Source organism: Asaia prunellae JCM 25354 (genome assembly GCF_000613885.1).
Taxonomy (GTDB): domain Bacteria; phylum Pseudomonadota; class Alphaproteobacteria; order Acetobacterales; family Acetobacteraceae; genus Asaia; species Asaia prunellae.
Map to the genome: position 1 here is coordinate 115,344 of NZ_BAJV01000001.1, position 57,671 is coordinate 173,014.

At 54.9% G+C, this 57,671-nt stretch carries 46 protein-coding genes and 3 pseudogenes (2 of these 49 cut by a window edge); 26 read left to right on the top strand and 23 right to left on the bottom strand.

The window, feature by feature from the left end; all coding sequences use genetic code 11:
* The 3 genes from JCM25354_RS15570 to fucP (JCM25354_RS00520) all read left to right on the top strand — a co-directional run.
* On the top strand, nt 1-912 hold the 3' end of the coding sequence (locus tag JCM25354_RS15570) for a S41 family peptidase (RefSeq protein ID WP_051537118.1). 2,310 nt of this gene lie to the left of the window's left edge; only the last 912 of its 3,222 coding nucleotides appear in the window; its start codon lies beyond the left edge, outside the window; it ends in the stop codon at nt 910-912.
* A 241-nt stretch (nt 913-1,153) separates the two neighbouring features.
* On the top strand, nt 1,154-1,642 hold the full coding sequence (locus JCM25354_RS15575; RefSeq protein WP_051537120.1) for a phosphoheptose isomerase family protein: 489 nt from the start codon (nt 1,154-1,156) through the stop codon (nt 1,640-1,642).
* 104 nt (nt 1,643-1,746) lie between these two features.
* On the top strand, nt 1,747-3,054 hold the full coding sequence (gene fucP / locus JCM25354_RS00520; protein ID WP_025884554.1) for an L-fucose:H+ symporter permease: 1,308 nt from the start codon (nt 1,747-1,749) through the stop codon (nt 3,052-3,054).
* Between the two features lie 111 nt (nt 3,055-3,165).
* Here fucP (JCM25354_RS00520) and JCM25354_RS00525 read toward each other — a convergent pair whose 3' ends face one another.
* The 4 genes from JCM25354_RS00525 to aroQ are packed head-to-tail and all read right to left on the bottom strand — an operon-like array spanning nt 3,166 to nt 6,027.
* Nucleotides 3,166-3,720: an NIPSNAP family protein gene (locus tag JCM25354_RS00525; protein ID WP_025884555.1), complete on the bottom strand. Its 555-nt coding sequence runs from the start codon at nt 3,718-3,720 to the stop codon at nt 3,166-3,168.
* Nucleotides 3,721-3,755: 35 nt separating this feature from the next.
* A complete protein-coding gene (gene accC, locus JCM25354_RS00530) occupies nt 3,756-5,102 on the bottom strand; it encodes an acetyl-CoA carboxylase biotin carboxylase subunit (protein WP_025884556.1) in 1,347 nt (448 codons plus the stop codon).
* Between the two features lie 26 nt (nt 5,103-5,128).
* Nucleotides 5,129-5,575, bottom strand: a complete 447-nt coding sequence (locus JCM25354_RS00535) for an acetyl-CoA carboxylase biotin carboxyl carrier protein (RefSeq protein ID WP_025884557.1) — start codon at nt 5,573-5,575, stop codon at nt 5,129-5,131.
* Complete coding sequence (gene aroQ, locus JCM25354_RS00540; protein WP_035446567.1) at nt 5,572-6,027, bottom strand: type II 3-dehydroquinate dehydratase; 456 nt, start codon at nt 6,025-6,027, stop codon at nt 5,572-5,574. Before aroQ ends, JCM25354_RS00535 begins: the two co-directional genes overlap by 4 nt.
* 327 nt (nt 6,028-6,354) lie before the next feature.
* Here aroQ and JCM25354_RS00545 point away from each other — a divergent pair, with 327 nt between their 5' ends.
* The gene (locus JCM25354_RS00545) at nt 6,355-6,996 is read left to right on the top strand and encodes a septal ring lytic transglycosylase RlpA family protein (RefSeq protein ID WP_025884559.1); all 642 of its coding nucleotides are present in this window, start codon (nt 6,355-6,357) and stop codon (nt 6,994-6,996) included.
* 110 nt (nt 6,997-7,106) lie between these two features.
* On the opposite strand, the gene JCM25354_RS23660 is transcribed toward JCM25354_RS00545, so the two are convergent.
* Nucleotides 7,107-7,712, bottom strand: coding sequence for a YihY/virulence factor BrkB family protein (locus JCM25354_RS23660; RefSeq protein ID WP_051537121.1), 606 nt, complete (start codon nt 7,710-7,712; stop codon nt 7,107-7,109).
* Between the two features lie 14 nt (nt 7,713-7,726).
* Nucleotides 7,727-8,062: a YhjD/YihY/BrkB family envelope integrity protein gene (locus JCM25354_RS23665; protein WP_051537123.1), complete on the bottom strand. Its 336-nt coding sequence runs from the start codon at nt 8,060-8,062 to the stop codon at nt 7,727-7,729.
* A gap of 641 nt (nt 8,063-8,703) precedes the next feature.
* Here JCM25354_RS23665 and JCM25354_RS00555 point away from each other — a divergent pair.
* Nucleotides 8,704-9,837 carry a type III PLP-dependent enzyme gene (locus JCM25354_RS00555; RefSeq protein ID WP_025884560.1) on the top strand — a complete coding sequence of 378 codons (1,134 nt, stop codon included), beginning with the start codon at nt 8,704-8,706 and terminating at the stop codon, nt 9,835-9,837.
* Nucleotides 9,838-10,040: 203 nt separating this feature from the next.
* Nucleotides 10,041-11,159, top strand: coding sequence for a P1 family peptidase (locus JCM25354_RS00565; RefSeq protein WP_025884561.1), 1,119 nt, complete (start codon nt 10,041-10,043; stop codon nt 11,157-11,159).
* A gap of 21 nt (nt 11,160-11,180) precedes the next feature.
* Here the strand turns inward: JCM25354_RS00565 and JCM25354_RS00570 are convergent, their stop codons facing one another.
* The 6 genes from JCM25354_RS00570 to JCM25354_RS00595 form a co-directional block, all read right to left on the bottom strand.
* Entirely contained in the window at nt 11,181-12,047 is an 867-nt protein-coding gene (locus JCM25354_RS00570; RefSeq protein WP_035446534.1) for an amidohydrolase family protein, read from the bottom strand.
* On the bottom strand, nt 12,044-12,772 hold the full coding sequence (locus JCM25354_RS00575; protein ID WP_025884563.1) for an SDR family oxidoreductase: 729 nt from the start codon (nt 12,770-12,772) through the stop codon (nt 12,044-12,046). The genes JCM25354_RS00570 and JCM25354_RS00575 overlap by 4 nt, the downstream gene beginning before the upstream one ends.
* Nucleotides 12,769-13,632: a fumarylacetoacetate hydrolase family protein gene (locus JCM25354_RS00580; protein ID WP_025884564.1), complete on the bottom strand. Its 864-nt coding sequence runs from the start codon at nt 13,630-13,632 to the stop codon at nt 12,769-12,771. Before JCM25354_RS00580 ends, JCM25354_RS00575 begins: the two co-directional genes overlap by 4 nt.
* A gap of 127 nt (nt 13,633-13,759) precedes the next feature.
* On the bottom strand, nt 13,760-14,893 hold the full coding sequence (fucP, locus tag JCM25354_RS15585; protein ID WP_199899867.1) for an L-fucose:H+ symporter permease: 1,134 nt from the start codon (nt 14,891-14,893) through the stop codon (nt 13,760-13,762).
* A 29-nt stretch (nt 14,894-14,922) separates the two neighbouring features.
* Complete coding sequence (locus tag JCM25354_RS00590) at nt 14,923-15,699, bottom strand: L-fucose dehydrogenase (protein WP_025884565.1); 777 nt, start codon at nt 15,697-15,699, stop codon at nt 14,923-14,925.
* Entirely contained in the window at nt 15,696-16,985 is a 1,290-nt protein-coding gene (locus tag JCM25354_RS00595) for an L-fuconate dehydratase (RefSeq protein ID WP_025884566.1), read from the bottom strand. Before JCM25354_RS00595 ends, JCM25354_RS00590 begins: the two co-directional genes overlap by 4 nt.
* Before the next feature lie 122 nt (nt 16,986-17,107).
* Here JCM25354_RS00595 and JCM25354_RS00600 point away from each other — a divergent pair, with 122 nt between their 5' ends.
* The 4 genes from JCM25354_RS00600 (at nt 17,108) to JCM25354_RS00615 (ending at nt 21,488) form a co-directional block, all read left to right on the top strand.
* The gene (locus JCM25354_RS00600; protein ID WP_025884567.1) at nt 17,108-17,491 is read left to right on the top strand and encodes an L-rhamnose mutarotase; all 384 of its coding nucleotides are present in this window, start codon (nt 17,108-17,110) and stop codon (nt 17,489-17,491) included.
* 137 nt (nt 17,492-17,628) lie between these two features.
* On the top strand, nt 17,629-19,281 hold the full coding sequence (locus JCM25354_RS00605) for an NAD-dependent malic enzyme (RefSeq protein ID WP_025884568.1): 1,653 nt from the start codon (nt 17,629-17,631) through the stop codon (nt 19,279-19,281).
* 1 nt (nt 19,282) lies between these two features.
* Nucleotides 19,283-20,686, top strand: a complete 1,404-nt coding sequence (locus JCM25354_RS00610) for a class II fumarate hydratase (protein WP_025884569.1) — start codon at nt 19,283-19,285, stop codon at nt 20,684-20,686.
* A 274-nt stretch (nt 20,687-20,960) separates the two neighbouring features.
* Nucleotides 20,961-21,488, top strand: coding sequence for a hypothetical protein (locus JCM25354_RS00615; RefSeq protein WP_148301322.1), 528 nt, complete (start codon nt 20,961-20,963; stop codon nt 21,486-21,488).
* Nucleotides 21,489-22,385: 897 nt separating this feature from the next.
* Here the strand turns inward: JCM25354_RS00615 and JCM25354_RS00620 are convergent.
* On the bottom strand, nt 22,386-24,218 hold the full coding sequence (locus tag JCM25354_RS00620) for a phosphoenolpyruvate carboxykinase (GTP) (protein ID WP_025884571.1): 1,833 nt from the start codon (nt 24,216-24,218) through the stop codon (nt 22,386-22,388).
* A 167-nt stretch (nt 24,219-24,385) separates the two neighbouring features.
* Here JCM25354_RS00620 and JCM25354_RS00625 point away from each other — a divergent pair, with 167 nt between their 5' ends.
* The gene (locus JCM25354_RS00625) at nt 24,386-25,594 is read left to right on the top strand and encodes a LysR family transcriptional regulator (protein ID WP_025884572.1); all 1,209 of its coding nucleotides are present in this window, start codon (nt 24,386-24,388) and stop codon (nt 25,592-25,594) included.
* 123 nt (nt 25,595-25,717) lie between these two features.
* Here the strand turns inward: JCM25354_RS00625 and JCM25354_RS00630 are convergent, their stop codons facing one another.
* Nucleotides 25,718-27,241 (bottom strand): BCCT family transporter, encoded by a 1,524-nt coding sequence (locus tag JCM25354_RS00630; protein ID WP_199899868.1) that lies wholly within the window; start codon nt 27,239-27,241, stop codon nt 25,718-25,720.
* Nucleotides 27,242-27,489: 248 nt separating this feature from the next.
* On the opposite strand from JCM25354_RS00630, the gene betI reads away from it, so the two are divergent.
* From betI to JCM25354_RS15590, 8 genes are all read left to right on the top strand, one after another.
* Nucleotides 27,490-28,119, top strand: coding sequence for a transcriptional regulator BetI (gene betI / locus JCM25354_RS00635; RefSeq protein WP_025884574.1), 630 nt, complete (start codon nt 27,490-27,492; stop codon nt 28,117-28,119).
* The gene (gene betB / locus JCM25354_RS00640) at nt 28,116-29,585 is read left to right on the top strand and encodes a betaine-aldehyde dehydrogenase (protein WP_025884575.1); all 1,470 of its coding nucleotides are present in this window, start codon (nt 28,116-28,118) and stop codon (nt 29,583-29,585) included. Before betI ends, betB begins: the two co-directional genes overlap by 4 nt.
* Nucleotides 29,586-29,636: 51 nt before the next feature.
* Nucleotides 29,637-31,301 (top strand): choline dehydrogenase, encoded by a 1,665-nt coding sequence (gene betA / locus JCM25354_RS00645; RefSeq protein WP_025884576.1) that lies wholly within the window; start codon nt 29,637-29,639, stop codon nt 31,299-31,301.
* A 151-nt stretch (nt 31,302-31,452) separates the two neighbouring features.
* The gene (locus tag JCM25354_RS00650) at nt 31,453-32,784 is read left to right on the top strand and encodes an outer membrane beta-barrel protein (protein ID WP_025884577.1); all 1,332 of its coding nucleotides are present in this window, start codon (nt 31,453-31,455) and stop codon (nt 32,782-32,784) included.
* A gap of 122 nt (nt 32,785-32,906) precedes the next feature.
* Nucleotides 32,907-33,389 carry a hypothetical protein gene (locus tag JCM25354_RS00655; protein WP_025884578.1) on the top strand — a complete coding sequence of 161 codons (483 nt, stop codon included), beginning with the start codon at nt 32,907-32,909 and terminating at the stop codon, nt 33,387-33,389.
* Between the two features lie 74 nt (nt 33,390-33,463).
* A complete protein-coding gene (locus JCM25354_RS00660; RefSeq protein ID WP_025884579.1) occupies nt 33,464-34,231 on the top strand; it encodes a hypothetical protein in 768 nt (255 codons plus the stop codon).
* A gap of 105 nt (nt 34,232-34,336) precedes the next feature.
* The gene (locus JCM25354_RS21250) at nt 34,337-34,489 is read left to right on the top strand and encodes a hypothetical protein (protein WP_159103421.1); all 153 of its coding nucleotides are present in this window, start codon (nt 34,337-34,339) and stop codon (nt 34,487-34,489) included.
* Nucleotides 34,490-34,539: 50 nt separating this feature from the next.
* The gene (locus JCM25354_RS15590; RefSeq protein WP_243443822.1) at nt 34,540-35,829 is read left to right on the top strand and encodes a S10 family peptidase; all 1,290 of its coding nucleotides are present in this window, start codon (nt 34,540-34,542) and stop codon (nt 35,827-35,829) included.
* Between the two features lie 70 nt (nt 35,830-35,899).
* Here JCM25354_RS15590 and exaC read toward each other — a convergent pair whose 3' ends face one another.
* On the bottom strand, nt 35,900-37,405 hold the full coding sequence (gene exaC / locus JCM25354_RS00670; protein ID WP_035446535.1) for an acetaldehyde dehydrogenase ExaC: 1,506 nt from the start codon (nt 37,403-37,405) through the stop codon (nt 35,900-35,902).
* A gap of 756 nt (nt 37,406-38,161) precedes the next feature.
* Nucleotides 38,162-39,718 carry a vWA domain-containing protein gene (locus JCM25354_RS00675; RefSeq protein WP_025884581.1) on the bottom strand — a complete coding sequence of 519 codons (1,557 nt, stop codon included), beginning with the start codon at nt 39,716-39,718 and terminating at the stop codon, nt 38,162-38,164.
* Nucleotides 39,719-39,893: 175 nt separating this feature from the next.
* Here JCM25354_RS00675 and JCM25354_RS00680 point away from each other — a divergent pair, with 175 nt between their 5' ends.
* A complete protein-coding gene (locus tag JCM25354_RS00680) occupies nt 39,894-41,465 on the top strand; it encodes an RNA repair transcriptional activator RtcR family protein (protein ID WP_025884582.1) in 1,572 nt (523 codons plus the stop codon).
* A 21-nt stretch (nt 41,466-41,486) separates the two neighbouring features.
* Here the strand turns inward: JCM25354_RS00680 and JCM25354_RS00685 are convergent, their stop codons facing one another.
* Entirely contained in the window at nt 41,487-42,278 is a 792-nt protein-coding gene (locus tag JCM25354_RS00685) for a deaminated glutathione amidase (RefSeq protein WP_025884583.1), read from the bottom strand.
* Nucleotides 42,279-42,785: 507 nt separating this feature from the next.
* Here JCM25354_RS00685 and JCM25354_RS21255 point away from each other — a divergent pair.
* Nucleotides 42,786-42,929, top strand: a complete 144-nt coding sequence (locus tag JCM25354_RS21255) for a hypothetical protein (protein WP_159103422.1) — start codon at nt 42,786-42,788, stop codon at nt 42,927-42,929.
* A gap of 20 nt (nt 42,930-42,949) precedes the next feature.
* A complete protein-coding gene (locus JCM25354_RS15600) occupies nt 42,950-45,052 on the top strand; it encodes a glycoside hydrolase family 3 C-terminal domain-containing protein (RefSeq protein ID WP_051537126.1) in 2,103 nt (700 codons plus the stop codon).
* Nucleotides 45,053-45,131: 79 nt separating this feature from the next.
* Here the strand turns inward: JCM25354_RS15600 and JCM25354_RS15605 are convergent, their stop codons facing one another.
* Both JCM25354_RS15605 and JCM25354_RS19600 read right to left on the bottom strand, forming a co-directional pair.
* Nucleotides 45,132-45,956: a BadF/BadG/BcrA/BcrD ATPase family protein gene (locus JCM25354_RS15605; RefSeq protein ID WP_051537129.1), complete on the bottom strand. Its 825-nt coding sequence runs from the start codon at nt 45,954-45,956 to the stop codon at nt 45,132-45,134.
* Nucleotides 45,953-46,162 (bottom strand): hypothetical protein, encoded by a 210-nt coding sequence (locus tag JCM25354_RS19600; RefSeq protein ID WP_051537142.1) that lies wholly within the window; start codon nt 46,160-46,162, stop codon nt 45,953-45,955. The genes JCM25354_RS15605 and JCM25354_RS19600 overlap by 4 nt, the downstream gene beginning before the upstream one ends.
* Before the next feature lie 468 nt (nt 46,163-46,630).
* Here JCM25354_RS19600 and nagB point away from each other — a divergent pair, with 468 nt between their 5' ends.
* Nucleotides 46,631-47,398, top strand: coding sequence for a glucosamine-6-phosphate deaminase (gene nagB, locus JCM25354_RS00700; protein WP_025884584.1), 768 nt, complete (start codon nt 46,631-46,633; stop codon nt 47,396-47,398).
* Nucleotides 47,399-47,518: 120 nt separating this feature from the next.
* Here nagB and JCM25354_RS00705 read toward each other — a convergent pair whose 3' ends face one another.
* The 3 genes and pseudogenes from JCM25354_RS00705 to JCM25354_RS23205 form a co-directional block, all read right to left on the bottom strand.
* The gene (locus JCM25354_RS00705) at nt 47,519-49,588 is read right to left on the bottom strand and encodes a beta-N-acetylhexosaminidase (RefSeq protein WP_243443809.1); all 2,070 of its coding nucleotides are present in this window, start codon (nt 49,586-49,588) and stop codon (nt 47,519-47,521) included.
* A gap of 162 nt (nt 49,589-49,750) precedes the next feature.
* Nucleotides 49,751-50,505, bottom strand: a pseudogene (locus tag JCM25354_RS15610) (copper homeostasis protein CutC).
* A 228-nt stretch (nt 50,506-50,733) separates the two neighbouring features.
* Nucleotides 50,734-51,740 (bottom strand): annotated as a pseudogene (locus JCM25354_RS23205) (ROK family protein).
* Between the two features lie 584 nt (nt 51,741-52,324).
* On the opposite strand from JCM25354_RS23205, the gene gluP reads away from it, so the two are divergent.
* The 3 genes and pseudogenes from gluP to JCM25354_RS00745 all read left to right on the top strand — a co-directional run bounded on the left by gluP (nt 52,325) and on the right by JCM25354_RS00745 (nt 56,434).
* The gene (gluP, locus tag JCM25354_RS00735) at nt 52,325-53,605 is read left to right on the top strand and encodes a glucose/galactose MFS transporter (RefSeq protein ID WP_025884588.1); all 1,281 of its coding nucleotides are present in this window, start codon (nt 52,325-52,327) and stop codon (nt 53,603-53,605) included.
* 4 nt (nt 53,606-53,609) lie between these two features.
* Nucleotides 53,610-54,727: pseudogene (nagA, locus tag JCM25354_RS15620) on the top strand (N-acetylglucosamine-6-phosphate deacetylase).
* 231 nt (nt 54,728-54,958) lie between these two features.
* Nucleotides 54,959-56,434, top strand: a complete 1,476-nt coding sequence (locus JCM25354_RS00745; RefSeq protein WP_025884589.1) for a carbohydrate porin — start codon at nt 54,959-54,961, stop codon at nt 56,432-56,434.
* Nucleotides 56,435-56,474: 40 nt separating this feature from the next.
* Here JCM25354_RS00745 and ade read toward each other — a convergent pair whose 3' ends face one another.
* Nucleotides 56,475-57,671 carry the 3' portion of an adenine deaminase gene (gene ade, locus JCM25354_RS00750; RefSeq protein ID WP_025884590.1) on the bottom strand. 504 nt of this gene lie beyond the right edge of the window, so 1,197 of the gene's 1,701 nt are visible here — the last part of the coding sequence; the start codon falls outside the window, past its right edge — the gene reads right to left on this strand; it ends in the stop codon at nt 56,475-56,477.

The window sequence follows — 57,671 nt, forward strand, 5'->3', positions numbered from 1 at the left end:
AATACGACACTGATCGCCAGTCTGGGCGCCCATCTGACACGACAGCCTGGCGGTTTCCTGATTGATCGCTTCTACGAGGGTGATCCGAATCTGCCTGGGGATCGTTCTCCCCTCACCGCTCCTGGTCTGGATGTCCAGCCGGGTGATCTGATTATCGGTCTTAACGGTCAGAATCTCGCTGATCAGCCCGATCTCTCCGCCCTGCTGGCCGGCCAGGCCAATAGACAGGTACTTCTGACGCTCAAACGCAAGGACCGGATTTTCTCTGTTGTCGTGACAGCCATAGGCGCCAAACAGGATGCGGCGCTTCGTTTACGGGCTTGGGAGACAGAGCGCGCGCATTACGTCGCCACCGCCAGTCATGGCCGTATCGGCTATGTCCATCTCCGCGCCATGGGCAAGGAGGACATGGCACGTTTCACACGCGATTTCTTCACCCAGACCGAGAAAGACGGTCTCGTGATTGATGTAAGGCGTAACTTGGGGGGTAATATTGACTCCTGGGTGCTGTCAGAACTTCTTCGCAAGGTATGGATGTTCTGGTCCGATCACGGCAGAATACCGCAAGGCAACATGCAGCAGACCTTCCGGGGGCATATTGTCGTGCTCTGTGATGAATTCACCTATTCTGACGGCGAGACTTTTGCTCAGGGCGTAAAATCTCTTGGTATTGGCCCGCTCATAGGCAGCCGGACAGCAGGAGCCGGTGTCTGGTTGTCAGATAATGACCGGCTTGCCGATAACGGTCTTCCCCGTACCGCCGAGCGTCCCTATTTCGACATGAAAGGTCACTGGCTGGTGGAAAATCACGCGTCGAGCCCGATCTCACAGTCGAGAACATGCCAGTGGCCACGTTCAACGGTCAGGATCAGCAACTCGATAGGGCCTGGATGTCCTTCACAAGCGTCTTGAGGCCGATCCGATTCTCCCGCTCGTGCCGCAGAAATTCGATCAGACGAACGCACCAAACCCCCACTGAAAAACAGAGCTGCCCCCGAATGCGACCGTACGCCGCAGCCTGTAGCTACAGGCTGCGGGGCCTGACCCGACCGCAAGATCATACAGAGGAGCAGATCGAGCAGAATTGACCGCGGAAGACTGTCAAATCCGGCCCTTTATGGCACTCTGGCCAGCAATCCCGGAGGTGCCATCAATGATAACTGACAGAAAAAGCGAGAAAGCAGCCGCAATCCAGGAACTGACATTCGCAGTCGACAGCATAGATGACACCGAGATCATGGATCTTGCCGGGTTGATCCTCAAGGCAGGGAAGATTGTCTGCTACGGTGCCGGACGTGAAGGCCTCATGATGCGAGGCTTCACAATGCGACTGTTTCACGCCGGTATCGCAGCTCATTACGTTGGGGACATGACCTGCCCGGCCATCGGAAAGGGCGATCTGCTGATGGTCGCCATAGGACCCGGCAGGCTGCGCAGTGTCGAGACCTACGCCTCCATCGCCAAAGGTGCTGGCGCAACGGTTCTGTGCATCACCGCAGAGCCGGACAGGGTAGAGCATACGGGGTTTGACCGCATCATAGGAATTCTTGCCCAGACAATGGCGTCGGATCAGGCTCCCATTCAGCGTTACCCATGGGCAGCGCTTTCGAGATCGCACTTCTGGTCATGGTCGATCTGGTAACCAACAAGGTACGAGCCGGTCGGCAGGAAAATCCCGACATCATGCGCGGTCGCCATACCAATCTCGAATAGCTGACCCGCAAGCAGCAAGAGCAGAGAGTTATCATGTCAGAACATCATTCCGGCACAGCCGGAAACGCCCTGTGGTACAGAGGTGCCGGGCTTTCCTTTGCACTGCTTGCCTGCTGCTTCGCCGCATGGGGACTGGCACAGGATCTGACCACTCCTCTGGTGGCTGGCTTCAAGGGCGTGTTCACCATGAGCACGTTCGCCGCCTCGTTTGTGCAGTTTGTTTTCTATGGTGCCTACTTCCTGCTCGCCATTCCGGCAGCCCTGATCAACCAGCGCTGGGGCTACAAGGCCGGTGTTCTGACTGGTATCGTTCTGGCGGCAATGGGCGCCTTCCTCTTTCTTCCTGCAGCAAACTCGCTGACATTCTCGTTTTTCCTGCTTGCCCTGTTCGTTATGGCTGCGGGTCTTTCGATTCTGGAGACATCCGCAAGCCCGTTCGTCATGGCCATGGGGACGGAAGAAACAAGCACCAGGCGCCTGAACCTTGCCCAATCGTTCAATCCGATAGGCACCAATCTTGGTGTCCTGATCGCGGCAACGCTGATTCTTCCGAAAATGAATCCGGCCACTGCTGAACAACGCCAGACAATGCCGATTGAAGCCCTCCACGCGATCCAGAAGAACGAACTCCTGACAATCATGGGGCCCTATCTCGCGTTCGCCGGATTGCTGCTCATCATAGGTCTGGGTGTGTTTTTTCTGCGCATTCCCCAGCTTCGCGAGACCTCAGCCGAACACGGAAACAAGAGTGACGGGACAATGGCAGCCCTCCGCCGCCTGCTGGCAAATCGTCACTACTGCTTCGGTGTCGGTGCCCAGTTTGCCTATGTCGGCGCACAGGTATGCACATGGACATTCATTGTCATCTATGTGGAAAATCTGGTGCCGGGCGGCGACAAGGTACAGGGTGCCTGGTTTCTTCAGCTCGGTCTGATCGGCTACTCAATCATGCGCTTCGTCATGACCTGGCTCATGGGCTATATCCGCCCCGCGGTGCTCATGGCGTTCATGGCTGTTGCCGCGATCGGTCTTAGCCTCTACGCCCTGTTCTCACCGGGTCTTGCAGGGGCATGGGCACTTGTCTGTGTATCATCCTCGATGTGCCTGATGTTTCCGACCATCTACGGCATTGCCTTGCACGGTCTGGGTAACGACACCAAACTGGGTGCCTCGGGATTGGTCATGGCGATCATCGGGGGGGCCGTATTTCCGGCAATGCAGGGCTTTCTTACAGATTTCTATGGTAGCGCTACAGCGCTGATCGTGCCCACCATCTGTTTCCTCGCTGTCCTTGGGTATGCGATTTTCGATCTCAGATCGGACAGAACCTACAGCGCCTGACGAAGCGGGAAAAGAAAAGCCTTACTGTGTCCACCAGCTTACCGGTGACACCCCTGAATGCCTCCAGAGGCAGTTTCAGGGGTGTATCTGAAACATCTTCCGGATGCGGAGTCAGATACCTACCGGAGAAAGGATCATGTTACGCATGACACCGATAGTGCGGTAGATATCAAACGGCGGCCATAGGCCGCTGGCAAGAGCCTGCTTTCTGCATTCAGCGCGAACACCAAGATCAGCATATGGCCAGATATGACACAAACGGGACGGACCATCCCGGGATGTCATCAGTGCATAGAGTGGCGAAATGGATACGCGGTGTACAAGAGCCGAATGCATGATTGAGACGGCTTCGTCCTCACATCCGGGAAGGATGTCATAGATACGCCACTCCCAGGCAGCGCAAGGACTGTCGAGTTGAGGCAGGATATCCCCATGCAGGGTCCAGCGTGTGCGTTCGGTACGAAGCACATCCGGGGAGGCCTCGAGCAGAGCGGATATATCGCCGCCTTTGGTGAGTAACATGATCTCGTTGAGCACGCCGACATCTGTCGTCCAGCATCCGAGAACATCTTTACGCCCTTTCAGGCGCCCTCTGAGTTCAGAAACAACCTGCGGCACAGTCCCTGTACGGCAGGTCAGAACTAGGGTCTCAAGGCTTTCCGACATAGGAGGTGTTTCCGCTTTGAGAGGACAGGGACAGCTCAGTTTTTCAGTGAATCAACGAATCTTTCCAGCCAGTGGATCGTATAGTCACCTTTCTGGAACTGCGGATCGGCCAGAATCTTGCGATGAAGCGGAATAACCGTCTTCACACCATCGACCACGCATTCATCCAGAGCGCGCTGCATACGGGCAATGGCTTCGGCACGCGTGGGCGCATGAACAATCAGCTTTGCAATCATGCTGTCATAGAAAGGCGGTACGCGATAACCTGCATAGATGGCGCTGTCGATGCGCACACCCAGACCGCCCGGTGCATGGAAGACCTTGATCGTGCCCGGGTTGGGCATGAAGGTTTCCGGATCTTCGGCATTGATACGGCATTCGATGGCATGGCCGCTGAATGTGACATCAGACTGCTCGTAGCCCAGAGCTTCACCTGCCGCGACGCGGATCTGCTCACGCACCAGATCGACATCACAGACCATTTCGGTCACCGGATGCTCAACCTGAAGACGCGTGTTCATTTCAATGAAGCAGAACTGACCATCCTGATACAGGAACTCAAGCGTACCTGCATTGCGATAGCCCATTCTCTTGAGCGCTGCAGTTGCCGTCTCACCGATGGCGTCACGCTCTTCAGCTGTCAGAACCGGTGAACCGGCTTCCTCAAGCAGCTTCTGGTGGCGACGCTGAAGCGAGCAATCACGCTCGCCAAAATGCACGACATTGCCGTGGGTATCGGCCAGGATCTGCAATTCGATATGACGCGGCTTGTCGAGATATTTCTCGAGATAGACCTCGTCATTGCCGAAAGCGGCACGCGCTTCCGTACGGGCAACTGACCAGGCTTCCTCGATCTCGGCTTCGCTCTGCGCCACCTTCATGCCGCGACCGCCGCCGCCGGCAGCCGCCTTGATCAGGACCGGATAACCGACCTGTGCAGCTACTTCGCGCGCGGCCGCAAGGTCACGCAGCGCACCGTCGGATCCCGGCACCAGTGGCACACCAAGCTCACGCATGGTGGTCTTGGCCATGATCTTGTCACCCATCGTACGAATATGATGAGCGGTCGGACCAATGAAGACAAAACCGTGTTCTTCAACAGTTTCGGCAAAATCGGCATTCTCGGAAAGAAAGCCATAACCGGGATGAATGGCTTCAGCCCCGGTTATCGTGGCAGCCGAGAGAATAGCCGCTACGTTCAGGTAGGACTCGCGTGAAGAAGGCGGGCCGATGCAGACCGCCTCATCCGCCAGTCGGACATGCATTGCATCCGCGTCTGCCGTCGAATGCACGGCAACCGTGGCAATGCCCATCTCACGGCAGGCGCGCAGGATGCGAAGCGCGATTTCGCCGCGATTGGCGATCAGGATCTTGGAAAACATCTGGCCCCAGACTCAGTCAGTAGTACTTATTCGATGATGGCGAGAGCTTCGCCAAATTCTACCGGATCTCCGCTTCCCACGAGGAAACGCGTCAGCGTGCCACTGCGCGGAGCCTTGATCTGGTTGAAGGTTTTCATGGCTTCGATCAGCATGATCGTCTGCCCGGCTGTCACAGCCTGACCTTCCTGCACGAATGGCGGCGCAGACGGATCGGGTGTCAGATAGGCAATGCCGACCATCGGGCTGTTGACCGCCCCCGGATGTTTCGCTGCGTCAACGGGCGCAGCCACCGGTGTTGCGACCGGGGCGGCGACGGGAGCCGGAGCCATGGCGTGGGTCACCTGCCCGCCGGCGCTGCGGACAACGCGAATGCGATTGTCTTTTTCAGCGACCTCGATTTCGGTCAGTCCGGTTTCGGTCAGAATATCAGCCAATGCCCGGATGGCATCCGCGTCCACGAGCATACGGCTCATCGTTCGTCCTCGTCTTCGATCATGTCATAGAGTGCACGCAATGCCATGGCGTAGCCACGCACACCAAACCCGCAGATTACGCCAATAGCGGCCTGGGAGGTATAGGTGTGGTGGCGAAAGGCATCGCGGCGATGGATGTTGGAAATATGGACCTCAACCGTCGGCAGCCCTGTTGTCAGCAACGCATCCAGAAGCGCGATGGAGGTATGACCATAAGCCGCCGGGTTAATCACAATACCTCGTGCCCGCCCCCGACATTCCTGGATCCAGGAAACGAGTTCACCCTCGATATTCGTCTGGCGAAAATCGATGGCAACATCGAGCTGCTCGGCAGCCTGGATGCAAACCTGCTCCAGATCGTCCAGGGTCGCATGACCATAGATTTCCGGCTGTCGCATTCCAAGCATATTGAGGTTGGGGCCGTTCAGCACGGCAATCATCGGGCGGATCATGAATGCAGCCCGTAGCACTTTCGTCCTGAGCGTAAAAGCCTTCGTGCTTGTAACGACAGGATTACGCCTCATTCCTGCCTCGTTTCTCCCCTTTTCTGCTGTCAGATAGGCAGACAGACACCTTGTTCGAACAGAGGTGTTCCCTGGAAAAAGCCCGGATTTGCTTCATAATTTCGCATTCCGGGCCTGCTGTGTTAGGAACGTCGTTCGCCGTCCCGGCTTGTCGGGACATTCGATCGTTCGGAGTTACTGAGCAAAAGGCTAAACGCTGTCGTGATATCTTACTCAAGCAGATTGCGTACTTTCAGATCCACGGAACGCAGAAAAATGCGTGTTCGTGCCCGAATCGGAGGTTTGGCCCTGCTCTGCACAGCGCTTGCACCGAAACACGGAGCCCATGCCGCAACAAAAGCGGACGTCACCACCGTTACGGCTCCTTCTGCAGAACATGCTCCCTGGGCCTCATCGGTCAAGAAGGCTCTGGCACGACGGGCGCATAGCCTTGCTCTTGCAAGCCACAATGTACTGGCGTGGTCAGAACACGGTGTTGCAAGCTGGTATGGCAAACGCCTTGCCGGTCACCGCACAAGCAGCGGCGAGAGACTCGATGGTCGGGCACTGACAGCTGCTCACCCCACCCTACCCCTTGGCTCCAAGGTTCTTGTCGAGAATGAGGATACAGGGCGATCCGTTATCGTCACTGTCAATGATCGCGGCCCGTTCAACAGCCGCATCATCGATCTGTCTCACGCAGCGGCAGCAGAAATCGGCATGCTTGGCAGCGGCACTGCCCATGTGAAGCTCGCACCCATTCCTTCAGATACGACAATCAAGGAAGATGAACCGCTGGAAGTTGCTGAAGCCGAAGCCGAGGATACAAACGCTCAGGCTATTGACGCTGTTACCCCGACCATCAAACCACATACAGTCAAGACTGCGAATACCCGTCGCACGCATCATCGCAGGTAGGAATTATTCCTGTAATAATTAAGCCCTGACGATCGAGCTGGTTACAAGAAAGGGCGTGGCACACAACGGCCACGCCCTTTTCTTATGGGTAAACAAAGCAGCTTTCAGTGTCAGCTTTCCGAAGTCACCGCATGTGCCGGTTCCGGCGCTTCCTGCACGCGCGTAAGGCCTGGCACCTTGGGACTGAATCCTTTCATTCGATCTTCCAATCCGGCATTCAGCTCTGCTCCGAAGAGCACGACGTAAGTCCCTACGAAGAACCACATCATGATTGCGGCCACAGCACCAAGAGGCCCGTAGGTTGAGCCGTAGCTTGCGAAGTGACTGACATAATAGGAGAAACCGAGTGACGTGAGCACCCATAGGATAGTCGAGATGAACGACCCGGGCACGATCCAGCGCCAGTCGGGTTTGTCACGGCAGGGGCCATAGCGAAACAGCAGCGTGACTGCAGCAAAGACGAAAAGCAGCATCAATGCCGGAGCCCCGAAATGCACGATATAACGCGTGCTGTAACTCATCAGATAATCAGCAAGATAGAGTATTTCGGGAGGCAGGTTACGCAAACCGAAGCGGTTGAGCAGATCAGGCAGGTAATCGACCAGAGCCGGAAAAGCCACCATAAGGGCCAGCGTAAGACAGGCTGCCACGACCGCGCCAAGGGTTACCCCAAGCGCAACAAACTGGAATCTGAAAAATCCCCGTGTCTCAAGCACGTCATAAGCGAGATTCAGGCAGAAAGGACAGATTTGGTGCTCGCCGAGGTAGACCAGAGTGCGATCGAAATTGAAAAGATAAGGCCCATCGTCAACGAGGAGTGGGGTTGACCGATAAGCGTATGAATCTGTGATGCAATAAGCTGGAAGGCCGCAGGAGGAAGAAGGCTGCGCAGAACATTAAGCTGTGGTTCCACGGTCTGCAGATCGAAGACCAGGCCATAAACGGAGATAAGCGAGGTGATTGCGGGAAAAAGCGACAATGTCGCGTAAAAGGCGCACCCGGCAGCAGACAGACTGGTCTGGCTGGAGCCATATTGCTGAGCGTCTGACGCAGAACCAGTTTCCACCCGCCAAAAGGCATATGAAAAGGGCTTTTTGCACCCGTGCCGGGAGCCGCACGCGCAAGTGCCTTTGGCTCATCACTGTCCTGATTGTCGGTCATGGCCGAATTCCGGGAAGTTTCGTCAACAGAGGCTTCCCGCGCATCCACTGCACCTCCCGATTCTGCCGCTTCCTGTGACATATGGCTTCGTGGGGTGGAAGTCTCGTCCACGCAGTGTTCCTTCCTCTTGATGACTCTATTCCCGAGGCCAAAGCGCATTAGGCATGCCGCCCGGAACAAATGATTTGTCGATGCTCCTGTATAGTTGCGAGAGAAGCATGATACCAGCATGACGCTCTGGCATGGGAAACGTTGCACCACATCCTTCGTTAAGGAATGGTGACTGCGTAGGCAGTGCAGAAAAAACGGATTCAGCCCCATTTTTTTGTTGCATGCGTAGGGCTTTGGTCCCATATGCCCCCCACGCAGCAACGCACGTGCCACTGGCCCTCTGTAGGTTACGCAACGACGTCAAGCGTTCTGGCAATCGGGCTGTCCCCCGCTTCTTAAAGAGCAGGCAGCCTCGTCCTGATCGCCGGTCCGTTCGACCGTTTCGCAACAATTCCGCCCGTGCAGGTTCGGGCGGATTTCGGGAGGAGTGACTCAATGACTCCGAAAATCGTCCGCTATCTTGCCGAGCAGCAACCGGCAACTCCTTGCCTCGTGGTCGATATCGATCATGTTGAAGCACGCTATCATGCCTTGCGTGATGCCCTTCCCCTGGCACAGATCTATTATGCCGTAAAAGCCAATCCGGCTGCCCCGATCCTTGAGCGTCTGGTACGGCTTGGCTCGTCTTTCGACGCAGCCTCAATCGGCGAAATTCACCAGTGCATGGCTGCCGGTGCCCAGGCCAGCCAGATTTCTTTCGGCAATACCGTAAAGAAAGTTTCTGCCATTCGCGAAGCTTTTGATCTGGGCGTCGATCTTTTTGTTTTCGACAGCGAAGAAGAACTGGCCAAGCTTGCCGAGCACGCCCCGGGTTCGCGCGTCTTCTGCCGACTGGCTGTTGAGAATGAGGGGGCCGACTGGCCACTATCACGCAAATTCGGCACGACCATCGCCCATGCGAAGGATCTCCTGCTTCAGGCTGTCGATCTCGGTCTTGAGCCTTATGGCCTGTCCTTCCATGTTGGGAGCCAGCAGACCAGCACGGCCGCTTATGAGGCTGCCATTGCCAAGGTCGCCATGCTGTTTACTGATCTTTCAGCGGCTGGAATCGACCTGAAAATGGTTAATCTGGGTGGTGGTTTCCCTGTTCGTTATCGTGATGACATTCCCGAAATCGAGCAGTTCGGTCTGGCCATTGGCCGCGCCATGACCGAGCATTTCGGCAATGCCTTGCCGCAAATGCTGATCGAGCCGGGTCGTTTTATGGTGGCAGAAGCCGGTGTGGTATCGACTGAGGTTGTTCTGGTGAGCCGTCGCGGCGGCAAGGAGAGCGATCCACGCTGGGTCTATCTCGATATCGGTCGGTTCGGCGGTCTGGCAGAGACCGAAGGCGAAGCAATCCGCTATCGTTTTCGTACGCCGCATGATGGCCTGCCGACGGGCGAAACGGTTGTGGCGGGCCCGAGCTGCGACGGTGTGGACATCATGTATGAGAAGAATCGCGTTCAGCTGCCCCACGCACTGAATTCGGGCGACCGTATCGAACTGCTCACAACAGGTGCCTATGTTACCACCTATTGTTCAACCGGTTTCAACGGCTTCGCCCCGCTGAGTGAACATTACATCTGAGCCTTCAGAAGCGGTCTTTTCCTGACGGCCATGACAGCAAAACGAAGGCGCCCGCGACTGGAGTGTTCCATCGCGCGGCGTCTTTTCTGTTTCAACAAGGACCCGGAGCCTGTCTTCGCATACAGTCTTCATTACGGGCGTTCCCCCGGAACAACGAATACCCTGATTCCGGGCTTCCTTTTCCTGATACGGTCAGTTGTTTTATGAAGCGTCGTGATTTTCTGCTCTCCGGACTTCTGACCGGGATCGTTCTCTCCAAGGCGGCACGGGCAACCCCGGCGCAAGATACGGCTCAGGGCCATATTGGCCGCAGCAACAGCCTCACAGATGTCGAGGGACTGAGTGTAGGCCAATCTCAGAATACCAATAGCCGTACCGGTGTAACCGTTATTCTTCCCGACCAGCCTGTGCCCTGCGCCGTCGATGTGCGTGGAGGGGGGCCGGGCACCCGCGAAACCGATGCCCTCAACAGCTGGAATCTGGTCCATCGGATTGATGCCCTGACCCTGTCTGGTGGCTCGGTTTATGGGCTCGCTGCCGCTGACGGTGTTGCGGCCTGGCTGGGTGCGCGAGACCGTGGCTTTGCCATGCGCAAGGTCAAAGATGTGCCTGTTTCTCCAATCGTCCCGGCTGCCATTCTCTATGACCTTGATAATGGTGGCGACAAATCCTGGGGGGAGGCTCCCCCCTATCGTGCTCTCGGCGTGGACGCGGTCAGCCATGCCAACCGTCACGTTGCCCTCGGAACGGTTGGTGCAGGCTATGGCGCGATGGCCGGACGCCTCAAGGGCGGAATCGGCACAGCCTCGTGGGTAACCAGAGACGGTTATACGATCGGGGCTATCGTTGCGACGAACAGTCTTGGTTCTGTCACCCTTCCCCATGAAAAACATTTCTGGGCCGCCCCTTTCGAACAGGGAAGCGAGTTTGGCGGTCTCGGCGTTTCAGCATCCCGAATCGCCCCTGAGGATATGAGCGGTACCAAGCTCGATCCTCAGCCCCGAGCCAATACAACTCTGGCCTGTGTTGCCACAGATGCCGCCCTCACACAGGACGAACTCAAACGCATCGCCATGATGGCGCAGGACGGTCTGGCTCGCGCCATTCATCCGGTACACTCCCCATTCGACGGCGATACGATTTTTGCACTCGCAACAGGGACCAAAGCTGTAGCCGAAAACGGACGCGCCCTTCTTGTTGCACAGCTCGGCAGCATTGCCGCGGATGTTCTGGCACGTGCTGTTGCCCGTGGCGTATTCAATGCCTCTTTGCCGCCTGGTATGACCGTTCCGCTATGGTCGACCCTGCCGACGCATCATTAACCAGCGGCAGGCTAAGAGGCCTCAATTACCTTCAGGCTGAATTTTCTGCGCGAGGCCGTAGAAGGCAATGGCAGAATCTGCGAAAATCGATCTGCCGCGCTCGGGTACATTTTCCGACACAACATTGCGGGCATAGGTAAGCGTGTCCTCATAGTCATCCTGAGCCAGCAGGCAGACAGGCCAGTCGCTCCCCCACATAAGACGATCCGAGAAAAGGGAAAAAAGCGTCTCCACGAAAGGAACAAGCAGAGCCTGCTTTCCTCCCAAGGGGAGCTCGGTATGAAGACCAGAAAATTTGCATGCGACACCGTGTTCAGAGAGATCATTCATAGCCTCACACCAGTGGTCAAACCCCGCACCTGACAGGTCCGGCTTGGCTGCGTGGTCAATCACGACAGATATTTCATCCCACAGACGGCAAAAGCGGCGGATCATGTTCAGGTGACGGGGTTTCACCAGCGCGTCCAGGCGCAATCCGTTTTGCGCCAAGGCCCGGAGCGCAGGCATCACTTCACGTGAAAGCAGCCAGTCCACATCGTCCATATCCTGCAGCATGGGGCGCAAAGCCTTGAGCTTGGGATAGCGGGCAAGTCGGCCGATCAGCTCAGGAGCCTCTGTGCTGGAGAAATCGACCCAACCAACCACCCCGGCAATCCAGTCATGCTGTTCGGCAAGTGACAGAAGCCAGAATGTTTCGCGTATGTCCTCCTGTGCCTGGACAACAATACTCCCCGTCACCCCCGAAGGCCGGGAGACCCTGGCAAAATCATTGGGAAGATAGTCCCGGAAAATTCTGACTTGCTGAAACCCTGGCCATTGATGAAACGCGTTGGTACGCGCCCATAAATGATGATGGGAGTCGATTATACAGGACCAGTTACCGGTCATGCGGCAGTCCAGCCACCGTCAATCACGTGGACACTGCCTGTCGTATAGGCAGAGGCATCACTCGCAAGATACAGGGCAAGTTCGGCTATTTCCTCGGCGGTGCCGATACGCCCCATCGGCTGACGAGCAATGAAGGCTTTGCGTGCGGCCTCGGCATCTCCCGTTGAGGAGAGCCGCTCATCAAGTGACGGGGATTGCACTGTGCCAGGACAGATCACATTGCATCTTATCCTGCGGGTAACATAATCGACCGCGATCGACTTGCTTAGTCCGATAACCGCCGCTTTGGTCGTGCCATAGGCAAAGCGATTGGGCACGCCAATCACCGAGCTTGCCACCGACGCCATGTTGATGATCGATCCACCCCTATCAAGCATTCCCGGCAATACGGCACGCGTGACATCCACCATCGCATGCACATTCAGTGCGAAAGAAAGGCGATATCCCTCCGCGCTCGTTTCAAGCAAGGATCCAGAATCAACATAACCTGCGCAATTGAAGAGAATGTCGACGGCACCGATCTCAGCCATACGCGCAGTAATATCGTCTGACTTCAGCAGATCGAGCGTAACAGGATGACATCCCGACAGCGTTGCAAGAGCCTCCGTCTTGCGATCAACCGCGAAGACTTCGGCCCCCTCGCTGGCAAAAAGAATGGCGCTGGCTCGTCCTATTCCCTGCCCGGCCCCTGTGACGATCGCCCGTTTTCCGGCAAGGCGGTTCATGACGCATAGCTCCTGCAGATCTGCGTCTGTCGGCCCAGCGACACACCCTGATCGCTCTCGATACCCAGAACCATACGATCACCGGGCTTGAGATAAACGGGCGGCTTGAAACCCAGTCCGACCCCGGCCGGCGTTCCGGTCGAGATGATATCACCAGGGCAAAGTGTCATGAACCGGCTGATATAGCTGACAAGGAAGGCCACATCGAAAACCATGTTCTGCGTATGGCCATTCTGGTGACGGACGCCATTGACCTCAAGCCAAAGCGACAAGGCCTGTGGATCCGGGACTTCATCTGTTGTGACCAGCCAGGGGCCTATAGGTCCGAATGTATCGCAGCTTTTGCCTTTCACCCACTGGCCACCCTGTTCCAGCTGAAAAGCCCGTTCTGACAGATCATTGATCACAACATAACCAGCCACATGATCGAGTGCGTTTTCAGCAGCGACATGCCTTGCTGTCTTGCCAATGACAACACCAAGCTCGACCTCCCAATCCGTTTTTTCCGAACCAAGGGGAATGATGATATCGTCATTCGGACCACAGATTGCGCTGGTGGCCTTCATGAACAGGACAGGTTCAGCAGGCGGAACAATTCCTGACTCAGCGGCATGATCCCGGTAATTCAATCCTACACATATGAATTTACCCACCCCTGAAACTGCAGGTCCCAGCCTCTCTCCTTCCGGGAGCAGGGGCAATCGGGCTGTATCAATTGCCATCAGTCTGGACAGCAGACCGGACTCAAACGCTTCACCTGAGATATCACTGACAATCGAGGACAGGTCTCGTGCGCGCCCCGTCCTGTCAATAAGAGCAGGCTTTTCCATTCCGGGTTGTCCAATTCGGGCAAGCTTCATGGGATACTCCTTGCTTCTGAACGTTTGATGTAAAGGGCGAAAGCCAGGACAACGGCAAAACTCAGGCTCGGCACAAGCATCGCAAGACGGATGCCCATGAAATCAGACACATGTCCCATGAATCCGGTCAGAACAGCCCCCCGATAATCGCCATGATCATGAGAGAGCCACCAAGACGACGCTCCTGCCCCAACCCTTCCACACCAAGCGCAAAAATGGTCGGAAACTGGATTGAAAGGAAAAAACTTGCCAGCACCAGACAATAAAGCCCGGCATGTCCGGACAAAGCCGACGAGCCCAGTGTGAGCAAAAGGCTTGCCGCTGCAAAAAACTGTAAAATGGTGTTCGGTGCAAAACGCACCATCAGTGACGTGCCGCAGAAACGCCCACACGCAAACAGGATCAGACTGATCAGAAGCGCATTGGCCCCAGAAGCCTCTGTCATATGCGCATTGGCCTCTGCATAGCGTATCGTATAGCTCCATACAGCCACCTGGGCACCGACATAAAAAAACTGGGCGATTACGGCAAAGCGCAAGCGAGGCTTTCTGAACAATCCATATAAGGAGTTTCTCTTCCCCTCTCCGGACCCATGATGCTGCACGGGCGGAAAACGGATGAAAGCTGCCAGCATTGCGAGACACAGAACGAATAAACCAAGAGTGATATAAGGCCCTCTGACCGAAAGAATTTCATTTCTGTAAAATAACGTCTTTGCCGCTTCGGACAGGGTTGGGTCCGTCGGATCCAGCGTCTTGCCGGAAAGAATAAAATATTTTCCGATCAGTATACCTGAGAGAGTACCAATCGGGTTGGCAACCTGTGCCCAGTTCAGCCGCCGTGCTGCACCTGCCGGATCTCCTATCTCCGTCATGAGGGGATTGGCTGCTGTTTCGAGGAAAGCCAATCCACCTGCAATGATAAACAGGGCGACCAGAAAGAATTCATAACGGCCAAATTCGGCTGCAGGATAAAAGAGTAAAGCCCCTGCGCCATAGCAGCCCAGGCCTGTCATGATGGCGATACGATAACCCCGACCCTGCATAAGCAGGGCTGCGGGCAAGGAAAAAAGAAAATACCCGAAATAGAAAACCTGCTGTACGAAACTGGTGCCAAAATCCGAGAGTACAAAGGCTTTTTTGAATTGGGCTATGAGGATATCATTGAGGTTATTGGCCATACCCCAGAGAAAAAACAGCACCACTACAAAGGCTATGGCGACATGATATCCATCCTGACCGCTGCCTGGTTTTTCCGTCATTGCGCTGTCTCCTTTCCCGGCTCGGGAAATCAATCGATGGCTCGATCGAGATGGACATAGCCTCCATCCACAAAAAGGAACTGGCCTGTGGTATGCGCTGCGCGATCGGAGAGAAGGAACACAACCGTGTCAGCAATTTCAGCCGCCTCGGTGAACCTTTTGCCAAGTGGGATACGCGCTGTGATTGCCTGTTTCCTGGCTTCGGGATCATCACAGGTCTTCAACCAGTTTTCATATAGCGGCGTCAGAACCTCCGCCGGAATAACCGCATTTACCCGGATGCCATGATCCTTGAGATCCACAGCCCATTCACGTGTCAGAGCAAGCTGAGCCCCTTTCGCGGCAACATAACCGCTGGTATTCCCCTGTCCTGTCACTGCTGTCTTCGACGAGATATTGACAATTGCCCCGCCTGTTTTCTTGAGAGCAGGGAGCGCATGGTGGGCCATGGCATAATAATGCCCGAGATTATTATGCACCGATCTGAGAAATGCCTCAGTACCCGCCTCCAGACCAACACTGTCATTGGCTCCGGCGTTATTGACCAATCCATGAATGGCGCCGGTTTTCCGCAACACGGTCTCAACAGCCTCACGACAGGCTGCGTCATCATGCAGATCGCAAGGAACATAGATATATTCCGCGTTCAACGCCTCAAGGGAAGCAAGCAGGGCGTCTTCCGGGGGACGTCGTGCAATAATGGCCGGTCGCGCGCCCTCCTGTGCAAGAGAACGGGAAATGGCGCCGCCTATACCTTGCCCTCCACCCGTCACGAGTATGGTCTTGTTTTTCAGCCCGAGCTTCATGATGGTGCTCCCTGGCAAAATTCGTGAGCAGCCAGACTTTTTTCGTAAATTTCGATCGAATAACCAGGTGCTTCCGGCGGGAAATACGCACCGTCACGCACAACGCAGGGATATCTGAAATGCTCATGGAGATGATCGACAAATTCGGCAACACGCCCGTCGGTCGTTGCTGAAAAGCAGAGATAATCCACCATTGCCAGATGCTGTACATATTCGCACAGCCCAACGCCCCCAGCATGAGGGCAAACCGGCAGATCGAATTTTGCCGCCATCAGCAAAATAGCGAGCACCTCGTTCACACCACCCACGCGACAGGCATCGATCTGCACGATATCAATGGCTTCGCTTTCGATGAATTGCTTGAAGAGAATGCGGTTCTGGCACATCTCCCCGGTGGCAACACTGATGCCATTCAGCCCACGCCTGATCTTGGCATGGCCAAGAATATCATCGGGGCTGGTTGGCTCTTCAATGAACCACGGCTGTGCAAAGGCGAGATGTCTCATCCACTCTATCGCCTCGGAAACCTCCCAGACCTGATTGGCATCAAGCATGAGTTTACGGTCCGGCCCGATCACCTCGCGTGCGATCGTGACACGGCGGATATCATCATCCAGATCGCGACCGACCTTCAGTTTGACATGAGAAAAGCCCTGCGCGATGGCCTCGCCACATAGTTGCCTCAAGCGCTCGTCGCCATAACCGAGCCATCCGGCCGAAGTCGTGTAGCAGGGATACCCCTCCTGCATCAGGATTTCGCGTCGTGATGCCTTGCCTCGGGCACGCCGCTTGAGCAGAGACAGCGCCTCGTCTTTGGTGATGACATCAGTGAGATAACGGAAGTCGATCGTGCCAACGAGCTGCTCGGGTGACATATCGGCGATCAACGCCCAGAGCGGCTTGCCCTCGGCGCGTGCCCATAGATCCCATACGGCATTGACCACAGCCCCTGTTGCCAGATGCATGATTCCCTTGTCGGGCCCAACCCAACGAAGCTGACTGTCAGATGTGATATTGCGCCAGAAGGCTGCCGGATCCCGCCTGATATCCTCGAGTTCGAGCCCCACGACCAAAGGCGCGAGCGCTTTTACCGCCGCACAGCAGAGATCATTCCCGCGACCTATCGTGAAGGTCAGGCCATAGCCCATCAGGCCAGCCACATCTGTCGCAAGCGTGACGTAGGCTGCCGAATAATCGGGATCCGGATTCATGGCATCTGAGCCATGCAGACCAGAAGATGTCGGGAAACGGATATCTCGCACAGAAAGGGAAATAATCTTCGCCACATCAAACTCCGCGTGACAGACAAGACCGAATCGTTATTATTATATGTTATATGTATCTATTATTTAGTGATATATATGTTATGTAACACATAATTGCGAGCAATCTGTTTGGAGAGTCAGAAATGTCACTTTCTCCTCGCGTTTCAGGCACCGTCTTTTCTGCCAGCGAACGCCGTTGCTACGCGCTGGATCTGGTGAATGACGCTGAGCTCATCACGGCTTATGAAAAACGTCATCAGCCAGGGAATGTGTGGCCGGAAATTCTTTCGGACATGAAAGACCGGGGCATTGTCAGCATGGAAATCTGGCGCTGCGACGACCGTCTTTTCATGATCACCGAAAACGATCCCACTCACCCGGCACAGAAAGAGATCCCGCCGCTCGTACAGCAATGGGAGGCGGAAATGGACCATTATCAGTGCCGTCTGCCCGGCTCGGCAGAAAACGAAAAATGGCGCGCCATGACGTGCATCTTCGATCTTGAAAGCCACACGCATCATCGCTGAGCAGTTGTTGAAATAAATCCCGGTAAGGTTGTTCACGTTGGGGTCAATGAGGCTCGCAAGGCCTGATGGCTTGTGGTTCTCTTTCCGTCCGTAATGACTGGCAAAATTGCGGGTACATTCCTGCCGGGAGACTTCTCATGACCAAAACCCTCTCTGTTGCTCTTTCCGGACAGGAGCTGCTCAATCATCCTTTCCTGAACAAAGGACTGGCTTTCAGTGCAGATGAGCGAGAGGAATTCGAACTGCACGGGCATCTGCCACGCGCTATCCTGTCACTGGATGAGCAGGTTGAGGCCGCACTGAAGTTCCTCGACGCCCTGCCCTCGCCTTTTGCTCGTCATGTGCATTTACGGGAATTGCAGGACACGAATGAAACGCTGTTCTATGCCCTGCTGACCCGCAAGCTCGAAAGCATGTTGCCACTGGTGTATACACCGACCGTCGGCGAGGCATGCCAGCGCTTTTCGGAGATCTGGCAGCGTCCACGCGGCCTTTTTCTGAGTTATCCCGAGCGGGATGCGATCGAGGATATCCTTTCCGACCCGGCCTATGATGATATCCGTATTATAGTCGTGACCGATGGCGAGCGCATTCTCGGCCTTGGCGATCAGGGTGCTGGTGGCATGGGCATTCCTATTGGCAAGCTCTCGCTTTACACAGCCTGTGCGGGCATTTCGCCGGACCAGACACTCCCGATCCTGCTCGATACCGGCACAGACAACCAGGATCTGCTGCACAATCCCGCTTATATCGGCTGGCGTCACGAGCGTGTGCGCGGTGCCGAATATGACGCCTTCATCGAGCGCTTTGTCACGGCTGTGCAAACGCGCTGGCCGCATGTCGTGCTGCACTGGGAAGATTTCAGCGGCGTCAATGCAGCGCCCATTCTGGAACGCTATCGCGACCGGCTGTGCACTTTTAATGACGATATACAGGGCACGGCCGCCGTCACCACGGCCGCCATTCTCAGTGCCAATGCCGCCCATGACGGCAAGCTCAAAGACGAGACTGTCGTCATGCTGGGTGCAGGTTCTGCTGGCGTTGGCATCGCCAGATTACTGCTACAGGTCATGCAGGATGAAGGCGCAAGCGAAGATGAGGCCCTGTCACGCTTTTACATGCTCGATCAGAACGGTCTTCTCTGTGCTGACCGCGAAGGACTTACCGACGGGCAGGCCCTCTTCGCCAGGTCTGACTGGGAGAAACGCCCTACCGATTTCGAGAGCGTCATGCGTGAGACCAAGGCCACCATCCTGATTGGTGTCTCGGGTGTCAGGGGACTGTTCAGCGAGAAAATCGTGCGTGAAATGGCCAGAAACTGCAAACGCCCGATCATCTTCCCGCTCTCCAACCCCACCTCGCATTCCGAAGCCACGCCTGAAGACATCATGAACTGGTCTGAAGAGCGCGCCCTCGTCAGCACAGGCAGCCCCTTCCCGCCACTCGACCTGCATGGCCACACCCATCGCGTCGACCAGACGAACAATGCCTATATCTTCCCCGGACTGGGGCTCTGTCTTCTGGCCACCGGGGCCACGCGGGTGACGGAGTCCATGTTCATGGCGGCAGCGCGTGGCCTTGCTTCGCTCTCCCCCCTGCGGAGCAACCCGGACGGCAATCTCCTGCCCCCGGTCACGCAATTGCGAAAGGTCGCACTCGCTGTTGCTGAAGCTTCTGCCAGACAGGCGCGCGAAGATGGCGTATGTCCTGATCTGAGCGATGAGGAACTGCATGACCGCATTCAGTCCCTCGTCTGGACGCCTGAATATTGTGCTTATGAGAAGATCTGACATGACAGACACACGGATCGAGAGCGACGGCCTCGGCGAAATCGAAATTCAAGCCGACAAGCTCTGGGGCGCGCAAACACAGCGCTCCCTTCATTATTTCAGCATCGGCCGCGAATTGATGCCGCGCGAAATGATCGAGGCCTATGCCATCGTCAAGCGCGCCTGTGCGAGTGCCAACCATCAGAGCGGGCGTCTGGCCGAGACGCAATACAAGCTGATCACCACGGTCTGCGATGAGATCCTGGCCGGTCAGCATGCCGACATGTTCCCGCTTCATGTCTGGATGACCGGCTCTGGCACCCAGTTCAATATGAACATCAACGAGGTCATTTCGAACCGCGCCTGCCAGCTCTCTGGCGAGGCTCTGGGCAGCAAGCGCCCGGTTCACCCCAATGATCACGTCAACATGTCACAATCGTCCAACGACAACTTCCCCACGGCCATGCATGTGGCGGTTGTGCTGGGCAGCCGTCGTAGACTGATCCCGGCCCTGACCCGTCTGGCGGAGTCCATCGAAACCAAGGCCGAAGAGTGGAAGGATATCGTCAAGATTGGCCGCACCCATATGCAGGATGCCGTGCCGGTCACGCTAGGACAGGAATTCCACGGCTATGCCGGGATGCTGCGCGAGAACATTGCTCGCATTCAGGAAGCCGAGAAGGGCCTCTACCCCCTAGCCCTTGGCGGTACCGCACTCGGCACCGGCATCAATACCGATGCCCCCTTTGCTGGTCGCGCCTGCGCCGAGATCGCCCGTCTGAGCGATGCGGCCTTCATCAGCGGCGAGAACAAATTTGCCCTGCAAGGCGCGCATGATGCGCTTGTGCATTTTTCGGGTGCGCTCCGCACCACGGCAGGCGCGCTCTACAAGATCGCGAACGACATCCGCCTTCTCTCCTGCGGCCCGCGCGCCGGCTTTGCCGAGCTGCATCTGCCTGAGAACGAGCCCGGCTCGTCCATCATGCCGGGCAAGGTCAACCCGACCCAGGCCGAGGCTCTGGCCATGCTGGCCGTGCAGGTCATGTCCAATGACGTGGCGGTGGGTTTCGGCGGCGCCGGTGGCCTGCTGGAAATGAACGTCTACAAGCCGCTCATCATCCAGAACATCATGCAGAGCATCACCTTGCTGCATGACGGCAGCGAGAATTTCCGCACCTTCCTGATTGAAGGCACCAAGCCGAACCTCGCCCGCATCGAGCGCTACGTGGCTGAGTCCGTGATGCTGGTAACGGCCCTCGCCCCGACCATCGGTTACGACACGGCCTCAAAGGTCGCGCATCACGCCATGGACCATGACTGCACGCTGAAAGAGGCCGCCCTGGCCCTGAACGCTGTCAGCGAGGTCGATTTCGACCGTCTGGTCGACCCGCGCACCATGCTGGCACCAAATCTGAAGGGGAAGTAAGGGAAAGCGGGGCTCTGCCCCGCCCCCCGGAAAGGGGCGGCAGCCCTTTTATCGCAATAAATTTAGTACCACGCTGCGTACGCGTTGGGTTGAAAGAAGAAAGTCCGTCATCGGACATTGAAGTAGCAAAATTTCCGTGCACGATCTCTATTAGCAATATGCTAATAGAGATCGTGCACGCTGAAGCGGCCTCAGCTTGAAGAAGTCATTCTCTTGTTGAAATTATTGCCGGCAAAATAAAATCATCACAACGCATGCACTTGGGACATTCATAATGCCAGATTGTTATTCTGTAATACAAATGCATATCCTTGTTTCTGAAGACGTCTGCGTTGCTGCAAGAGCAACAATTCGTGCCGCAGAGATCCAAGCTAAAGCAGCTAGATATGCAGGTATTTTGACTGTACTTTCTTCGATCATAGGTGCAACATCTGCTATTTTGGCAGTAATTTATAGTTTTTGGCAGTATAATAAAAACAACAAAAAACAATATGCAATGAAAAATAATATTTTTGTGAATGAGTTTTTAAAAAAATCTGATGAATTTTTAAATATGAAATTTAACATAGACAGATGCATTTCACGAGCTGAAGCAAGAAGTTATTCAGTGCAGCAGGATTCAAAATTAATAGCGGAAATAGGCTATATAGGTACAGATTTGCAAAGTATAAATTCTATTTTTTTTCACTCAGAATTTATAAATAAAGAAATTTATAACTATATAGGTAATTTATTATCTATTTATAGAGATATAAACTCCGCCTCTCGCGAGGTTTTTGTTGCATATGGCAAAAAAAAATGAAAAATGCAATGATGAGGCGCTCAGAATATATAAAGAAAAGCACAGTATATTTCTAAATAACCTACTTGAATTCAAAAAACAAATATTATTATTTTTTCCAATGAAAGAAAAGCTTATGCTTTACAAAGCAGAATGAAAGTTTTGATTTAAACGGAATCGTAAAATATAAATATTCTAGGGTCCCGGTGTGGGATGGAATCAGTTCTCTACCTCAGCGGAAAAATAGCGAAAAATTGGAATTTGGGGGAAACGTATATGTACTTCGTAAGACCGGTTCAGCGTCAGATAATGAATTTCGCGCAAGCCTTCAACAATCCTGCCTTGGCAGTCTGCTATGTAGAAATCAAACTATAATACCTGAGGTCTGGAGTGACGGCGAAAGCAGCCGTTCGATGGCTAGCCTCCGCAACGGGTTACCAAAGGGCGACGGCTCTTTGGCGGGTTTCAGGGCAGCGTCCCGATGCTTCCCCCATTGCTCCCTCCCCCTTTTCGAGATTGTCATGCTGTTCCAAACTCGAGAGGACTTTGCATGTCGCGCAAGATTTTTGTTGCGGCGTTGCTGGCTTCGCCTTGCCCATTCTTCCCGCGGCCAATGCACCTGAGCCTGCCAAGAGCGAGGCGCCGAAGGAAGGATTGGCGGCACTGCTGCCTGCGGATTCCATCACCGAGCATCATCTGACCACATGGGCAGAACATTGCTTACACCGCCCATGCGGGCACGATCACGCTGCGGGGTAAAGATGGCAATTCCTCCACCAATGTCTCCTAACTAGCCTATAATAAGAACGAGGCGAATATCCAGCCGCGCCCGGGCTCATTCTTCTTCAGTGGCTCTACTCGCTAATCACTTCTGAGCCTTACTTTAGGCGCTTTGCACTGAAGTGCTGCGCGCTTTTCTCAGGTGCTCAGGCGATTTTCAAAAGCATTCTGCTCGTCATACAGACGCTCTGGAACGCGCGCGCCCAAACCAGCCAGATAATCCCTGTTCGCTTCTGCCTCCTTCCGCCACGCTTTACGATCGATCGTCATGAGCGGAGCCAGATCGTCTTCCTGCATGGCCAGACCATCCAGATCGAGGCTGCCTTTTGCGGGTACGTTGCCAACCGGCGTGGCGACCGCCTCTACTGAGCCTTCCAGCCTCTCAACAATCCATTTCAGCACACGGATATTGTCGCCAAAGCCCGGCCAGATAAACTGGCCGTTTTCATCGGTTCTGAACCAGTTGACCATGAAGAAGCGCGGCATATGGGCTTTGTCGACCCGCTCGTCCTGCGCGAAGCTCAGCCAATGGGCGAAATAATCGCCCATGTTGTATCCGCAGAACGGGTTCATCGCGAACGGGTCACGGCGCAGGCTTCCGAGATCGTGTTCAGAAGCGGCTGTGCTTTCCGAGGCGAGGGTCGCGCCCATATACACGCCATGTTCCCAGCTGAAGGCTTCAGTAACCAGCGGCACAGCGCTCGCCCTGCGTCCGCCCACCAGAATGGCTGACAGTCTGACGCCTTCGGGGCGGCACCATTCCTCGGCGAGAGACGGGCATTGCTCGATAGGCGCCGTGAAACGGGCATTGGGGTGCATGGCGGGACCGGAATCCGGATCCCATGGGCGACCACGCCAGTCTGTCAGACCCTGAGGCGGTGTATCAGTCATGCCTTTCCACCATACCGTGCCGTCTTCGGTCAGGGCGGCGTTGGTGAAAATACTGTTGGCCCGCATGGTCTGCATGGCATTACGATTGGTCTTGTCGCTGGTGCCGGGGGCCACGCCGAAAAAACCGGTTTCCGGGTTGGAGGCGTAGAAATACCCATCGGCCCCGACGCGCATCCAGCAGATATCGTCACCCAGTGTCTCGACTTTCCATCCCGGCAAGGTGGAATCGAGCATGGCGAGATTCGTCTTGCCGCAGGCACTCGGAAAGGCACCCGCAATGTAATGAACCTTGTTCTCCGGCGACGTGACCTTGAGAATGAGCATATGCTCGGCAAGCCAACCCTGATCACGTGCCATGACGGAGGCAATACGCAGGGCAAGGCATTTCTTGCCAAGAAGGGCATTGCCGCCATAACCCGAACCGAATGACCAGATCTCACGGCTTTCCGGAAAATGGAGGATCCATTTTTCATCACTGCATGGCCAGGCCGTGTCCGGCTCGCCCTTGCCGCGTGGCGCGCCCACAGAATGGATGCACCGGGCGAAAAATTCATTTTCGCTCATGGATTCAAGCACTTCTCGGCCAATGCGCGTCATGATGCGCATGGAGAGAACCGCATAGGCGCTGTCAGTGACCTGAACGCCGATAACCCGGTTTTCTGCCTCGATCGGTCCCATGCTGAACGGCACGACATAAAGCGTGCGTCCGCGCATGCAGCCTTTGAAAATCTTCTGCATCCGGGCGCGGCCTTCTTCAGGCGCTATCCAGTTATTGGTTGGCCCGGCTTCTTCCTTCGAAGCGGCGCAGATAAACGTCCGGCCTTCTGTTCGGGCCACGTCATTGGGGGCTGAGCGCGCCAGATAGGAATTGGGATAATGTTCGGGGTCAAGCGCGACCATCGCACCGCGCGCGACCTGCTCCGTGGCGATCCGGTCCCATTCAGTTTGCGTTCCGTCGCACCAGTATATACGGTCAGGTTCGCAAAGGGCTGCAATTTCCTCAACCCAGAGACGCACATGCGCAGGAATGTGCAGAGTATCCGCCAGCGTATTTCCTCGACGCTTACCATCGATATGCATTGCTTTTCTCCCTGTATGAAGAAAATCAAGCCGATATTGACAGAGAAACCTAATTCGAATTTCTGATACGATATAAGATTTTGTTTTTTGTCGGAACGTGTTCTCTCAAGCTTTAGAGCGGGATAAATGGCAGAGCAGCCTCAGACACGCATTCCGTTCACCGTCTCGTGACAAACGGTCTGGCGATACCGGAACTGAACCTACGTCATATACGTGCGCTGATTATTGCTGCGCAGGAAAACAGCCTGAGTGCAGCCGCACTGGCAGTCGATCTCTCTCAGCCCGCCCTCACCCAGGGCATAGGCAGCATAGAAACAAAACTTGCCGTCCGGATTTTCGATCGCCTGCCTCACGGATTGAGACTCACCCGGGAAGGAGAGCAGATCGTCATACGCTTTCGTCGTGCCCTCGATTATCTGGGAGAAGGACTGAAAAACGGTGCAGCGATTTCCCGCCGTCAGGCTCGCCCGGAACATCATCTGACTCTTGTGCAGGTCAAGGCACTGCTCCTGCTCTCTGAGACAGGAGGCATCGCAGCGGCGGCCCGTATGGGCGAATTGTCAAAACCCGCCATTCTGCGCCCCCTCAAGGCGCTCGAAACGCTGAGCCAGATCGAACTGCTGGAAAAAAACGGACGTATTCTCACCCTGTCTCGTGCCGGTCACCGCATGGCCAGAAAATTCAGGCTCGGCATCAACGAACTCGTCATTGCCTGCCGCGAGGCCGCACGCCAGACAGATCATATCTCGATCGGCGCCATGGCGCTCGCGCGCTCCATGCTCCTGCCTGTCGCCCTGGCGGAGCTGGCGCGTACCACGCCGCTCGCACAGATGAATGTTGTCGATGGCTCTGCCCGCGAACTGTTCTCTGCCTTGCGCAACGGTGTGCTCGATCTTGTTATCGGTGCCCTGCGCGAAGAACCTCCTCCCGAACTGCGACAGGAGCTGCTTTTGCGCGATCGTATCGCAGTGATCGGCAGGGTTGGCCACCCTCTCGCAGGGCACAGGCCGAGCCTTGACGAGCTGGCTCGCTATCCCTGGATTGTCGGGCCACGCACATCCTATCTTCTCGATCAGTGGCAGCAGATTTTCGATCGCGCCGGTATCGAGCGCCCCAAGGCCCCGATACAATGCGCGTCGGTCACAACCATACGCGGCGTGCTGACACGCAGTGATTTTCTGACGCTGCTCTCACGCGATCAGATTGCCATTGAAATGTCAGCAGGTCTGCTCACGCCAATCGAATCCGAAATCCCGGACACCATACGCACTATTGGCGTTTTCACACGCAGGGACTGGCTACCAAGCGCATTGCAGGAGCGTTTCCTGACTCAGCTCCGCATGTCAGCAAGAACGCTGCATATGGAACGTTCGTAACTGAAACTCTTTTCCAGAAACAGGATCGCCGGAGATCAGGAACATGATCTTGCGGATCAGCAGACCCGCAACACCAGAAGACGACGGCCACCGCCGATCACGGAGGCCATCGTCACGACCGGTTCAGTGGTCCTGCTGCGCTGACATCATACCATCGGCAGTGTTGTCCGAACGAAGCGCCCGGACAAGCCCGATCATGTAAAATGATAGGACAATGGAGAAGGGCAAGCCGCAAAGAACGACAGCCATCTGCATGGCGTCAAAATTTCCGGCAATCAGAAGCCCGAGACTGATCACTGCAATTGCCGCAACCCAGACAAGACGCATCCATACCGGCGCGTCCTCATCTGGCGCGCTGTCACGCATCGAAAGGCTTGCAATCATGAAGGCACCGGAATTCACCGGCGTCAGAAAAAGAACAAAACTCGCAAACACCGCGACCGTGGCAATGACACCGCTCAAAGGCAGCGTTTCAAGCAGGCGGTAGAGCGCCATCGGAGGATCATTCTGCACGGCATCAACCAGCACGGCACCCGCGCCATTCCTGACGAGATCGATCGCCGTATTGCCGAAAATTGCAAGCCATACGAGGGTGAAGCCAAGAGGGATGAAGGTTACACCAAGCACAAGCTGCCTGATGGTCCGCCCCTTCGAGATACGCGCGATAAACAGGCCGACAAAAGGTGTCCAGGCAATCCACCACGCCCAGAAGAAAAGCGTCCAGGTCGCCATCCATTTTTCAGCATGACCATAGAGATACATGTTGAACGTCGAGGGGATGAACGAAGACAGATAATCCCCTGTGTTCTGCACGATACCCTGAAAGATATGTTCTGTAGGGCCAGTACTCAGAACGAAAAGCAGAATACCGCAAAGAATGGCCAGATTGACGTTGGAGAGCAGGGCAATCCCCTTGTCCACCCCCGCCACGACCGTCACGGCGACTGCCATCATCATGACGACCGTAATGGTAATTTCCACCGGCATGGTCATCGGTATTCCGAAAAGATGATGCAGGCCCGAATGCACCAGAAGTGCTCCGATACCGACATTCGTGACCATTGACACCATCGTGGCGAGTACGCCCAGACAATCAACCAGATCGCCAAGGCCACCATTGATACGATCACCGAAAATCGCAACCAGTGGCGAGCGCAAGGCGAGCGGCATACCCTTGCAATAGGCAAAATAGGCCAGGGTCGTGGCAACCATTGCATAGAGTGTCCAGCCATGCACACCCCAGTGCAGAAATGTGAGGGCCATAGCACCATGCGCGGCCTCAACGGTAGCCGCTGCCCCCTGGGGGGGCCTGAGATAATGGTCGAGCGGTTCGTAGGCACCATAATAGATGAGTGCTATCCCGATCCCGGCTGAAAACAGCATGGTGGACCACGAAAGGGTCGAGATCGCCGGTTTCGATCCCGGCTCCCCCAGGAGCACATCGCCATAACGTGAAAAGGCAAGCCAGCAGACAAGCCCCATGCAAATAGCAATCAGCACCATATAGAACCAGCCGAACGCCCCGACCACTGCAGACTGGGTCAGATCGAGCGCGGTCCGGCTTTGTGATGGCCAGAGCATGCACGCCAGCCCTGCCAGTGTTGTGATAACCGCCGAAATCCAGAATACCGGCCTGTTAACACTCATTTTTCTTGATCTCATACATGACGCAACCTGGGACGTCATCTGAGTGCTCCATCTCTATTCTGCTCAGATCAAGCTGCCAGTCCCCTGACTGGATACAGACCGCCGTCCCGAGTTCTCCCTATCAACGCTCCTGCTGTTCTCATCACGCCAGTTGTGACCGGGCAGACTCCAACGCAGGGTTGAATTACATCTTGGTTATCTTTATTGAGCAATCAATCAAATTAAATCTTTCGGGAGGTGGAGCTTACATGCCGAAAGTTGGAATGCAGCCTGTCAGACATCAACAGCTAATCGACGCCACATTCAGGGTAATCGAGGATAGCGGTTTAAGTGACGTCACACTTTCCTCCGTCGCAACAGAGGCGGGGATGTCGGCGGGCATAGTTTCACACTACTTCGGCAATAAAGATGGATTACTCGAAGCAGCCATGAGACAAATTCTCAGGGATTTGCGCGAGGCTGTGCTTTTTCACTGCATTCATGCACGGGATCAAAGTCCGAGAACCCAGCTCAGAGCTATTGTTCATGGGAACTTCGCTCCCAGCCAGACCAGCCCTGCGGCCATGCGCAGCTGGCTGGCTTTCTGGTCCGCCAGCCTGAACAATCCCCAGTTCAAAAGACTGCAACGTGCCAATGACAGGCGGTTGCACTCCAATCTCGCCTATCAGTTCGGTCGCGAGCTGGAACGGAAAAACGCTCTCGATGCCGCGACCGGTCTTGCCGCTCTCATCGACGGCCTGTGGCTGCGTGGCACGCTTGCAGGGGAGGCCTTTGATAGCGAGCAGGCGCTCAGGCTCTCCTTCGATTTTATCGACCAGCACCTTCCTTCCTCAAACTGCGCCCTGTCCGCGAGCAGCACAAAACGGAAAAAATCATGACGACACAAAGCGAACCACTCTTCATCAATGGCAGCCATGTCCAGACAAGAACCGGGCGTACCATCAAGACGATCAACCCTGCGACCGGTGAGGCGATCGCCACAGTACAGGTGGCAGGTGCCGAAGAGGTTGATGCGGCAATAAGAAGTGCCGAAAAGGGGCAGAAAATCTGGGCGGCCATGACAGCCGTCGAAAGATCACGCATTCTCAACCGGGCCGTCGCCATCCTGCGTGAGCGCAACGACGAACTTGCACGCCTGGAGAGTCTCGACACGGGCAAGCCATATTCGGAAACAAGCACGGTCGACATCGTCACAGGCGCTGATGTGCTGGAATATTATGCCGGGCTGGCCCCTGCCATTGAAGGTATCCAGGTCCCGCTTCGCGATACGAGTTTCTTCTATACAAGGCGCGAGCCTCTTGGCATCGTTGCAGCGATCGGCGCCTGGAACTACCCCATTCAGATTGCCCTCTGGAAATCGGCCCCGGCTCTTGCCGCAGGAAACGCCGTCATTTTCAAGCCAAGTGAAGTCACCCCCCTTACGGCACTGAAACTGGCAGAAATCTACACCGAAGCAGGTCTGCCTGACGGCGTCTTCAATGTCATTGTGGGTCCAGGTCGCGAAGTGGGCAATCTCCTGACGTCAGACCCGCGCATTGACAAGGTCTCCTTTACCGGAAGCGTTCAGACCGGCAAGAAAGTCATGGCCGATGCCGCGGCGTCGAGCCTCAAGGACGTGACCATGGAACTTGGCGGCAAGTCACCGCTGATCATTCTGGCTGATGCCGATATCGAACGTGCTGCTGATATTGCCATGATGGCCAATTTCTACAGTTCCGGTCAGGTCTGCACCAATGGAACGCGTGTTTTCGTACCGGCATCTCTGAAAAAATCTTTCGAGGCTGCCATCGCAAAACGTGTCGCCCGTATTCGTGCAGGTGACCCCATGGATCCGGCAACGAATTTCGGCCCCCTGACAAGCTTTGCTCATATGGAGACAGTGCTGAACCATATTGAAGCCGGAAAAGCCGAAGGGGCAACGGTTCTCGCTGGCGGGCATCGCCTGACAGGCCCTGCATTCGATCGTGGTGCCTATGTTGCTGCCACCGTGTTCACAGACTGCACTGATACGATGCAGATCGTACGCGAAGAGATCTTTGGTCCGGTCATGAGCATCCTGAGCTATGAAACGGAAGAAGAGGTTATTGCGCGCGCGAATGATACGACATTCGGCCTTGCCGCAGGCGTTGTGACCCAGGACATCACCGCAGCGCATCGTGTCATTCATGCGATCCAGGCGGGTATCTGCTGGATCAATACATGGGGTGAAAGCCCTGCCCAGATGCCTGTCGGTGGGTACAAGCAATCCGGTATCGGACGCGAAAACGGCATTCAGACTCTGCTCGCCTACACTCAGGTGAAGTCAATACAGGTCGAACTTGCTCCCTATGCATCGGTATTCTGATCGAAAAACAGACAATACTCACAGAGTCCACAATACATTCAGAAGAGTACGATGATGATGGCCAAGGAATATGATTATATAATCGTCGGTGCCGGATCTGCCGGCAACGTGCTGGCAACACGCCTGACAGAGGACGCCAATGTGAGCGTCCTGCTGCTCGAAGCCGGCGGACCGGATTACCGGTTCGATTTCCGCACCCAGATGCCCGCCGCTCTCGCCTATCCTCTACAGGGGCGTCGCTATAACTGGGCCTATCTGACCGACCCCGAGCCGCATATGAACAATCGTCGCATGGAGTGTGGCCGTGGCAAGGGGCTTGGTGGCTCCTCCCTGATCAATGGCATGTGCTATATTCGCGGCAATGCCATGGATTATGACAACTGGGCGAATCTTCCCGGTCTGTCAGACTGGAGCTATCTCGATTGCCTCCCCTATTTCAGGAAAGCTGAAACGCGGGATATCGGCGGCAATGATTATCATGGCGATAGCGGCCCCGTGCACGTAACGACCACGAAGCCGGATAACAACATTCTCTTCCGCGCCATGATCGAGGCCGGTGTGCAAGCCGGTTATAACCGCACGGATGACCTGAATGGCTATCGCCAGGAAGGTTTTGGCCCCATGGATCGTACCGTGACGCGCAGAGGACGTCGTGCCAGCACGGCACGCGGCTATCTCGATCAAGCACGGTCACGGCCCAATCTGACGATTGTCACCCATGCCATCGCCGACCGCATCCTGTTCTCCAATAACCGTGCCATTGGCGTGACCTGGCTGCGCAAGGGAGAAAGAGAAAGCGCCCATGCCGGACGCGAGGTCGTCGTGTGCAGCGGAGCCATTGCCTCGCCCCAGCTTCTGCAGCGTTCAGGCGTCGGTCCCGCCCCTGTTCTGCGTGCCCTGGGTATTCCTGTTGTAAAAGATCTGCCGGGAGTTGGTCAGAACCTGCAGGATCATCTGGAGATGTATATCCAGTATGCATGCACGCAGCCCGTTTCCCTGGCTCCAGCTCTCAAGCTTCACAACCAGCCCGCAATCGGGGCCGAGTGGCTCTTTCTGGGAACCGGTATCGGCGCCAGCAACCAGTTCGAAGGTGGTGGCTTCATCCGTTCCGAGCCCAGTTTCGAATGGCCCAACCTCCAGTATCATTTCCTGCCTGTAGCGATCAGCTATAACGGCACGGGCGGCGTAACCGAACACAGCTTCCAGATGCATGTCGGTTCAATGCGTTCGCCAAGCCGTGGCCGCATTCAGGTCACCTCTCAGGATCCCAACAAACATCCCAGCATCCTGTTCAATTACATGGCGCATGAACAGGACTGGCGCGAATTCCGCTCCGCTGTTCGCATCACACGCGAGATCTTTGCCCAGTCGGCTCTCGACCCGTATCGCGGTCGCGAAATCTCGCCGGGCAAGGATCTGCAATCAGACGCGGATATTGATGCATTCGTGCGCGCCCATGCCGAGACAGCCTACCACCCTTCCTGTTCCAACAAGATGGGGACCGACCCGATGGCCGTTGTCGATCATCAGGGACGGGTACACGAGATGGAAGGATTACGTGTCGTCGATGCGTCTATCATGCCCATCATCCCGACCGGCAATCTGAATGCGCCGACAATCATGATCGCGGAAAAGATTGCCGATCTCATGCGTGGGAAGAAGCCGCTTCCCCGGTCCACGGCACCGTATTACGTTGCCGCTGAACACGAAAAGTGATCTGGCGTGTGCTGTGAGCAATATCCTTACCAGGAATAGGCTTTCAGGAGTATCCCTGCTCGCAGGGATACTGTTCCTCCCTGAAGGAGGTCTGGCTAACCCCGACCTCCTTCAGGGAAATGAACCAGTCGAGTCCGCAAGAACGTTGCGGATGGAGGACCTCAACAAGAAACAGACCGGGCCTGCGCGTCCCCATGCTGGCATGGCACCCGTCCCTCATGCTCCCAAGCCTGTCACACATCCGGATATCGTGCCATCAGGCAAGAACGGAACCGCTTACTGGGACGGTATCACCGTACATCTTACCGTAGAGGCCGGTATCGCTGCCAATCCATGGACAAAATCCGGCAGAAATTTCGCCCAGTTCTATACTGATCGTGCCAACACGGTTGTCCTCAACCAGATCGTAGGCTCGATCTCCCATCCCGTCACTGACATCGGATCAGGATACGGGGTCGGTTTCATGCTTGAGCTCATGTACGGTTCTGACTCCCGTTTCATCCCGACCATCGGTATGGCGGACGGCATTCTGACAGGGCTTTACCAGCTCGTTCCATTGCAGACACATATCGATTTTCATACACCCTGGCTTGTGCCGCGCGGGATGGATTTTCAGATAGGCCAGATTTTTGGCATGCTCGGGACAGAAGGAACATCTGCCCTTACCCGGCCATTTTATACGTACAGTTATGCGGCAGACTATATCGTACCATTTGAAACAATCGGTATCATGTCAACGACCCATCTGAGCGACAAGCTCGACTGGATTCTCGGCATGGATGCCGGCAATTCGACGTCATTTGGCAATGCAGGCAACAATAACCGCCCCAAGGGAACAGTTGGTATCGCCTTCTCCCATCTCATGAACGGAAAACTTGACGGGCATCTCATCGGTCATTTCGGTCCCCAGGCCAATAACAGCCTGCCTGTTACGTCAGCCGAGGGCTGGACCAGTGCCGGCATGGGACGGATCGCCAATGATCTGATGCAGTATAATGCTGATTTTCTGCTCACCTATCATCTCAGCGACAAGATGAGCGTCATGCTCGACACAATCTACATGCATGACGATGCCAACCGGGACGATCTTTACGGCTTCATCACCTATTTTTCGTGGGACCTCAATCCTTCACTGCGGCTCAATCTTCGCGGCGAGATCTTTCGGGATAATACAGGAGCCGTTATCGCAGCCTATGAAGGTACGACATCAAATCTGAATGCCATACGAAACCGGCCATTTGCCTATTACATAGCGCCACCTACCACTTACGGCGCGTTGACCGCGGGAGTGACCTATCAGCCTGATTTCGTCAACAGACATCTCAAACTGGGCAAATTCACGATCAGACCGGAAATTCGTCTCGACAAATCCCTCAATGGCACACATCCCTTCAATCGTGGTGCCACCGTCGCCGATCCGGTTGTGCGTAATGGCACGAATAATATGTTCTGGTTCTCCTGTGATGCCATCTGGTCTTTCTAATAAAGACCAGATGGCATTGTTCACAAAAAAATCAGAAGAGCTTACAGAGCTATCGCATGATCCGGCTTGTCTCTATCAGGGCAGAAATTCTCGATTCACTGATAGGGTAACGGTTTATCAATATGGCAGTCGCACCAACTCTTCTGCTCCTCGCCAGTCTGGGACCTGTATCCTTTCAGGACGTATCTGCCCAGGCTGACGGCGCGCAGAGCGACCCGATACATACCTCAGAAGAAAATGCCTCTCCCGCACCCGTGGTAATGGCGCCTGTCAGCAGAAAAAAGAACATTACACCTCCCCTGCCGGCAAAACCGGATCATTCGCTTACGTTGGGATTGGCGGTCCGCGGGCGTTATGATCTACGCTTCAATGACCGCAACAGAAATGGTCAGAGCTATAGATCGAGCCATTTGTCCTATGATACGACGATACTGACGGCAGAATACGACTCTCCGGTTATATTTGGAGCCGCGCAATACAGATTTTATGGCGGCAGCTTTCTGTATGGAAAAAATGGAGGGTATCAGAATTATCCTGGCGAAGTGAACTTCCCGGTCTATGGTTATATGGGCGCAAAACTTGGAAAAAAGACCCGTATCAGCTAGGCATTACACCAGTTCCATTTGACGACCGCTGGTGGGGATCATCGTTTCTTGATAGCATCGGGTTCATCTATGGCGTGGAAGAAGTCTATAATGTTGGCGTTTCTCTGGAACATAAAACCAACAGATGGTCGTTTGATCTCGGATTTTTCCCCACTACAGCACCCAACGCTGTAGGCCGCAGCGCCGACAGTGCCCGTTATTCGGTTAATATATCCGGACATGGCGCGTCATTGCCCAATGGGTCGAATAATGACGAACGCTACATGACGGTCGGACGTATCGGCTACCAGCTGCAACCGGGCAAAGAGCGCAATCTGACGCTGACAGGATCATTCTGGTTTTCGACAATCCATAATTATTCAACACATGAAGATGGTCAGAGACGCGCTTTCGCTCTGAGTCTGAAACGCAATAGCGGCGCCTGGCGCTTCAAACTGATGGGCGTCCGTCAGGATATGGATCTCAGAAATCCGGGAATGAACGATATTGTCACGGTAGGCGATTACGACTCTCCGTATAATATAGCGACCCATGCGACCATCCTTTTCGTGGAAGGGGCACGGACAATCGATACGGGAAAATTCCCGCTCAAGCTCGACCTCTTCGCCAATTACGCCAATGTCTGGAAAGATGTCAGCTACCATGCCCCCAATACGCAACGCCTGAGTTTGGGAGCTTTCTGGTCAGACAAGGCAACCAATCGCTTTCGCGTGTGGAGCGAATTCTATCTCAGCCGCAACGACCCCTATATCGGGGCCGGTCAATATACCAATGGCGCAGCCGGTGGGGGTGACAACAGATACAAGTCATCTTTTCTCATCATTTTCGGCTACTATCTCTAGGCTGTCCGACAGGGCATCACTGGAATGACGTCATTTCGGGACACGGGACCTGATTGCACAGCCTTTCGGGACTGTTATACTGTTCCAAACTCGAAAGGATTTCCCATGTCGCGCAAGACGGTCATTGCAGCGCTTCTGGCCTCGGCCTGTTTCGCTCTTCCACTTACGGTTCAGGCGGCCGAAGCGGGTAAAAACGAGATATCGAAAGAAGGTCTGGCAGCTCTGCTGCGACCGATTCAATCACCAAACATCACCTGACTGCAGGTGGAGCCAATATTGCCTATACCGCCCATGCGGGTACGGTCACGCTGCGTGACAAGGAGGGCAAACCTTCGGCCAAGGTATTCTATGTGGCTTATACGAAAGATGGCACCAGCAGCCGCGAGCGCCCGGTATCATTCTTTTTCAATGGTGGTCCGGGAGCAGGAACAGCCTATCTGAACCTGGGTGCTGCAGGTCCACGCATCCTGCAATTCCCGGCAGACCATCCCGAAGATGGTGCGCGTGCCCATCTTGCGGATAATCCTGACAGCTGGCTGCCTGCGACCGATATGGTATTTATCGATGCCGTTGGAACAGGCTATTCACAGCCTCTTGACCCGAAAAAAGCAGCTGAGGCCTTCTACAGTGTCACCAAGGATGGCGCCGCCTTCGCAAAGGCCATAGCACTCTGGATCAACGAGAACGGACGTCAGGCCTCACCGCATTATCTGGTTGGTGAAAGCTATGGCGGCATCCGCTCGGTACAGGTGGCTGACGCCTTGCAGCAACAGCAGAACCTGATCGTCAATGGCATCGTGATGATTTCGCCTGCGATCCAGATGCAGTTTCTGGACAATACGAACAATCCCATGGCCTCGGCCATGGCTTTGCCGACCTTCATCGCCTCGCATCTCTCGCAAACGGGCAAACTGACACCCCAAGCGGTGGATGAAGCCTATCATTATGCGCTCGGCCCGTATCTGACCACCATCGCGAATGCCCCGCCCAAAGGCGATGACGCCAGGAAATTCTATACCGACCTTGCCGCACGCACAGGCCTGCCAGTCGAAATCATCACCAAGGAAATGGGCGAACCCAATCCGTTTGCACATGACGTACGGAGCCGTGATGGTCGCCTGTATGGCATTTACGATTTCACACAGTCTATCCCTGACCCCTATGCCGATGGTATTGATAACAGCCAGAGCCCTGAACTGACTCTCTCGGGTTTTGGTCGCGCTTACGGTAGTGCCTATAGTGGTTATCTGGCCAATGAACTCGGTTACAAAACCGAGCTCACCTATGATCTTCTGAACATGGAAGTGAACAGTGCCTGGAAATTCACCAGCTCCGGTTCACAGCTGACCGATCAGGTAGGCATTCTGCGCAAGATGCTGGCACTCGACCCCAGCCTTCATATCTTTATCGCCAATGGCTATTTCGACATGGCCTGCCCTTTTGGCACAACGCGCTGGACGAAAGACCATATTCCTGTAGGAGCTGACCGTATCTCGCTGCATCTCTACGAGGGCGGCCATATGCTTTATACCCGCCCTGCCAGCCGTGCAGCACTCACACGCGACGTCAGCACTTTCTATAACGACACATCCAGATAACCTTGTCTCCCCGTAACGCATTTACAGAAATGCGTTACGGGATTGCCACGCCGGAATTTCTGACCGGATATCAGAAAAACCCGAGCTTCTCTTCGCTGTAGCTGACAAGCAGGTTCTTGGTCTGCTGATAGTGATCGAGCAGCATCTTGTGCGTTTCTCGTCCGATACCCGATTTCTTGTAGCCTCCAAAAGCAGCATGGGCCGGGTAGGCATGATAACAGTTGATCCAGACGCGCCCGGCCTGAATACCGCGCCCCATGCGATAACAGGTGTTCGCGTTACGGCTCCACACACCGGCACCGAGCCCAAACTCGGTATCATTGGCAATCGCAAGCGCCTCTTCTTCCGTCCTGAACGTGGTTACCGCCAGAACTGGGCCAAAGATCTCTTCCTGGAAGATACGCATCTTGTTGTTGCCACGAAAAACAGTCGGCTCGATGTAAAACCCGTTTTCCAGCCCCTTGCCCAGTTTGGCAGCCGAGCCGCCTGTCAGGAGCTGTGCGCCCTCGTCCTTGCCGATCTGGATGTAGGAAAGGATCTTGTCCTGCTGCATTTGAGAGTTCTGTGCACCCATCATGGTGGCAGGATCGAGGGGATCCCCCTGCTTGATGGCGCGCACACGAGGCAGCACCTTTTCCATAAAGCGCTCGAAAATCGACTCATGGACCAGGGCACGGCTCGGACAGGAACAGATCTGGCCCTGGTTGAGGGCAAACATGGTGAAGCCTTCGATGGCCTTATCAAGATAGGCATCATCCTGATCCATCACATCGGCAAAGAAGATATTCGGGGATTTACCGCCGAGCTCCAGTGTTGCCGGGATAAGACTCTCCGCAGCAGCATGCGCAATGCTCCTGCCCACGCCGGTCGATCCCGTGAACGCCACCTTGGCTATACGCGGGCTCCTGGCCAGAGCATCACCGACATCACGCCCCGTGCCGTTGATGATATTCAGAACACCGGGCGGAAACAGGTCGCCGATGATATCCAGCACAACAAGAATACTGGCGGGTGTTGTCTGCGCCGGCTTCATGACCACGCAATTCCCTGCTGCCAACGCCGGAGCCAGCTTCCACGCAGCCATCAGGATCGGAAAATTCCAGGGAATAATCTGTGCCACCACGCCCAGCGGCTCATGGAAGTGATAGGCTACCGTGCTGTCATTGATCTCGCCAATGCTCCCTTCCTGTGCACGTATGCAGCCCGCAAAATAACGGAAGTGATCAATGGCAAGCGGAATATCCGCATTCAGCGTCTCCCGGACTGGCTTGCCGTTATCCCAGGTCTCTGCACGCGCGATCAGATCGAGATTGGCCTCCATGCGATCGGCGGCTTTCAGCAGGAGCAATGCACGGTCGGCAACCGAGGTTCGCCCCCATGCGTCACGTGCCTGCTCTGCCGCATCCAGCGCCAGTTCGACATCGGCAGGTGTGGAATGTGGCACCTGGCAAAGTACTCTGCCATCAACAGGAGAGTGATTATCGACGTATCGCCCTCCTACGGGTTCACGCCACTGCCCTCCGATAAAATTGCCATAACGTTCACGGAATGGAAGAGCGGAGCTGGAAGCGGACATAGCAACAATCCTTTCTCTCACGGCAACGTACGGGCTCTTACGAACCATATCCACGGGCGAACCCGAAGGAATGGCCAGATGCCGCAACGCAACAAGAGAGGCGTTAAAAACAACACTCTCCCTGAGAAAAGCACGAAAAATCGGGGAGCGTTGCTCACCCTCACGCGAGGTCACCGCTTCGTGAAACAATAACCTGCCATACTGGCACACATGCCGCGTCCGGGACGCCAGCACCGGAGAACAAGAAGATACAGAACATTTCTATCTGAGCTATCTGCCGGAGCAGAGCAGGATTTGAACCTGCGCCCTCCCGATAAACGGGCACTCTACCTGTAGTTCTGTAGGCATTTCTCCAGTGCTGACGCCTGACCAGGAGGACAAGGATGTGTCGGATTTTTGCAATGTAATCCGACATGCATTCCTCCTGAACCTCAGTTGATTCCTCTAACAGAAGATATTTTCACCTGATTACCTGAAGTCCCCACAACACGGCATTGCGGCAAAGCAGGACAAGGAAACGACGGACAGGGACATGTAGTCCGTCTGGCATTCCTGCTTCCCATAAGAGACCAGCTGCTATGAAGGGTTACTGCAAGAGCAGAGAATGACGGAAATCCACCTGGCAACTGTGTTTCACCGCATATTCTCGTGGCATGATTAAAATCCCTGGCGACAAAGGGGTTGAAAGACGGGGACGGACCCAGCCGAACGGGAAGCCGCCGTGAATGTAGTCTCTCCGGCATTCGCCAGGATGGTCTATATCCTTTCCTTTTCTATTTCTCTCACCCAGTAGGAGGCTCCTGCCTCTCCTGAGGCGAACGCAGCAATCTGATCAAACACGGCATCGGAAAATCCTCCGATATTCAGAATATCATCCCGTTCGCTGGCCTGGCTCGACCCGTAAGGCTGTATGTCGACACAGACCAGACGCGCAGCAGGACAACGCTGTTTCAGACATTCCCATTCACGCATCAGCGCCGTGCCTCGGGCATTCCCATCGACACTCATCCAGGATTCATTATCCGAGATAAAAATCACCAGATCAGCCTGCTCCTTCCGTTCATTCAACCGCACAATCGGTGCTGCACAATCCGTTCCACCACCTCCAATCGCAGCGAGACGCGTGGCATTGGTCATGATCGTATCGCGCGGCTCAAGCACAACATCACAGACATGCTGCTCGAAAGGCAGAACCAGCGCATCACGATTGGCACGCTTGATGGCTGCTGCCACCAGAGCCGCCACGTCGATGCAGCGCACCGTGCTCGTTGCTCCGCGCCGAAAGCCCGTGACAGGTGACGCCATGGAGCCCGAAACGTCAGGACAGATCACCACGCGCCCGGCGACATGCGGTACATTGGCCACCGCCAGTTCCATGGCATCATGCAATGCATCGGCCAATGCGCCATCGACATCCGGCGAGAGAGCACGCAACGTTGCCATCAGCTGATAAGGCATGGCCCTGGCTGCACGAATACGCTCCGGATCACGCAAAACCGCCGCCACATGAGCAACCGTCCCTGCGTCACTGAAGGCCCCAAAGCGCGTCAGCATATTCAGACTCTGGCGCAGCATCTGCCAGGAAGCCCGTCGGGCAACGCTTTCCCAATGCGCAGGCGTCAGAGGCAGACTACCCAGAAGCTGAAAAGGCACTTCTGGCAGGACATCACTCTGACCACTGCGAAACGCAATCAACGTCTGTACAGGCTCTGGCAGAAGCACAACTTCTGCAGGGCGATCAATCAACCAAGCATAAAACGCCTCGCGCCTTTTGTCGCGCGGGCACGGATGCACCATGCGGATCACATCAGCCAGAGAAGGTGACTGACCAATCGAAGCCGACAGAAGCTGGGCCTCTGTCGCAGCATTCAGCCAGTCCTGCACCAATGCCTTGGGCCGTGAACCCAGCGATTTACGACCGACCTGACCAGAACGCATAACCTGTACAAAATTGCGCAGCATCTTGCCATTGGTTACAATCCGCGGGAATGCCCTGGCAAAAAGAGCAGGATCACGCAGCGAGAGCACCGCCAGCAGCACGCATGGCGTGTCTTTCATATGCCCTCTCTCACGCACATGAATGGCAGCCCGGGCCAGAAAACCGGGACTGACCTCCCCGGCAAGAGCAATCAGCTCCTGCATCTGCGACGCGGCGTCCTTGTAATAGCCACCCCCGAAACTTCCGGTCATGGCAAGCTGTGCCAGCTTGTGGGGCGCAGCCAGATCATAGGCGGGAGCACCCGACTGGTTCAGACAGTCGCTTTGCGGCACCAGCCGCCCCCGCGAAGACGCAAACAATGATCTGTTTGCCATGACATGATTTCCTTTCTCGTTCACCCCCTTGTTTTACTGCCCGGCGGACAGGGCAGAAACAGAAAAGAAAAATCGCGACAAGTTATTGATTCAGAAAAGGAAATAGCTGTTTTACAGAATTCATCAATTGATTATACTATCTGTTGGTATCGCTTTTTATCCTGTGAGATCGTCCATGAAAAATATTGTTATCGGTTTTCTGGGCACCTCTCTCGATCAGACGCGTCGCAGCTGGCGACCAAGCCTGCAGCTCTGCGCGCAGCCTGATTTTCCTGTGTCCCGCTTCGAGCTGCTTTACGACCCGCACCATGACAGCCTTGCCCGCAATCTTGCCTGCGATATTGCGACAGTATCTCCTGATACAGAGGTCCTGCTTGTCGAATTCGCACTCGACAATCCCTGGGATTTTCAGGAGGTTTACGGAAAACTGTATGATTTCGCAGAAAATTACGGATTTGACGAAGAGCGCGAACGCTATCATGTCCATCTGACAACAGGCACACATGTAGCACAGATCTGCTGGTTCCTGCTGACAGAAAGCCGCCATATCCCTGCTGCGCTTTTGCAGAGCATACCGCCTTACAAGACGGATACGTCACGTGGCGGAATCGACATCATTGATCTCGATCTGACCCGCTATAACGCGTTACAGCGCCGGTTCGAGGCGACAGCCCGCATCCATTCGGGACGCTTGCGCGGGAATATCGACACAAAAAACCGGTCCTACAGCGCAATGATCGAAAAACTCGAACAGGTCGTTTCACTCTCCGACGCTCCTGTCCTGATCACTGGTGAAACCGGCACCGGGAAGACGACCCTCGCCACACGACTTCATGAACTCAAATTACAACGCAGACGTCTCAAGGGAAGGCTTGTCAGTATAAACTGTGCAGGATTGCAAGGCCCACATGCCATGGCAGCCCTGTTTGGTCAGAGGCGGAATGTGACAGGACTGGCCGGGACAGAACGCGCAGGCTTCATCAGTGAAGCAAATGGCGGAATGCTGTTTCTCGACAATATCGACTGTCTGCCGGATGCCGAGCAGGGGTTGCTCCTTGATGTTCTGGAAAGCGGCGCTTTTTACCCCCTGGGCTCCGATCATGCTTCCAGCAGTCGATTTCATCTCGTTGCCGCAACCAGACGCCCGGTAGCCGAACTGGCACAGACCGGAGGACTCCGCCCCGATCTTCTCGCCAGCCTAAGGCTATGGGTCTTTGCTCTCCCTCCCCTGCGTACCCGCCCCGAAGACATGGAGGCCGAGATCGCCCATGAGCTGAGCGAGGCAGAACAACATCTGTCCTGCAAGCCAGGCATTAACAAGGATGCCTATACCCGCTATTTACGGTTCGCACGTGATCCGGGCTCACCCTGGCCTGGCAATTATCGCGACCTTGGCGCCTCGATCACCCGTCTTTGTACACTGGCAGAGCGCGGGCGCATTACCCTGGCAATGGTAGAAACTGAAATTGCCCTGCTGCAAGAACAATGGCGGGCCATGGCCCAGGACCCGGATCAGGCCTTGCTGGAAGCGCTTTGCGAGACACCAGAGGCCATCGATCAGTTTGATCGGACGCAGCTTGCCGTCGTCATCCGCACCTGTCGTGCCTCTTCTTCCCTTTCTGCTGCCGGACGCCAGCTTTTTGCCGTGTCCCGACAGGGAAAAACCAGTCAGAACGACGCCGACAGGCTGCGAAAATATCTCGCCCGCTTCGGGCTCGACTGGGAGCGCGTCACCGGAAACATCTGATTTTTCCAGTGCGCTGCATGATCATGGCGTATTCATCAGACGCGGCGCGGCAAAACGACGATTTTTCAGGACTGGCAGATCCTGGCGAACTCTATGCAAGAATGCCAGATCGAGCGTTGCGCTTACCAGTCCCGGCAGAATACCACGTGCTGCCACGATCGTGCCCAAAGGATCAATGATCATGCTGTTGCCGATGTTCTGGGGGCCACATTCACCAGCCCCCAGCACGAAACAGGTATTGTCGAGCGCGCGTGCTGTCAGCATCACTTCCCAATGACGCTCCTTCCCCGGCCCACGCAACCAGGCAGCTGGAACGACCAGGACTTCAGCCTCAGACAAAGCGAGATGTCGCGCAAGCTCCGGAAAACGGACGTCATAACATGTCATGAACCCGATCTTCACGCCATCAAGCTCAAGCACTGGTGGAAGTTCATGACCCGGCGCAATCAGACGCGATTCCTGCATGGCAAACGCATCATAGAGATGCAGTTTCCGATAACAGGCAATGATCGCGCCATCGCGCATCACCACGAGCGTGTTGTAGAAACGGCCGCTCCCGTCAGGTACGTTGACACAGAAAACCAGCATGATGCCCATACTGGCCGCGAGAAGACCGGCAATAAAGGGACCATCCAGAGGCTGCGCGGTCCGTAATATATGATCCGGATCCGAGGGATCTCGAGCCAGAATGCCTTCCGGCAGCACGACGAGACGTGCACCCTCCTGTTTCGCCTCGGAGATCAGAGAATTGCAGGAAGAGAGGTTGTTTTCCCATAAAGGCGATACGGCAAATTGTCCGAGTGCTACACGCATGAATGGCCCTTCCCGCCTCTGCCCAAGACAATATCTGACCCCGTTACGGCCAGTTTGTATATCTCATCCTGACTGGAACGCTGAAAAAACATTCACTCAGAACGCGCAGGATGCAGAATCCCGGTAAAATTGCAAAAAACGGTCAGGAATCTGTTCCATAATCGGAGAGCTTCCATCAGCGCTTGTTTCGGCTGCACTTTCAGGCAAACCAAGCCTGATCGTCCCCTGGAAAACCTTCAGACAAGTCCGAAAGAATAAAACGTATAAAATTTTCTCTATCACAAAAACAATAACAGAATATTATTACGTATATTTTTTATATTCAGATATGATCCCATGTTATTTTGTAAAAATAACCGTGATGACCGGAACCAGTTAAATAAATTCCGATTAAAATACCAGATTGACCAGTGCCTTTCTCTTCTATCCTGTCTTGAGACGAGCCCGGGGTCTGGTCCGTAGGCTGGAAAAGCATCGCCTTCTCCCAGCACATCAGGAGAAATGATCATGTCCCCGCTTCTGAAAGCAGGCCTCCTCGCTACAGCGCTCTGCTCCCTTCCCCTCTCTGTCCTGGCCGAGAGCCGTTCTGCACTCGACCAACGTGTCGATGCCACTCTCACCCGACTTGGCCGCGCTCAGCTTGAAGCCTGATCATCACCCATATTCCGGAAATGATGCAAAATCCGGATGCTGCGGGCACTGCCCGGCACGCTGCAGGCTGGTCACCAGCCATGCCGGAATACGGAATTCCCATTATCACCGAAACAGATGGTACGATCGGTGTCGGTGCCCGCATTCAGGACGCACGCTATGAAAATACCGCCTACCCTGCCGCCCTTGCCAGCGCAGCATCCTGGAACACGTCTCTGCTCGAAGAGCTTGGGCGCTCTGTCGGACGGGATGCGCGGGATAGCGGGTTCAACATTCTTCTTTCAGGGGGCACCAATCTGACACGCGATCCGCGTGGTGGCCGCAATTTCGAATATCTTGGTGAAGACCCGCTTCTCGCCGGTCGTCTTGCCGGTTTCTATGCGAAAGGTGCCCAGTCCAACCATATTGTGGCAACGATCAAGCATTTCGCATTCAACGCATATGAGACAGGCCGTACGCAATATGACGTTTCCATCCCCCGGGACGCAGCCATGGAATCTGATCTGCTTGCCTTCAACATTGCCCTGCGCATTGGCAGGCCTGGCGCCGTGATGTGTGCCTATAATATGGTCTGGGGGTATTACAGCTGCGAAAGCAAAGCGCTGCTCAATGATATCCTCCGTCAACAATGGCACTATCCCGGATACGTCATGTCCGACTGGGGAGCAGTACACAACACGAAGAATTCGCTCGCAGCAGGATTAAACCAGGAATCAGGCGCGGAATTTGATACGGCGATCGGTCTTGGCGGCACCGGCCTGTTGCAGGATACGCCCATCTCCACAGAGACACAGCAGCGTATTGCTGCGGCAACCAGGGACGGCGCACTTTTCAGGCAGGCCTTCTATGCCCCTGCACAGCTTGACGGGAATGTATCTGACGACGAACTCAGAACCCTTGCACGACCCATTCTCTACGCTCTTCTCACAAATGGTGCAGATCAGCCTGCAGAAAAACGGCCTGTTGATCGAGCCGCCGGCTACGAAACGGCTCTGAGAGCCGCTCAGCAGGGAATTGTCCTGCTGAAGAATGACAAAGATGCGCTACCTCTCGCAAAAACGATCAAATCGATTGCCGTCATTGGCGGTCACGCGGACAAGGGCGTCATTTCAGGTGGCGGCTCTCCCACCGTTCTGCCCTTCGGAGGCAATGCCATTCCTCAGAAGGGTACCGGCATCATGTCCCAGCCGGTCTGGATACCCTCGCCTCCCCTTGTCTTCATGCGCCGGCTGGCGCCGCAAGCTGCCATTTCCTACACCGATGAAGATGATCTGAAACAGGCTCAGTCCGCTGCCAGAAAAGCCGACGCCGTCATCATTTTTATCGCTCAGTGGTCAACAGAAGGGCGTGACCGTGCCAACCTCTCCCTTACGGAAGCACAAAACAGACTGATTGCCGCCATAGCCCGCACCAATCCGCATGTAACGGTTGTGCTCGAAACCGAAGGACCCGTGCTCATGCCATGGCTCGACAAGGTGCAAGCCGTGATACAGGCATGGTATCCAGGTGTTGCGGGCGGTGAAGCCATTGCCCAGATCCTGTTTGGCGACATCAATCCGTCTGGCCACCTTCCCCTGAGCTTTCCACTCTCGGTTGACGATCTGCCTCGCCCCTCTCTGCCAGTGGCACCACCCTTGACAGAAGGGCGTCCGGCCAGTTTCAGGGTGACCTACAATGAAGGCGCCGATGTCGGCTATCGCTGGTTTGCCCGCACCAAAAAGAAACTGTTATTTCCTTTTGGTTATGGCCTGTCCTATGCTCGTTTTACCTACGACCATCTCACTGTGAAGCCCGACGGCACTCCCATTGCAAAAGCGACGGTTCATAATGAAAGCGATCGGGATGGATGCGATGTGGTCCAGCTTTATGCGGAAGGACAGGGCATCGGAAAACGTCTGGTAGGCTGGCAGCGCGTCACCATACCCGCCCATCAAAGTCAGGAAGTCAGCATTCCTGTTGATCTGCAGACTATCGCGCGCTTTTCTCAGGGCGACAATCGCTGGCACGTCACGCCAGGCAGCTATCAGCTGCGCATGGCGCATTCGGCCGCTGATGAAGGGCTGAAAACTGCCATTCTTCTAAAAGACGCCACATTTGATGGCACTGAGAACCCATCGGATTGAAACAGCCTTGCGGATGTTACAGATTCTGCCCGGAAGATCACCGGGAGAATCTGCCTTTCTCGGATGATTGTCCGTCGCCTCAGCGCCACTCATACAAGCCGGGCAGCTTTGAGTGATTCTGCAAGACGTGCGACAAAGGTTGCATCGACAGACCAGCCCGCCCGCTCTGCCGCAACAAGTACGGCGCCTCCAATAGGGGGCAGGCCAGGCGGTTGCGGTACGCCGCATTCCCGAATGAGGCTTCGCGCAAAACAACGCTCTGCATGGTCCCGCCAGCATAACTCCAACGCAGATGCGGCTCTCCAAGACTGCGACGCAAAGCGTGGACATGCGCAGCAAGTAAAGCAGCAGCCTGCTCGAAGATTTCACGGGCGACCACACAGCCTTGCTCGGCGAGACGCCCGATCCCGACAGCAAGCGCTGCCACCTTCGGACGCACGTCATCAAGACTGGCATACCAGTCCTGAAGAGCCGCAGTACATAGTGCCTTGTCGTCCGGCCAGCCCTGAAGAAACGCAATCCGCGATACGTAGTCGTTGCCTGCAGTTTCACGTCCATCGAGACAATGAGCCAGGCGGATCAGTGCCATGCGCCCGATCCAATAGGCACTTCCTTCATCCCCAAACAGGCTTCCCCAGCCACCGACACGGACCGTCTGACCGTTTGTACCCAATCCCCATCCCATCGATCCGGTACCTGACAAAAGCAGAATGCCAGGCCCGTTCAGAAAGGCGCCACGACAGGCCATATCGACGTCATTGTGAATAGAGTGTGGAGCCGGACATAATACAGAGACAGTCTCGCTAAGCTCCATACTTATACGAGCACTCTCACCAAACCCCGCCAGACCGAAAGCCGCAGAAGCAAGCCTCTCCTGCTGCCCGACCATCAGACCACTGATCACACTGCGCCATTCAGGCACGTTGAAAGGGTTCGACCGCCTGCCTTGCGGCAATCTGCAATGGTGGCATCGCGACGCACGCGCAAAAGCAGTGTTTTTGTTCCGCCGCCATCCATTGCGATGACTTCTGTATTCTGCACGTCGGTTCCGTTTTCAATCCGTTGAAACGGGGCCGTTATTTCCTTGGCAAGGAGAGACGAGTCAATCATGGGCCGTGATAGCCCATAAAACTTTCCAGCGTAACGGCAGAAATATTTGTTCAGTAATTTTTGCGAGACCACACCCAATCAGATGTGACAGACTTTTATGAATTACTTCTGTCCAGCTTCCCAGGCGGGCGAGACCATATTGTGCAGATCGCATGATCACCTCCAGTTGGACAGACCCACCGTATGAAGCCAGAAAACAAGATGAATCAGCTCTGAACCCTCAGAAAACGGGCCTCTAAGCTCTATTGTAGAAACAATTATGCACTTCATGATTGTTTGCAAATTAAATTAATTACCTCCATGATAAAATAATGTAATTTACGAATAAACCGATGATCTGAAAGGGTTTTTTCATATATTTGTGATTTTGTTTAATTTTTATGGATAAACAAAGTAAGGCTACCTAGATCATCTGAGCTCCTACTCGCGAATTTTTCGTACCAACAATCTACTGGATCATGTCTGCCCATGCGCCTCATCATTATGCCGGATCAACATTCCGCTACGCGCCTGGCGGCAGGCGAGATCGCCTCAGTGATCAATTCACGCACCAAACCCGTCCTGGGCCTCGCAACAGGCCGGACAATGGAAGGCGTTTACCGCCATTTAAGCACTTTTCATCACGAACTCGGGCTCGATTTCTCACATACGAGCAGCTTCAATCTGGATGAATATGTAGGCGTTCCCGCTTCAGACACGCATTCCTATCACCACTATATGAACGATCTTCTTTTTCGCCACGTCAATATCAGCACGCACGCCGTTCATCTTCCAAACGGCATGGCTACCGATCTGAATGCTGAATGTGCTGCTTATGAGCAAGCCATCATCGACCACGGCGGAATTGATCTGCAACTTCTGGGTATAGGCGATACGGGGCATATCGGATTCAACGAACCTCCTTCCCCATTCGACACGCGTACCCGATGTGTCACCCTGAACGCCAGGACACGCGAGCAGAATGCGCCAATGTTCGGCGGTAATCCTGAGGACGTTCCATCCCAGGCCCTGACCATGGGGGTCGGTACCATTCTGGAGGCGCGTCAACTTCTTCTGGTTGCCCTGGGCTCATCCAAAGCTGAAATTGTTGCAGAAGCTCTTGAAGGGAAAATAGACCCTCAGGTCAGCGCCTCTGCTGTCAGGTTACACACAAACTGTACGGTCATTCTGGACAAGGAAAGCGCGTCCCAGCTCACGCCTCAGACAAGAAAGAAGGCAGATTATCTGAGGAAGTGATTGATGCGAGGCGATTTGTTGCAGGCATGACCAGCTTTACAGCACGATCTGGCGCCCTCGATCGGAAGTGATCATAACCGGCACTCATAGTCCAAAAGACCGTTCTGCAAGAATAGTGGGTCACTTTGTGCTGGCAACAAGCACCTTGATCCCAGGCACGATTGCAATCAGCACCCCCCCTGCAGGTTGAGGCAGATGATTGGCAGCCTGATGATCACGACTTGCTGCATAGGCCCTGTCCTGATCAGCCAGGAGCGCCGCGGCATGATCCTGCCATGCCTTTCCCTTTCTGCCCGGTTGCAAAGCCTCGATCCCGAGGTCCGAAAGAGCTGCAATCTGGGATGAGAGCGGCTTGACCTCATTCACGGAATCGGGGCCCGTCAGGGCCTGGAAAGCCACGTCATTCGACCGGTATCGCATGAGCTTTTCCCGCAATGCCCCCGCAACATCACGTTCACCGGCCGCATAACGGGCCGCGAGCGCATTGAATTCATTTCCCTCAAAACTGTCTGGCGACGCGATTGCAGCGGGACTGAGGAGAATTCTCTCCCCCTTGCGGTCGGCTTGGCGATTGAGTGCATAATTGCGTACCGGCACAGTAAGAGCCACAAGCTGTGTCAGCGGGACGATATTCTGGGGGGTAAGTCGTGCAATCATCCTGGCCTGATGATCTGAGGCCTGGAGACCGAAACACTCCAGAAAATTCAGCACTTCGGGCAGACGCCCGATGAGTGCGTCCCTGTCAGTTACTGTCTGAGGCGACCAGTACCGCTCCGCAATGACCGCCGCTCGTGGCCACAGCCTGGCGTCAACCATTTCATCCGATACAACCTCGGTCCAGAGTGGCGCCTCACCACCAAGCACAAGTTTCTTCTGCGCCTCATCCAAAGGAGGTGCCATCGGATCGAGCATGAATGCCCGGGGGACCGGCTTTGCACCCGCCCCCAACACCCCAGGCGCAAGCCCATCCGCCCGTGTATCATATGGGTCAACACCATAATGTCTGGCAGAATCAGTGAGCAGATCGAGATAATAGCCTGATGATACAACCACAGGGTGCCCAAGCCTGGTAGCCGTACCGATCCATTTGGACCCGCGCCATGCCTCGACCACTACATTGTGAGGGATAGGGGCTTCACTCACTTCATCCCATCCCATCATAATCTTGCCATCAGCGCTTAACAGCTTTTCGATTTTTGCTGTGAATGCCGCCTGCAAGGAGGAAGCGTCAGCAAAACCGTGCGTCTTCATATAAGCGACAATCTGCGGATTATCATTCCACTGACGAGCGACAACCTCATCACCCCCGGTATGGAAATACCGGTCCGGAAACAGCGCTGCCATCTCGCCAAAAAGCGTTCTGGCAAACGAAATAACCTTGTCACTGGTCGGGTTCATGGCTGGCAGGTTGAGATCAGAACGCCTTGTGCACCGCGTGGTGATATCATCATTACCCGATTTCACCTGACAATCCTGTTGCCAGTCCTGGACCGTCGGCACCGGCTGTTGCGCCGCAAGTTCAGGATAGGCCGCAAGCATAGACAGGGTATGCCCTGGCACATCGAATTCCGGTACGATCCTTATCCCGCGATCAGCAGCATAAGCGATGATTTCCCTGACCTGATCCTGGGTATAATACTGGCTGTGACTGCCAGACCGATGGAGAAGTGGCAAACGTTTGCTTTCTACCCGGAAACCTGTCCCGTCGCTCAGATGCCAATGCAGTACGTTGAACTTGGTCAGCTCCATGGCGTCCAGTTGCCGCTTCAACGTATCAAGCGACTGGAAATGGCGTGACGCGTCGAGCATTATACCCCGCCATCTGAAACGTGGGGCATCCACAATACGTCCCTGCAACAGACCAGGTACCGCACCATGCGTATCAATCATCTGCAGAAGCGTGGCAAAACCATGGATGACCCCTGCCGGGCCATCGGCATTCAGCACGATTTCTTTCTCACCTGTCTCAAGCGTATAGGCCTCACGCATGTTGAGCGAGAGATAATCCGGATCTGTACCGGCATTGATCTTCAGTAGCAGAACGTTCCTGTTGGCAGCTGGGTCGGAGACGATACCAATCTGGTTCAGCCTCGCCTCGAAACGGAGGAGAGCCCGCTTGAGCAAAGGTGTAGGCGGCTGAGCCCAGATCACTTGCGGACGGACAGAAAACACAGTGATACGTCCGCTCACTGTTGATTTCGCCGGTTGGGGCATGAATGCTGGCGTCAGAGGCGCCGCCCTGACGCCAGACGTTGACACACAGGATAGCAGGAGCGCACTCAAGCCCAATCCACGACAAAATGCCATCCGGCCAGAAAACATGGAGCCCAATCCTTCTCTCCGGGTCATTCCTCAGTGCAACGCTAATCGTATCGCATGATCCAGCCTCATGATTTCCTCAGCAGAGGTCACGACGTTTTCTGCAGCGAATCCAAAAAGAAGCAGCCGTTCATCCTGCACCGACGACCTGCGACGACAAGAGGCGTGGAAAGATCTTATCCCGGATTGTCTGAAAAGTGCTGAGAGTGTTTCCGGCCGAATACCTCCTCCCGCCATGATATCAATACGTCCGGCAGCGCGCTCACGCAGCAAACGCAGGATTTGCGCCCCGTCAAAGGCGCGTGGCGTCTGACCGGACGTCAGGATACGCTCAAAGCCAAGCGAAACCGCCCCTTCAAGTGCCTGGAGAGGGTCAGGTACAAGATCGAAAACGCGATGAAGCTGCCGTCGCAATGGGCCACAGGCAGCCGAGAGACGCTCAAGCATGGCAAGATCAAGCGAAGAGTCCGGCAATGCCGCCCCCAGAACGACACCAGAGAGTTCGGCTGCCCGTACAGCCGCAATATCATCGAGCATCTGCGCCTCCTCTTCATGAGAAAACACGAAATCTCCGGCACGAGGCCTGATCAGAGCAAAAACAGGAATACGTGACTGACGGGCCAGAGCGATCAGCCCGGTGTGGGAGAGAGACCACCAAGAGACAGAGCCGAGCAGAGCTCAATGCGTGACACACAATCGAGCTGCGCCGCCGCCAATCCCCGGGCATCATCAACACAGATCTCAAGACTGGTGGGGAGTTCCGCCAATGACCTGAGCGCCTTGTCCATGTTCCTCACCAGAACCACCTGAAACAACCCCTCATGATCTTACCGAAATGCTTTCAGAGACTGGTATTCCCGAAAAGAAAATGTTGGGCAGCAAGACTGGAAGCACCTGTTGCGAAATCCCGAGGATGCAATGCAGTCAGCACCAGATCAGTTTCGTAGCTTTCGCGCCGCAGAACATGAGCCTCAACAGACTGCCTCAACGCCCGGGCAAATACACTTTTCAGGAGGTCAGGATCGAGACGTATAATGATACGTGCCGGATCGATGAACTGGATAATCTGATGAAAGCGCAATACCCAACGCCGTACCGGCCTGATGAAGGATTGAAAGAGCCTCAGGCTGACCATCAGCGGCAAGCGCCTTGATAGTTGCGATATCTCCGGGAAGACCATTACGACGGGCTGCCCCCAGGATAGCCGGTAACGCGGCCAGAGTCTCAAGACAGCCACGGTTACCACATCGGCAGGGAAGCGCATTACCATCGATGGCGATAGGAGAATGGGATATTTCCCCCGCCCCCCCATGACGGCCACGATGCAGACGGCCACCGATTATATGGGCGCCGCCAATACCCTCACTAACAAAGACAAGACTGAAATCCGGCAGATCACCAGACTCGCCGAAGAGCTGCTCGCCAATAATCAGGCATTTGCGTCGTTTTCGACAAAGACAGGCAAACCGGTCAGGGCAGAGAGACGCTGCCCGATATCGACATCCTTCCATCCCAGCGTTGCAGAGATACGACAGACATGACTGTCGCTCGACACGATCCCGGCGATTACAATACCGATACCTGCAAGCGCGCCCACACCTTCAGGCGCCTCCGCAGCAACTGCCCTGACGGCGCCTACCATTGCCTCGAGACAAGCCTCGACGTCTGTAACGAGAGGCATGGTCTTGTGAACATGAGTCCGTCCATGCGGATCGGTAAGAACAATATGAACCGGATCGGACTGGAGAGAGATTCCGATAAAACTTGCCGCGTCCCGACGAAGCCCAAGCATGACTGCCGGTCGTCCGAAACCGAAGACACGCTCCCTCTCATCAAGGATGTTACGCTCTATCAGCTCGCGTACCAGTGCCGTGACGCTTGCCTTGCTCAGATTTAGAATACGGGCAAGGTCGGTACGGCTTTGGGGCCCGGAACGACTGAGCACACTCAGAATGCGATGATGGCCTGTCGAGAACATACTTACTTCGTTCGCTAAAATAATTACGGAACCTTGTGCTGTCATCCCACATATTAAGAAGCTTGCGCCCTGCAGAGATCGTGGTGCGACTTGGCCCCAAAGTCAGAATTCATAGTAGCGACAGAAGACTTAATCTGTCTATAAGATCAAAAAGAAATTGATGACATTACATAAACCTTGAAAATAAGAACATTTAATATATTATGCTAAAATAATCATTTGTTTGAACCAATCCTGTTCCATATCATTAAAATCATGATAAAATGAGATAATGAAATCATTATAAATCACTGCCTCAGAAATTACGAATTACTTTCTCTGTCCTTTCCTGAAGCTGTCTGTTCCAAATCCGTCCATGTAACACTTTACTCAACAATATCTGCAACTCACCAGAACAACCCGGGCAAGCCATGCCGGAAATCCTGTTGCAATGACTACACATGCCACAAACCGGACCGCAGCCGTTTCCGGTCATCACACCTGATATGAGCGGGTTTCAGGCAGTCTCTCCGATGATTGTGAAACTGAACAACCGAAATGATACTGGCCTGCGCCTCGCTTCTTACCTATAATCCGGTTAGTTTATTTTTTAAAATAAATACCTCTCGTTTCCTTGAGGATTTCCGGTCATGATCAAGGTACCCTCTTCCCAAGACAGCTTGGTTGGCCCCTATGGCTACACTCCGCTGGCCGTTGCGGCGCTGATCTTTTCTGCCATGGGTTTCGTCACCTGGCTGAATGGTCCGCTGATCTCCTTTGTTCGTGTTGCCTTCTCGCTTAGCGAGTTCAGTGCTTTCTTTATTCCTCTGACGTTCTATTTTTCCTTCTTCCTGTTCTCTGTTCCGACATCACTCATCGCACGCAAACTCGGATTGAAGACCGGACTGACCCTGTCACTTCTGATCTCGGCTCTGGGTGTGGCCGCTTTTGGTCAATTCGTCGCCTGGCGCCTTTATGCGGGCGCTCTGACAGGGCTTCTCATTCTTGGGGCTGGTATTTCCCTGATGCAGGTTGTGATCAATCCGCTTGTCAGCCTTCTCGGTCCACCGGCTCGCGCTGCCCAGCGCATTGCCATCATGGGCATCTGCGCCAAGACAGCCGGGATCCTTGCGCCTCTGGTTCTGGGATTGCTGGTAATGCGTGATATCGGCGCGGTGGCTGAAAAAGTCCAAACGGCAACGGATCCAGCAATACGCGAAGCGCTGCTGAACAATTTTGTGCAGGCTATCTATGCGCCCTATCTGGGCATGGCCGGGATTCTGGTCCTGATTGCGGCGGGCGTAGCACTTGCCCCCCTGCCTAATCTCGAAGCCCCTGTCATCGTCTCCGGCGAAGGATCACAACGCCGTCTCTTCAAACCTCATCTTGTGACCGGTTTCATCGCCATGTTTCTCTACGTCGGTGTGGAGGTGATGGCTGCCGACGCTATCGGCACCTATGGTCAGAGTTTCGGTCTTCCGCTGGATGAGACAAAATTCTTTACCTCACTTACCCTGACCGGCATGCTCATCGGCTATATCATGGGGTTTGTAATCGTACCCCGCTTCATCCGGCAGGAGGTCTATATACAACTCTCCTGTGCCGTTGGCTGTCTTCTCACAATTCTTGCCGTGTTGACCCAGGGTTATCCTTCGGTCTTCTGTGTGGCCCTGCTTGGCATCACGAATGCCATGATCATGCCCACCATCTTCCCCATCGCCATCCGCGGCGCAGGCTCCATGACAGCCATGGCTTCCGCGATCATGGTCATGTCCTATAGCGGCGGTGCCATCGTGCCGCAGATCTATGTATGGCTCAAACCTGTCTTCGGGTTCCAGGGCATGTTCGCCATGATTGTCATCCCCGCTTATCTGATCATTCTGGCCTATGCCCGTCGTTATGGTCGCGTCGGTCTGACCGAACAGGAGTAAACTCATGACACATACATTGACTGGTCAGATTGTTCTGCCTGATCGTCTGCTTCCCGGGACGATCCGCTTTGATTCGCACATAAGGGAGATCGAAAGTGGAACCACGAAAGAGCCGCTCTATATCCTGCCTGGTTTTATAGATGGTCACATTCATGGTGGCGATGGCGCCGATACGATGGATGCGTCGCGGCCATCCGGCAGCTCGCACAATACCATATGCGCCATGGTACAACGACCATTCTTCCCACCACCATCACACGACCATGGAAAGATGTCATTCTGGCATTGAAAGCCGTTGCGGAGGTCATGAAAACACCAGACCCTATCGGTCCACGTATCCATGGCGCCCATCTTGAGGGGCCCTTTGTCAGCCCCCACAAACTTGGTGCACAGCCTCCTTTTGCCATCCCTCCCTCACCTGACAAAATAGCCGAGGTACTGGCTCTAGACTGCGTACGGGTTGTCACCCTGGCACCGGAACTCGATCATGCAGAAAGCGCGATTGAAAGCCTTGCCAAGGCAGGTGTACGTATCAGCATCGGTCATACGATAGCAGATTATGAGACCACGCTGGGCGCCATTTCAGCAATCTGCACCTGTGGCGGCATTGCTGGAGGTACGCATTTATTCAATGCCATGTCTCCCGTTGAAGGACGCAAGCCCGGACCGGTGACAGCGCTGATGTGCCATGATGCCAGCTATGCTGAGATGATCTTTGATACGCATCATGTGCATCCCGCCAGCTTTCGCCTGGCTTCGCGTCTTATGCGCAACCGCCTGCTATTCGTGACCGATGCCATGCGTGGTGCTGGTCAGCCTGATGGACCGAGCACATTGGGAGGACAGGATGTCCTGATCAGTGAAGGGGTTGTACGTCTGCCCAACGGTTCGCTTGCCGGGAGTGTACTTACTCTGGATCAGGCTTTGCGTAATGCCGTTACCCATGGCGCCTCTCTGCCGGAAGCAAGCCACCTCGTAAGCAGCAACGCCGCCACCTATCTGGGCCTGACTGATCGGGGTGCTCTGGAAGTTGGCAGATTGTCGGATTTTGTCATTCTCGATCGGGATCTGATGATCAGGGAAGTCTGGGTAAACGGGCAAAAAACGCATCAGTGCGTCTGATGTGTTCATTTTTTAACAACATTTTCACTGCATCATAACAACTGAACACGTATTTTTGTACTATATAACTTTCCCTTCTCATTTATGACGTTCTGTTGCTGACGCCCGCATGACAGGTACACCTTCCGGAAAACCCTGCCAGCGCGGCGCCGCACCGATAGATATATGGCTTTCTAGATGTCTGAATTGAGAAACATGACGAGTGAATTTAACTCGACCCGAAGAAGAAGCGTGCTTCGTCCTCTTGCATTTTTCACCCGATCGAGCAGGAAAACACGACGCAGGGTAAGCGCAGCACTGGCCATCACCACACTGTTCACCGGTTTGCTTTCCATTCCCGCATATGCGCAATCAGAAACCGCTAAAACCCTCGATAATGACAATTATACGGCCATCGGCTTTCCGATAGCCGGACAGGGTGCTGTGCCGATCGGACCACTCGTCCCCTCGCTCTATGGCAACCCCCATCTTTTCGGGGATTGGGGGGGAGCCCAGAGCTGGATGCAGAAAAGAGGCATCTTTCTCAACATTGCCCTCAACGAAGAATATATGGGCAATGTAACGGGCGGCCGCACACGCGACAACGTACTGGCAGGACAGGTTGCTGCCGAACTGGACATCGACTGGCAGAAGCTTGCAGGATTTCGTGGTTTCTGGACCCACCTTCTCGTCGTCAATGGCCATGGACGTAATTTCAGTTCTACCCTGGGTGATTACGTCTCCAATCCCGAACAGATCTACGGTTCGCGTGGCAATGTCGTGGCTCATCTCGTCTCGATGTATGCCGACAAGACATTCCTGAATGATCGCGTTATTCTTTCTGCCGGTGTCATTCCGACAGGCACCTTCTTCGATTTTGACGCCTTGGCCTGTAATTTCATGAATGTCAGCGTTTGCGGCAATTTTGCCCCAGGCAAATACGCCCCCGGTGGCAGGGACTGGCCGTCTGCCAATATCGGCGCCGTTCTGCGTGTGCGCCCGACGGAACGTACCTATCTCATGGGCGGATTATTTGCCGTCAGCCCTCACGCCTTCAATGGCGGCATCTCGGGCTGGGCTCTGGCTCAGGACGGTCTCGGCAAGCTCAGCTCGCAATTCGAAGCCGGCTGGGACCCTGCTTTTGGCAAGGACAAGCTTCTTGGTCATTACAAGATAGGTTTCTATTACGACAATTCGCGCTATCCCCATCTTTACGAAGACCGGTATGGCGGCTCGTATCAGGCCAGTGGGCTGGGAGCACGTAACCAGTCCGGGATGTGGTCAAGCTGGCTCATGTTCGATCAGATGCTGATGAGAAGCGGCAAGGGCATTGCTGACGGGCTGATCGTGATTGGCGGTGTCGGCTATGCTCAGGGCAATGTTGTTGCCATGCGCGATCATGAATGGATTGGCCTGTTGCAAAGCGGTACACCGTGGCACCGCCCTCTGGATGAAGTCGGCATCATGTTCCAGCACATGGATATGAGCCGCTCGATACGCTTGCAGCAGCAATCTTCTCTGGCGCTTGGCCTGCATTATGTCGCCAATCAATGGGGCAATGTCTACGGAGTGCAGAACTGGGAGCAGGTTTATGAGGCTTTCTACAGCCTGCATCTCCTGCCTGCTACATCGCTTCAGTTTGATTTTCAGTACCTGCAGCATCCCGGCGCCACCACTACTTTCAAGGATGCCGCGATACTGGGAGGTCAGCTCACCACCAATTTCTGAATACCGTCACCCCTGACTTGCCCGGTCGTCTTGCCGGGTTTCAGGACACCAGCGTCATCGTATCCACATCGATAAGGCCAAGATCAGTGATCTTGAGATGGGGAATAACCGGCAGAGGCAGAAAGGCCAGTTGCAGGAAGGGCTCCTCTAGCGTTCCCCCCATATGGCCCACGGCATGACGAAGGACCTCGAGATCGTCACGCACTTTCTCGAAGGGACAATCACTCATCAAGCCAGCGATGGGGAGGCTGAGTTCGGCAATGACCTCCCCGCCCTTCACAGCAATAAAACCGCCACCGATCTCTGCCAGACGCGCCACAGCCAGCCTCATATCAGCGTCACTCATTCCGACAACGCAAAGATTATGACTGTCATGTCCAACAGATGAGGCCAATGCACCCTCTTTGAGCCCGAACCCCTGCACGAAGCCACGACCAATATTGCCATTCTTGCCATGGCGGACGATGACGCAGATCTTGGCAATATCCTGAGCTGCATCGGGGCAAACCAGCCCCTCTACCTCCGGCAGGTCAAAGCGTCTGAACTCGGTGATGATCTGTCCTGGAATGATACCGATTACAGCCTGGTTTTTCCCGGATCCACGCACTGCAAAATCAGGCTCGGTAACTGGCGCGGCCAGACGGACAGAGCCATAGCCGATTGGAGGGACGATATCACGACCGTCAAAGAGCTCCTCGCTGACGCGGCGACCTGCAGAAATTACTTCCGCCACTTTGCAGGTTTCAAGATCATCGAGAAGAACGATATCAGCTCTCAGTCCCGGTGCGATCTGTCCTCGATCTTTCAGGCCGAAAGCACGTGCTGCCGAAAGAGATGCTGCCCGATAGGCAGCAAGCGGCTTCACCCCAAGGTCGATCGCCTTGCGGATGAGAAAATCGATGTGCCCTTCATGAGCAATCTCAAGAGGGTTTCTGTCATCCGTACAAAATGCAAAGAACTGGGATGTTTCGGGAGTAAGAAGCGGAGCCAGAGCCGCGAGATCCTTACAGACTGATCCTTCGCGGATCAGGATCGTCATGCCCTTGCGTATCTTTTCGAGCGCTTCCTCTGCCGTAGTCGCCTCGTGATCGGTGGATATCCCTGCTGACAGATAACCATTCAGTCTTTTGCCACGCAGCAAAGGGGAGTGGCCGTCGATATGACTGTCAGCAAACAGAGCCAGCTTATCGAGACAATCCGGCTGGCAGGACAACACACCCGGGAAATTCATGAATTC

Excerpts from the sequence above, each read along its gene's own strand:
- JCM25354_RS15575 (WP_051537120.1), top strand. The coding sequence starts at position 1,154 with ATGATAACTGACAGAAAAAGCGAGAAAGCAGCCGCAATCCAGGAACTG.
- fucP (WP_025884554.1), top strand. The coding sequence starts at position 1,747 with ATGTCAGAACATCATTCCGGCACAGCCGGAAACGCCCTGTGGTACAGA.
- JCM25354_RS00525 (WP_025884555.1), bottom strand. The coding sequence starts at position 3,720 with ATGTCGGAAAGCCTTGAGACCCTAGTTCTGACCTGCCGTACAGGGACT.
- accC (WP_025884556.1), bottom strand. The coding sequence starts at position 5,102 with ATGTTTTCCAAGATCCTGATCGCCAATCGCGGCGAAATCGCGCTTCGC.
- JCM25354_RS00535 (WP_025884557.1), bottom strand. The coding sequence starts at position 5,575 with ATGAGCCGTATGCTCGTGGACGCGGATGCCATCCGGGCATTGGCTGAT.
- aroQ (WP_035446567.1), bottom strand. The coding sequence starts at position 6,027 with ATGATCCGCCCGATGATTGCCGTGCTGAACGGCCCCAACCTCAATATG.
- JCM25354_RS00545 (WP_025884559.1), top strand. The coding sequence starts at position 6,355 with ATGCGTGTTCGTGCCCGAATCGGAGGTTTGGCCCTGCTCTGCACAGCG.
- JCM25354_RS00555 (WP_025884560.1), top strand. The coding sequence starts at position 8,704 with ATGACTCCGAAAATCGTCCGCTATCTTGCCGAGCAGCAACCGGCAACT.
- JCM25354_RS00565 (WP_025884561.1), top strand. The coding sequence starts at position 10,041 with ATGAAGCGTCGTGATTTTCTGCTCTCCGGACTTCTGACCGGGATCGTT.
- JCM25354_RS00570 (WP_035446534.1), bottom strand. The coding sequence starts at position 12,047 with ATGACCGGTAACTGGTCCTGTATAATCGACTCCCATCATCATTTATGG.
- JCM25354_RS00575 (WP_025884563.1), bottom strand. The coding sequence starts at position 12,772 with ATGAACCGCCTTGCCGGAAAACGGGCGATCGTCACAGGGGCCGGGCAG.
- JCM25354_RS00580 (WP_025884564.1), bottom strand. The coding sequence starts at position 13,632 with ATGAAGCTTGCCCGAATTGGACAACCCGGAATGGAAAAGCCTGCTCTT.
- fucP (WP_199899867.1), bottom strand. The coding sequence starts at position 14,893 with ATGACGGAAAAACCAGGCAGCGGTCAGGATGGATATCATGTCGCCATA.
- JCM25354_RS00590 (WP_025884565.1), bottom strand. The coding sequence starts at position 15,699 with ATGAAGCTCGGGCTGAAAAACAAGACCATACTCGTGACGGGTGGAGGG.
- JCM25354_RS00600 (WP_025884567.1), top strand. The coding sequence starts at position 17,108 with ATGTCACTTTCTCCTCGCGTTTCAGGCACCGTCTTTTCTGCCAGCGAA.
- JCM25354_RS00605 (WP_025884568.1), top strand. The coding sequence starts at position 17,629 with ATGACCAAAACCCTCTCTGTTGCTCTTTCCGGACAGGAGCTGCTCAAT.
- JCM25354_RS00610 (WP_025884569.1), top strand. The coding sequence starts at position 19,283 with ATGACAGACACACGGATCGAGAGCGACGGCCTCGGCGAAATCGAAATT.
- JCM25354_RS00615 (WP_148301322.1), top strand. The coding sequence starts at position 20,961 with ATGCCAGATTGTTATTCTGTAATACAAATGCATATCCTTGTTTCTGAA.
- JCM25354_RS00620 (WP_025884571.1), bottom strand. The coding sequence starts at position 24,218 with ATGCATATCGATGGTAAGCGTCGAGGAAATACGCTGGCGGATACTCTG.
- JCM25354_RS00630 (WP_199899868.1), bottom strand. The coding sequence starts at position 27,241 with ATGAGTGTTAACAGGCCGGTATTCTGGATTTCGGCGGTTATCACAACA.
- betI (WP_025884574.1), top strand. The coding sequence starts at position 27,490 with ATGCCGAAAGTTGGAATGCAGCCTGTCAGACATCAACAGCTAATCGAC.
- betB (WP_025884575.1), top strand. The coding sequence starts at position 28,116 with ATGACGACACAAAGCGAACCACTCTTCATCAATGGCAGCCATGTCCAG.
- betA (WP_025884576.1), top strand. The coding sequence starts at position 29,637 with ATGATGATGGCCAAGGAATATGATTATATAATCGTCGGTGCCGGATCT.
- JCM25354_RS00650 (WP_025884577.1), top strand. The coding sequence starts at position 31,453 with ATGGAGGACCTCAACAAGAAACAGACCGGGCCTGCGCGTCCCCATGCT.
- JCM25354_RS00655 (WP_025884578.1), top strand. The coding sequence starts at position 32,907 with ATGGCAGTCGCACCAACTCTTCTGCTCCTCGCCAGTCTGGGACCTGTA.
- JCM25354_RS21250 (WP_159103421.1), top strand. The coding sequence starts at position 34,337 with ATGTCGCGCAAGACGGTCATTGCAGCGCTTCTGGCCTCGGCCTGTTTC.
- exaC (WP_035446535.1), bottom strand. The coding sequence starts at position 37,405 with ATGTCCGCTTCCAGCTCCGCTCTTCCATTCCGTGAACGTTATGGCAAT.
- JCM25354_RS00675 (WP_025884581.1), bottom strand. The coding sequence starts at position 39,718 with ATGGCAAACAGATCATTGTTTGCGTCTTCGCGGGGGCGGCTGGTGCCG.
- JCM25354_RS00680 (WP_025884582.1), top strand. The coding sequence starts at position 39,894 with ATGAAAAATATTGTTATCGGTTTTCTGGGCACCTCTCTCGATCAGACG.
- JCM25354_RS00685 (WP_025884583.1), bottom strand. The coding sequence starts at position 42,278 with ATGCGTGTAGCACTCGGACAATTTGCCGTATCGCCTTTATGGGAAAAC.
- JCM25354_RS21255 (WP_159103422.1), top strand. The coding sequence starts at position 42,786 with ATGTCCCCGCTTCTGAAAGCAGGCCTCCTCGCTACAGCGCTCTGCTCC.
- JCM25354_RS15600 (WP_051537126.1), top strand. The coding sequence starts at position 42,950 with ATGATGCAAAATCCGGATGCTGCGGGCACTGCCCGGCACGCTGCAGGC.
- JCM25354_RS19600 (WP_051537142.1), bottom strand. The coding sequence starts at position 46,162 with ATGATTGACTCGTCTCTCCTTGCCAAGGAAATAACGGCCCCGTTTCAA.
- nagB (WP_025884584.1), top strand. The coding sequence starts at position 46,631 with ATGCGCCTCATCATTATGCCGGATCAACATTCCGCTACGCGCCTGGCG.
- gluP (WP_025884588.1), top strand. The coding sequence starts at position 52,325 with ATGATCAAGGTACCCTCTTCCCAAGACAGCTTGGTTGGCCCCTATGGC.